At 58.2% G+C, this 57,070-nt stretch carries 55 protein-coding genes, 1 tRNA gene and 1 pseudogene (1 of these 57 cut by a window edge); 21 read left to right on the top strand and 36 right to left on the bottom strand.

Features of this window, described 5'->3' with window-relative positions:
- Positions 1 to 120 carry the 5' portion of a methylamine utilization protein gene (locus tag MO767_RS19910; protein WP_282481889.1) on the bottom strand. It extends 558 nt beyond the left edge of the window, so 120 of the gene's 678 nt are visible here — the first part of the coding sequence; it begins with the start codon at positions 118 to 120; the stop codon falls past the left edge of the window.
- Positions 121 to 455: 335 nt separating this feature from the next.
- On the opposite strand from MO767_RS19910, the gene lon reads away from it, so the two are divergent.
- The 6 genes from lon (at position 456) to cmoB (ending at position 6,635) form a co-directional block, all read left to right on the top strand.
- A complete protein-coding gene (gene lon / locus MO767_RS19905; RefSeq protein WP_282481888.1) occupies positions 456 to 2,873 on the top strand; it encodes an endopeptidase La in 2,418 nt (805 codons plus the stop codon).
- A gap of 205 nt (positions 2,874 to 3,078) precedes the next feature.
- Positions 3,079 to 3,471, top strand: coding sequence for a protease inhibitor I42 family protein (locus tag MO767_RS19900; protein WP_123368345.1), 393 nt, complete (start codon positions 3,079 to 3,081; stop codon positions 3,469 to 3,471).
- 2 nt (positions 3,472 to 3,473) lie between these two features.
- Positions 3,474 to 4,106, top strand: coding sequence for a lysoplasmalogenase (locus tag MO767_RS19895; RefSeq protein ID WP_282481887.1), 633 nt, complete (start codon positions 3,474 to 3,476; stop codon positions 4,104 to 4,106).
- A 151-nt stretch (positions 4,107 to 4,257) separates the two neighbouring features.
- Complete coding sequence (locus MO767_RS19890) at positions 4,258 to 4,743, top strand: hypothetical protein (protein ID WP_282481886.1); 486 nt, start codon at positions 4,258 to 4,260, stop codon at positions 4,741 to 4,743.
- Between the two features lie 159 nt (positions 4,744 to 4,902).
- On the top strand, positions 4,903 to 5,682 hold the full coding sequence (gene cmoA / locus MO767_RS19885; RefSeq protein ID WP_282481885.1) for a carboxy-S-adenosyl-L-methionine synthase CmoA: 780 nt from the start codon (positions 4,903 to 4,905) through the stop codon (positions 5,680 to 5,682).
- On the top strand, positions 5,679 to 6,635 hold the full coding sequence (cmoB, locus tag MO767_RS19880; protein WP_046049261.1) for a tRNA 5-methoxyuridine(34)/uridine 5-oxyacetic acid(34) synthase CmoB: 957 nt from the start codon (positions 5,679 to 5,681) through the stop codon (positions 6,633 to 6,635). The genes cmoA and cmoB overlap by 4 nt, the downstream gene beginning before the upstream one ends.
- Positions 6,636 to 6,781: 146 nt before the next feature.
- On the opposite strand, the gene tadA is transcribed toward cmoB, so the two are convergent.
- Together tadA and MO767_RS19870 are read right to left on the bottom strand one after the other, a co-directional pair.
- Positions 6,782 to 7,279 carry a tRNA adenosine(34) deaminase TadA gene (gene tadA, locus MO767_RS19875; protein ID WP_282481884.1) on the bottom strand — a complete coding sequence of 166 codons (498 nt, stop codon included), beginning with the start codon at positions 7,277 to 7,279 and terminating at the stop codon, positions 6,782 to 6,784.
- Complete coding sequence (locus tag MO767_RS19870) at positions 7,279 to 8,655, bottom strand: multicopper oxidase family protein (RefSeq protein ID WP_282481883.1); 1,377 nt, start codon at positions 8,653 to 8,655, stop codon at positions 7,279 to 7,281. Before MO767_RS19870 ends, tadA begins: the two co-directional genes overlap by 1 nt.
- Positions 8,656 to 8,902: 247 nt before the next feature.
- Here MO767_RS19870 and MO767_RS19865 point away from each other — a divergent pair, with 247 nt between their 5' ends.
- Positions 8,903 to 11,962, top strand: a complete 3,060-nt coding sequence (locus tag MO767_RS19865; protein ID WP_282481882.1) for a membrane-targeted effector domain-containing toxin — start codon at positions 8,903 to 8,905, stop codon at positions 11,960 to 11,962.
- A gap of 78 nt (positions 11,963 to 12,040) precedes the next feature.
- Here the strand turns inward: MO767_RS19865 and guaA are convergent, their stop codons facing one another.
- From guaA to MO767_RS19845, 4 genes are all read right to left on the bottom strand, one after another.
- Entirely contained in the window at positions 12,041 to 13,618 is a 1,578-nt protein-coding gene (gene guaA / locus MO767_RS19860) for a glutamine-hydrolyzing GMP synthase (RefSeq protein WP_282481881.1), read from the bottom strand.
- Between the two features lie 93 nt (positions 13,619 to 13,711).
- Complete coding sequence (guaB, locus tag MO767_RS19855; protein ID WP_123368331.1) at positions 13,712 to 15,181, bottom strand: IMP dehydrogenase; 1,470 nt, start codon at positions 15,179 to 15,181, stop codon at positions 13,712 to 13,714.
- A 117-nt stretch (positions 15,182 to 15,298) separates the two neighbouring features.
- Complete coding sequence (locus tag MO767_RS19850; RefSeq protein ID WP_282481880.1) at positions 15,299 to 15,847, bottom strand: sugar ABC transporter ATPase; 549 nt, start codon at positions 15,845 to 15,847, stop codon at positions 15,299 to 15,301.
- 60 nt (positions 15,848 to 15,907) lie between these two features.
- On the bottom strand, positions 15,908 to 16,675 hold the full coding sequence (locus MO767_RS19845; RefSeq protein ID WP_282481879.1) for a sulfite exporter TauE/SafE family protein: 768 nt from the start codon (positions 16,673 to 16,675) through the stop codon (positions 15,908 to 15,910).
- Positions 16,676 to 16,829: 154 nt separating this feature from the next.
- Between MO767_RS19845 and xseA the strand changes: the two genes are divergently transcribed.
- Both xseA and MO767_RS19835 read left to right on the top strand, forming a co-directional pair.
- Positions 16,830 to 18,209, top strand: coding sequence for an exodeoxyribonuclease VII large subunit (xseA, locus tag MO767_RS19840; RefSeq protein WP_033061484.1), 1,380 nt, complete (start codon positions 16,830 to 16,832; stop codon positions 18,207 to 18,209).
- 3 nt (positions 18,210 to 18,212) lie between these two features.
- The gene (locus MO767_RS19835; protein WP_282481878.1) at positions 18,213 to 19,034 is read left to right on the top strand and encodes a peptidoglycan DD-metalloendopeptidase family protein; all 822 of its coding nucleotides are present in this window, start codon (positions 18,213 to 18,215) and stop codon (positions 19,032 to 19,034) included.
- A 65-nt stretch (positions 19,035 to 19,099) separates the two neighbouring features.
- Here MO767_RS19835 and MO767_RS19830 read toward each other — a convergent pair whose 3' ends face one another.
- Positions 19,100 to 19,456, bottom strand: a complete 357-nt coding sequence (locus MO767_RS19830) for a hypothetical protein (RefSeq protein WP_282481877.1) — start codon at positions 19,454 to 19,456, stop codon at positions 19,100 to 19,102.
- 398 nt (positions 19,457 to 19,854) lie between these two features.
- On the opposite strand from MO767_RS19830, the gene leuA reads away from it, so the two are divergent.
- On the top strand, positions 19,855 to 21,534 hold the full coding sequence (gene leuA / locus MO767_RS19825) for a 2-isopropylmalate synthase (RefSeq protein WP_129438174.1): 1,680 nt from the start codon (positions 19,855 to 19,857) through the stop codon (positions 21,532 to 21,534).
- 205 nt (positions 21,535 to 21,739) lie between these two features.
- On the opposite strand, the gene MO767_RS19820 is transcribed toward leuA, so the two are convergent.
- The 21 genes from MO767_RS19820 to trmJ all read right to left on the bottom strand — a co-directional run bounded on the left by MO767_RS19820 (position 21,740) and on the right by trmJ (position 40,550).
- Positions 21,740 to 22,531 (bottom strand): amidohydrolase, encoded by a 792-nt coding sequence (locus MO767_RS19820; RefSeq protein WP_282481876.1) that lies wholly within the window; start codon positions 22,529 to 22,531, stop codon positions 21,740 to 21,742.
- On the bottom strand, positions 22,519 to 23,667 hold the full coding sequence (locus tag MO767_RS19815) for a pyridoxal phosphate-dependent aminotransferase (protein WP_282481875.1): 1,149 nt from the start codon (positions 23,665 to 23,667) through the stop codon (positions 22,519 to 22,521). Before MO767_RS19815 ends, MO767_RS19820 begins: the two co-directional genes overlap by 13 nt.
- Before the next feature lie 123 nt (positions 23,668 to 23,790).
- Positions 23,791 to 25,260, bottom strand: coding sequence for a ribosome biogenesis GTPase Der (gene der, locus MO767_RS19810; RefSeq protein WP_129438180.1), 1,470 nt, complete (start codon positions 25,258 to 25,260; stop codon positions 23,791 to 23,793).
- A gap of 139 nt (positions 25,261 to 25,399) precedes the next feature.
- Positions 25,400 to 26,551 (bottom strand): outer membrane protein assembly factor BamB, encoded by a 1,152-nt coding sequence (gene bamB / locus MO767_RS19805; RefSeq protein ID WP_129438182.1) that lies wholly within the window; start codon positions 26,549 to 26,551, stop codon positions 25,400 to 25,402.
- Complete coding sequence (locus MO767_RS19800; RefSeq protein ID WP_129438184.1) at positions 26,544 to 27,185, bottom strand: tetratricopeptide repeat protein; 642 nt, start codon at positions 27,183 to 27,185, stop codon at positions 26,544 to 26,546. Before MO767_RS19800 ends, bamB begins: the two co-directional genes overlap by 8 nt.
- Positions 27,186 to 27,225: 40 nt before the next feature.
- Positions 27,226 to 28,515 (bottom strand): histidine--tRNA ligase, encoded by a 1,290-nt coding sequence (hisS, locus tag MO767_RS19795; RefSeq protein WP_282375262.1) that lies wholly within the window; start codon positions 28,513 to 28,515, stop codon positions 27,226 to 27,228.
- 23 nt (positions 28,516 to 28,538) lie between these two features.
- The gene (gene ispG / locus MO767_RS19790) at positions 28,539 to 29,648 is read right to left on the bottom strand and encodes a flavodoxin-dependent (E)-4-hydroxy-3-methylbut-2-enyl-diphosphate synthase (protein WP_149418278.1); all 1,110 of its coding nucleotides are present in this window, start codon (positions 29,646 to 29,648) and stop codon (positions 28,539 to 28,541) included.
- Between the two features lie 3 nt (positions 29,649 to 29,651).
- A complete protein-coding gene (locus MO767_RS19785) occupies positions 29,652 to 30,680 on the bottom strand; it encodes a RodZ family helix-turn-helix domain-containing protein (protein WP_282481874.1) in 1,029 nt (342 codons plus the stop codon).
- Complete coding sequence (pilW, locus tag MO767_RS19780; RefSeq protein ID WP_282481873.1) at positions 30,680 to 31,438, bottom strand: type IV pilus biogenesis/stability protein PilW; 759 nt, start codon at positions 31,436 to 31,438, stop codon at positions 30,680 to 30,682. Before pilW ends, MO767_RS19785 begins: the two co-directional genes overlap by 1 nt.
- Positions 31,439 to 31,450: 12 nt before the next feature.
- Positions 31,451 to 32,599, bottom strand: a complete 1,149-nt coding sequence (rlmN, locus tag MO767_RS19775; protein WP_059403385.1) for a 23S rRNA (adenine(2503)-C(2))-methyltransferase RlmN — start codon at positions 32,597 to 32,599, stop codon at positions 31,451 to 31,453.
- A gap of 28 nt (positions 32,600 to 32,627) precedes the next feature.
- A complete protein-coding gene (gene ndk / locus MO767_RS19770) occupies positions 32,628 to 33,053 on the bottom strand; it encodes a nucleoside-diphosphate kinase (RefSeq protein WP_007916882.1) in 426 nt (141 codons plus the stop codon).
- Positions 33,054 to 33,145: 92 nt separating this feature from the next.
- Positions 33,146 to 33,346: a Fe-S cluster assembly protein IscX gene (iscX, locus tag MO767_RS19765; protein WP_282481872.1), complete on the bottom strand. Its 201-nt coding sequence runs from the start codon at positions 33,344 to 33,346 to the stop codon at positions 33,146 to 33,148.
- A gap of 14 nt (positions 33,347 to 33,360) precedes the next feature.
- Entirely contained in the window at positions 33,361 to 33,702 is a 342-nt protein-coding gene (gene fdx, locus MO767_RS19760; RefSeq protein ID WP_282481871.1) for an ISC system 2Fe-2S type ferredoxin, read from the bottom strand.
- Between the two features lie 2 nt (positions 33,703 to 33,704).
- The gene (gene hscA / locus MO767_RS19755; protein WP_282481870.1) at positions 33,705 to 35,567 is read right to left on the bottom strand and encodes a Fe-S protein assembly chaperone HscA; all 1,863 of its coding nucleotides are present in this window, start codon (positions 35,565 to 35,567) and stop codon (positions 33,705 to 33,707) included.
- Positions 35,568 to 35,618: 51 nt separating this feature from the next.
- Positions 35,619 to 36,140, bottom strand: a complete 522-nt coding sequence (gene hscB, locus MO767_RS19750) for a co-chaperone HscB (RefSeq protein WP_282481869.1) — start codon at positions 36,138 to 36,140, stop codon at positions 35,619 to 35,621.
- An 8-nt stretch (positions 36,141 to 36,148) separates the two neighbouring features.
- Positions 36,149 to 36,472: an iron-sulfur cluster assembly protein IscA gene (gene iscA, locus MO767_RS19745; protein WP_007903589.1), complete on the bottom strand. Its 324-nt coding sequence runs from the start codon at positions 36,470 to 36,472 to the stop codon at positions 36,149 to 36,151.
- Between the two features lie 34 nt (positions 36,473 to 36,506).
- Positions 36,507 to 36,893 (bottom strand): Fe-S cluster assembly scaffold IscU, encoded by a 387-nt coding sequence (gene iscU, locus MO767_RS19740; protein ID WP_003443374.1) that lies wholly within the window; start codon positions 36,891 to 36,893, stop codon positions 36,507 to 36,509.
- Positions 36,894 to 36,977: 84 nt separating this feature from the next.
- The gene (locus tag MO767_RS19735) at positions 36,978 to 38,192 is read right to left on the bottom strand and encodes an IscS subfamily cysteine desulfurase (RefSeq protein WP_282481868.1); all 1,215 of its coding nucleotides are present in this window, start codon (positions 38,190 to 38,192) and stop codon (positions 36,978 to 36,980) included.
- Between the two features lie 50 nt (positions 38,193 to 38,242).
- Entirely contained in the window at positions 38,243 to 38,734 is a 492-nt protein-coding gene (gene iscR / locus MO767_RS19730) for a Fe-S cluster assembly transcriptional regulator IscR (protein ID WP_282481867.1), read from the bottom strand.
- Between the two features lie 266 nt (positions 38,735 to 39,000).
- Positions 39,001 to 39,777, bottom strand: coding sequence for a serine O-acetyltransferase (gene cysE / locus MO767_RS19725; RefSeq protein ID WP_282481866.1), 777 nt, complete (start codon positions 39,775 to 39,777; stop codon positions 39,001 to 39,003).
- Between the two features lie 2 nt (positions 39,778 to 39,779).
- A complete protein-coding gene (gene trmJ / locus MO767_RS19720; RefSeq protein WP_056743185.1) occupies positions 39,780 to 40,550 on the bottom strand; it encodes a tRNA (cytosine(32)/uridine(32)-2'-O)-methyltransferase TrmJ in 771 nt (256 codons plus the stop codon).
- 146 nt (positions 40,551 to 40,696) lie between these two features.
- Here trmJ and suhB point away from each other — a divergent pair, with 146 nt between their 5' ends.
- The gene (gene suhB / locus MO767_RS19715) at positions 40,697 to 41,512 is read left to right on the top strand and encodes an inositol-phosphate phosphatase (protein ID WP_033061458.1); all 816 of its coding nucleotides are present in this window, start codon (positions 40,697 to 40,699) and stop codon (positions 41,510 to 41,512) included.
- Positions 41,513 to 41,573: 61 nt separating this feature from the next.
- On the opposite strand, the gene MO767_RS19710 is transcribed toward suhB, so the two are convergent.
- The 6 genes from MO767_RS19710 to queA all read right to left on the bottom strand — a co-directional run bounded on the left by MO767_RS19710 (position 41,574) and on the right by queA (position 47,660).
- Complete coding sequence (locus MO767_RS19710) at positions 41,574 to 42,122, bottom strand: glycine zipper 2TM domain-containing protein (RefSeq protein ID WP_134417293.1); 549 nt, start codon at positions 42,120 to 42,122, stop codon at positions 41,574 to 41,576.
- A gap of 120 nt (positions 42,123 to 42,242) precedes the next feature.
- The gene (secF, locus tag MO767_RS19705) at positions 42,243 to 43,157 is read right to left on the bottom strand and encodes a protein translocase subunit SecF (protein ID WP_282481865.1); all 915 of its coding nucleotides are present in this window, start codon (positions 43,155 to 43,157) and stop codon (positions 42,243 to 42,245) included.
- 9 nt (positions 43,158 to 43,166) lie between these two features.
- Complete coding sequence (gene secD, locus MO767_RS19700) at positions 43,167 to 45,035, bottom strand: protein translocase subunit SecD (RefSeq protein WP_282481864.1); 1,869 nt, start codon at positions 45,033 to 45,035, stop codon at positions 43,167 to 43,169.
- 63 nt (positions 45,036 to 45,098) lie between these two features.
- Entirely contained in the window at positions 45,099 to 45,437 is a 339-nt protein-coding gene (yajC, locus tag MO767_RS19695; protein ID WP_129438205.1) for a preprotein translocase subunit YajC, read from the bottom strand.
- Between the two features lie 43 nt (positions 45,438 to 45,480).
- Positions 45,481 to 46,596 (bottom strand): tRNA guanosine(34) transglycosylase Tgt, encoded by a 1,116-nt coding sequence (gene tgt, locus MO767_RS19690; RefSeq protein ID WP_161990833.1) that lies wholly within the window; start codon positions 46,594 to 46,596, stop codon positions 45,481 to 45,483.
- Positions 46,597 to 46,610: 14 nt separating this feature from the next.
- The gene (gene queA, locus MO767_RS19685; RefSeq protein WP_140683970.1) at positions 46,611 to 47,660 is read right to left on the bottom strand and encodes a tRNA preQ1(34) S-adenosylmethionine ribosyltransferase-isomerase QueA; all 1,050 of its coding nucleotides are present in this window, start codon (positions 47,658 to 47,660) and stop codon (positions 46,611 to 46,613) included.
- Positions 47,661 to 47,767: 107 nt separating this feature from the next.
- Between queA and MO767_RS19680 the strand changes: the two genes are divergently transcribed.
- From MO767_RS19680 to MO767_RS19640, 9 genes are all read left to right on the top strand, one after another.
- A tRNA-Leu gene (locus MO767_RS19680) sits at positions 47,768 to 47,852 on the top strand.
- Between the two features lie 210 nt (positions 47,853 to 48,062).
- On the top strand, positions 48,063 to 49,271 hold the full coding sequence (locus MO767_RS19675; protein WP_282481863.1) for an integrase arm-type DNA-binding domain-containing protein: 1,209 nt from the start codon (positions 48,063 to 48,065) through the stop codon (positions 49,269 to 49,271).
- 98 nt (positions 49,272 to 49,369) lie between these two features.
- Positions 49,370 to 50,224 (top strand): DUF6387 family protein, encoded by an 855-nt coding sequence (locus MO767_RS19670; RefSeq protein WP_282481862.1) that lies wholly within the window; start codon positions 49,370 to 49,372, stop codon positions 50,222 to 50,224.
- Between the two features lie 99 nt (positions 50,225 to 50,323).
- Positions 50,324 to 50,533 carry an AlpA family phage regulatory protein gene (locus tag MO767_RS19665; protein WP_282481861.1) on the top strand — a complete coding sequence of 70 codons (210 nt, stop codon included), beginning with the start codon at positions 50,324 to 50,326 and terminating at the stop codon, positions 50,531 to 50,533.
- Between the two features lie 540 nt (positions 50,534 to 51,073).
- A complete protein-coding gene (locus MO767_RS19660; RefSeq protein ID WP_282481860.1) occupies positions 51,074 to 51,868 on the top strand; it encodes a phage antirepressor protein in 795 nt (264 codons plus the stop codon).
- A 5-nt stretch (positions 51,869 to 51,873) separates the two neighbouring features.
- Complete coding sequence (locus MO767_RS19655) at positions 51,874 to 52,734, top strand: helix-turn-helix domain-containing protein (protein WP_282481859.1); 861 nt, start codon at positions 51,874 to 51,876, stop codon at positions 52,732 to 52,734.
- Positions 52,721 to 53,404 (top strand): hypothetical protein, encoded by a 684-nt coding sequence (locus MO767_RS19650; protein ID WP_282481858.1) that lies wholly within the window; start codon positions 52,721 to 52,723, stop codon positions 53,402 to 53,404. Before MO767_RS19655 ends, MO767_RS19650 begins: the two co-directional genes overlap by 14 nt.
- Positions 53,397 to 54,710, top strand: a complete 1,314-nt coding sequence (locus MO767_RS19645) for a site-specific integrase (protein ID WP_282481857.1) — start codon at positions 53,397 to 53,399, stop codon at positions 54,708 to 54,710. Before MO767_RS19650 ends, MO767_RS19645 begins: the two co-directional genes overlap by 8 nt.
- Positions 54,711 to 55,216: 506 nt before the next feature.
- Entirely contained in the window at positions 55,217 to 55,552 is a 336-nt protein-coding gene (locus MO767_RS19640) for a terminase small subunit (protein WP_282481856.1), read from the top strand.
- 644 nt (positions 55,553 to 56,196) lie between these two features.
- Here MO767_RS19640 and MO767_RS19635 read toward each other — a convergent pair.
- Positions 56,197 to 56,346: pseudogene (locus tag MO767_RS19635) on the bottom strand (WYL domain-containing protein); the annotation flags it as partial.
- 330 nt (positions 56,347 to 56,676) lie between these two features.
- Here MO767_RS19635 and MO767_RS19630 point away from each other — a divergent pair.
- Complete coding sequence (locus MO767_RS19630; RefSeq protein ID WP_282481855.1) at positions 56,677 to 56,892, top strand: hypothetical protein; 216 nt, start codon at positions 56,677 to 56,679, stop codon at positions 56,890 to 56,892.
- Positions 56,893 to 57,070: the final 178 nt, after the last annotated feature.

Genomic DNA, 57,070 nt, shown 5'->3' with positions numbered 1-57,070 from the left:
CGCATCGGCCAGGGATTTGCCATTTTGATCGTGCATCTGGATTTTCAGCGGCGCGGCATTGGCCAAACCATTGAGGCAGAGCGCTGCGGCTATGAATAAAGCAGAAATCAAACGGACCATGATGATTCCAAAAACGTCAGGGAGTCGAAATGGCCTGCCTTGGCGTAGGGTCGTACTGATGAGCTACACGAATCGAATCACGCCTGAAATAAGGCCAAGTGCCATCGTTGAATGCTACAGGACAGATCACCGCTCGTCCGATTAAAACCTATGCAGCTGATCAGCTTCTGTACAGGCTATCGACCATAAATCCGAAAGCTGAAGAGGACAGCGTCCGGCCTTCGACGGCACGACGCTGTCAAAAACCTGAACACACACCCGGAAATATCCCCTGCCATTGAAACCACCCCCCACCTGCCCCATCTAACACCCATATCCAATTGCGCAGGTGCCCCATGAGCGACCAGCAAGAATTCCCGGAAGACCCGAGCGAATACGCCGACCCAGAGAACGCCGAACACCACTCCACCGGCAAAGGCCTCGCCCTGCCAGGCCAGAACCTGCCAGACAAGGTCTACATCATCCCGATCCACAACCGCCCGTTCTTCCCGGCCCAAGTGCTGCCGGTCATCGTCAATGAAGAACCGTGGGCTGAAACGCTGGATCTTGTGAGCAAATCCGATCACCACTCCCTGGCCCTGTTCTACATGGACACGCCCCAGGAAGATCCGCGCCATTTGGACACCTCGACCCTGCCGCTCTATGGCACCCTGGTCAAGGTGCACCACGCCAGTCGCGAAAACGGCAAGTTGCAATTCGTCGCCCAAGGCCTGACCCGCGTGCGGATTAAAACCTGGCTCAAGCACCATCGCCCGCCGTACCTGGTGGAAGTCGAATACCCGCACCAGCCCACCGAGCCGACCGACGAGGTCAAGGCTTACGGCATGGCGCTGATCAACGCGATCAAGGAACTGCTGCCGCTCAACCCGCTATACAGCGAAGAGCTGAAGAACTACCTCAATCGCTTCAGTCCCAACGATCCGTCGCCGCTGACCGACTTCGCCGCCGCCCTGACCTCGGCCACCGGCAGCGAGCTGCAAGAAGTGCTCGACTGCGTACCCATGCTCAAACGTATGGAAAAAGTCCTGCCGATGCTGCGCAAGGAAGTCGAAGTCGCGCGCCTGCAAAAAGAGATTTCTGCCGAAGTCAACCGCAAGATCGGCGAACATCAGCGCGAGTTCTTCCTCAAGGAACAACTCAAGGTCATCCAGCAAGAGCTGGGGCTGACCAAGGACGACCGCAGCGCTGACATCGAGCAGTTCGAGCAACGGCTGACTGGCAAGGTTCTGCCCGCTCAGGCGCAAAAACGCATCGAAGAGGAAATGAACAAGCTGTCGATCCTCGAAACCGGTTCGCCGGAATACGCGGTCACCCGCAACTACCTCGACTGGGCGACTTCGGTGCCGTGGGGCGTGTACGGCGAGGACAAACTAGACCTCAAGCACGCACGCAAGGTGTTGGACAAACACCATGCCGGCCTCGACGACATCAAGGACCGCATCCTCGAGTTCCTCGCCGTCGGGGCCTACAAAGGCGAGATCAGCGGCTCCATCGTGCTGCTGGTCGGCCCGCCGGGCGTAGGTAAAACCAGTGTCGGTAAATCCATCGCCGAATCCCTCGGTCGGCCGTTCTACCGCTTCAGCCTCGGTGGCATGCGCGACGAAGCCGAGATCAAGGGCCACCGCCGCACCTACATCGGCGCGCAACCGGGCAAACTCGTCCATGCGTTGAAAGATGTCGAAGTGATGAACCCGGTGATCATGCTCGACGAGATCGACAAGATGGGCCAAAGCTACCAGGGCGACCCGGCCTCGGCACTGCTGGAAACCCTCGACCCGGAACAGAACGTCGAATTCCTCGACCACTACCTGGACTTGCGTCTGGACCTGTCGAAAGTGCTGTTCATCTGCACCGCCAACACCCTGGACTCGATCCCCGGCCCGTTGCTGGACCGGATGGAAGTGATTCGCCTGTCGGGTTACATCACCGAAGAAAAAATCGCCATCGCCAAACGTCACCTGTGGCCCAAGCAACTGGAAAAGGCCGGCGTGTCCAAAGGCAGCCTGAGCATCAGCGACAGCGCCCTCAAAGCGTTGATCGACGGTTACGCCCGTGAAGCGGGGGTGCGGCAGTTGGAAAAACAACTGGGCAAACTGGTGCGCAAAGCCGTTGTGAAACTGATCGACGAGCCGAAAGCGGTGATCAAGCTCGGCCCGAAAGACCTCGAGTCCTCACTCGGCCATCCGGTGTTCCGTAACGAGCAAGTGCTGTCCGGTACCGGGGTCATCACCGGGCTGGCCTGGACCAGCATGGGCGGCGCGACCTTGCCGATCGAAGCCACGCGCATTCACACCCTGAATCGTGGCTTCAAACTCACCGGGCAATTGGGCGATGTGATGAAGGAGTCGGCGGAAATCGCCTACAGCTACGTCAGCTCCAATCTGAAGTCGTTCGGCGGTGATCCGAAGTTCTTCGACGAAGCTTTCGTTCACTTGCACGTCCCGGAAGGCGCCACCCCAAAAGACGGCCCGAGTGCCGGCGTGACCATGGCCAGCGCCCTGCTCTCGCTCGCCCGAAACCAGGCACCGAAAAAAGGCATCGCCATGACCGGCGAACTGACGCTGACCGGGCATGTACTGCCGATTGGCGGGGTACGCGAGAAAGTGATTGCCGCGCGGCGGCAGAAGATTTTTGAATTGATTCTGCCGGAGCCTAATCGCGGTAGCTTTGAAGAATTGCCGGATTATCTGAAGGAAGGGATTACCGTGCACTTTGCCAAGCGGTTTGCGGATGTGGCGAAGATATTGTTCTGATAGTCATGTAGCGCCTGCACCACCGTCATCGCGAGCAAGCTCGCTCCCACAGGTTTATCACTGTCCCCTGTGGGAGCGAGCTTGCTCGCGAAGACGTCGGCACTGACGACGCTCAACTCTCGGCCACCTCAGGCGTTGCCGTCACACTTTGTCTCATCTTCAGTTATGCTCGCCGTTCGTCGTGAATGCCGGAGCCACTGACCTTATGTCCCCCACCCGCCTGTTTGTCCCCCTCGCCCTCTCCTTGCTGGCCGCGTGCGCCACGCAACCGAAACAGAACGTGACCGTGGAAAAACAAAGCGAATGCCCGGTAAAACTGCACAGCGGGCAAAACCTGATCCTGACCCTGCCAAGCAACCCGACCACGGGTTACCGCTGGGCGATCCAGGATTCGGCCGGTGGCGTATTGCGCGCACTCAGCCCCGAGGTCTACAGCAACCCGCAAGACGCGGGGATCGTTGGCAGCGCCGGCCTCTCGACCTGGCGCTTCCAGTCCTTCGCCGCTGGCACGGGCCGTTTGCGCCTGACCTACTCACAACCCTGGGCACCGGAAGTACCGGCAGTGGAAACCTTCGACTGCGCAATCTCGGTTAACTGATCGTGGGCTGGCTGATTCTGGCGCTGATGGGCGCGGTGACGTTCCTCTACGGCGTCAGCGTGCACGCTGCGTTGCTCGGTCTGCTGGTCAAACCATTGCCGGTTTTGGCCTTGCTCGGCTGGTTACATGACGCACCGCCCAGCGAATATCGCCGCTGGATCAGCCTTGGACTGATTTTCTCCCTGCTCGGCGATGTGTTGCTGGCATGGCCGGTGGATTTGTTTGTGTTCGGGCTTGGGGCGTTTTTGATTGCCCACTTGGCGTATCTGAAGGCCTATTTGAGCGATTGCCGGCGGGTGGCGTTGTTGCCATTGCTGATTGCGCTGGGTGTTGGCGCGGTGCTGCTGGGGATTTTGATTTCCCACGGACTGGGTCCATTGTTGGTCCCGGTGATTGTTTATGGTTTGGCCATTAGTGTGATGCTTTGGCGTGCACTGGCTCGACTCGGCACTGACGTGCCCAAACGCTCGGCGCTGCTGGCGGCGGCAGGTGCGGTGGCGTTTGTGTTTTCCGACAGCGTAATCGGCATCAACCGCTTCGTATCACCATTCGCCGCCGCGCCATACATCATCATCCTCAGTTACTGGTTGGGACAATGGGGCATTGCAGCCTCGGCATTTAATAAAGACAAATAATAACTTAGCCAGGTTTCATAACCATAAAATCGACAAGGTATTTCAAAACATTATAAAAACCTGTTAGATCTGACAGTAGCTCAGATTTCCTAGCCTACTTACTATTCCAGTGGCGTTATCCAACCACGAACGTAAACCAAGGAAGAAAATCATGAGTCTTTTTAAAAGCAAAAATTCGACACTTTCTTTAGACCCCTTTGTCAGCGTCAACTGCGATATTGAAGCCAAGGTTTCAAACCGCGTAAAGTTTCACACTCAAAACTTCCAGTTCGTCAAAGACATTAACAGCAACTTGATTGGTTTTATCGGTCGAGCCTATGAAAACGGCTTTAACGATTCCAAAAAAGGGATGGTGTTTACTTTTTCCAGTGACATTCAGTCCGGCACCTATTCACCCACCGACCCAAACTTTCCATTTGACACATTACATTATTATGAATCTGGAGCTAACGACGACGATACGACTCTTTACACCTACAAACCCGAACGAGGCACTATTAACGTCGAAGTAGTCGAGAACAACTCCGAGACATTGCGCTACATCATCAACTTTGACTTCAAAGGCAAAGACCACAGGACCGAAGAGCTGCGCATCGTTGGCAAAGCCGAATTCAACGTTTTCATGCGTCCGTTATGATCTCGCTCTAAACAATGAATGACCAAGTCTTGCTTCTCGACTTGGTCATTCATTTGTCGTTTCCAAATGCTCTCTGCAGCCAAGGCCCCATCTGCCCCCTTAGCAAATTCCCCACGGTTTATCAGACAACCCAAGCATCCCCCCATCAATTTGGCTAAAATGCCGGCCTTTTCCACCTACACCGCTGGAACCGCCGTGAGCAAAGAATCCGATCGCCTTTTCGCCCAGCCTTTGGCCCAGGTGCCTGACTTCGCCTTCAACGAGGACGTGGTGCGGGTGTTTCCGGACATGATCAAGCGCTCGGTGCCGGGTTATCCGACCATCGTTGAAAACCTTGGCGTGCTCGCCGCGCAGTTCGCCCAGCCCAACAGCGTTCTTTACGACCTGGGTTCGTCCCTCGGTGCCGTGACCCAGGCCTTGCGCCGACACGTACGCACTGACGGCTGCCGCGTCATCGCTGTGGATAACTCGGCGGCGATGGTCGAACGCTGCCGCGAATACCTCAACGGTCAGGACTCGATGTTCCAGGAGTTGCTGCCCGTTGAAGTGATCGAAGGCGACATCCTGGCCCTGCAATTCGAGCCAGCCTCGGTGGTGGCGCTGAACTTCACCCTGCAATTCATCGCCCCGGAACAGCGCACGGCGTTGCTCTCGCGTATCCGCCAATCGCTGTTGCCCGGTGGCGCGCTGATTCTGTCGGAGAAGCTGCGCTTCAACGACCTTGAAGAACATGCGCTGCTCACCGACCTGCACGTCGCGTTCAAACGCGCCAACGGCTACAGCGAACTGGAAATCGCCCAGAAACGCAGCGCCATCGAAAACGTCATGAAGCCCGACAGCCTCGAAGAACACCGCGAGCGCCTGCTGGCCGCCGGGTTCTCGAAAGTCGTGCCGTGGTTCCAGTGTCTTAACTTTGCCTCGTTGATTGCCTTGCCATGATTGATCTGTCCCCCCTCGCCCGCCGTTTGGCTGGCACACCGCTGGCCGACTGGGCCAATACTCTGCAAGCGCAACTCGACAAGAAAATGGAAAAAGGTCACGGCGACCTGGAGCGCTGGCAGAGTGCGTTGGACGCTTTACCAAAAATTCAGCCGAGCGAAGTCGATCTGCTTAACGGCCTGACGCTGGACACCGATTGCGACGACGAAACCCGCGCTCAGATGCGCACTGCGCTGATGGGTTTGTCACCCTGGCGCAAAGGGCCGTTCGACCTGTTTGGCGTGCACGTCGATACTGAATGGCGCTCGGACTGGAAGTGGTCGCGGGTTGCACCGCATCTGGATCTGAAGGGTAAACGCATCCTCGATGTCGGCTGCGGTAATGGCTATTACATGTGGCGCATGCTCGGTGCCGGGGCCGACAGTGTGATTGGTGTTGACCCGAACTGGCTGTTCTTCTGTCAGTTCCAGGCGGTGCAGCGTTACCTGTCCGAACCGAATGCCTGGCACCTGCCGTTCCCGTTCGAAGACCTGCCGCCGAACATGGAAGGCTTCGACACGGTGTTTTCCATGGGGGTGTTCTATCATCGCCGCTCGCCGATCGAGCATCTGCTGGCGTTGAAGGATTGCCTGGTCAAGGGTGGCGAACTGGTGCTGGAGACCCTGGTGATCGAGGGCGATCAGCAGCAGGTATTGGTGCCGGAAGACCGTTATGCGCAGATGCGCAACGTGTGGTTCCTGCCGTCGGTACCGGCGCTGGAGCTGTGGCTGCGTCGCGCCGGGTTCACGGATGTTCGCTGTGTGGACGTGAGCGTGACGACGGTCGAGGAACAGCGCGGGACGGAGTGGATGAAGTACCAGTCGCTGAGCGATTTCCTTGATCCGGAAGATCACAGCAAGACGGTTGAAGGGCTGCCGGCGCCGATGCGTGCCGTGATCGTCGCCCGCAAATAACCCCCGATCTTCCAGACACCAGAAAAACCTGTGGGAGCGAGCTTGGTCCGGGCGGCGATCCGACGATGGCGGACGAACCTTCAGCATCGTCGTTGACTGAAAGGGCGCCTCATCGCGAGCAAGCTCGCTCCCACAGGGGACGGTGTTTAGTCTGCTGGTTTGGCTCTTCGAGCCTTGAAGAACTCGCTCAACACCGCCCCGCACTCCTCGGCCAACACTCCGCCTTCGTACAGCACCCGGTGATTCAAAAATCCCTGGGTAAAAAACTGCCCCTGACTCTGCACAACTCCGGCCTTCGGCTCCAGCGCCCCATACACCACCCGCGCAATCCGCGAATGCACGATCAGCCCAGCGCACATGCTGCACGGCTCAAGCGTCACGTACAGCGTGCTGCCAGGCAGACGATAGTTGCTGGCTGCCAACGCGGCAGCGCGAATCGCGACCATCTCGGCGTGAGCACTCGGGTCGTTGCCGCTGATCGGGCAGTTGAAACCCCGGCCGATGATTTCACCATCCTGAACCAGCACCGCCCCCACCGGCACTTCACCGAGCGCCGCGCCTTGGGCGGCCAGGGCCAGGGCTTCGCGCATGAAGTCGCGATCACGGCTGCGGTCGATGATTGCCGTCGGGCGTATCTGACGCATCATGCCACCTCGATGGCGGCCATCAGGCCGGTTTCCATGTGATCGATCACGTGGCAGTGGAACATCCAGATCCCTGGGTTATCCGCCACCAGCGCCACTTGCGCGCGTTCGTTCTTGCCCAGCAAGTAGGTGTCAGTGAAGTACGGAATAACCTTGTGCCGGTTGGAGGCGATGACCTTGAAGCTCATGCCGTGCAGATGAATCGGGTGTTGATACTGAGTCATGTTTTTCAATTCGAAAATGTAGCTCTTGCCCTTCTCAAGCTTGGCAATCGGGCGGTCGGCGCAGGTTTTGTCGGTGATGTCCCAGGCCTTGCCGTTGATCTGCCACAGGCTCGGCGGCTTGCCATTGTCGACGTTCACCGACACTGAGCCAACCCATTCGAAATTGAAGTTGAGTTTCTCCGCGTTGGCCAGGTCTGGCTCGGCCACCGGGTTGGCGGGCAACGCGGGCGGCCATTCGGTCGGTGCATCGGCGTTCACCACCGAACGGAACGTGCCCAGTCGTACCGGGCCATTGCGCAGGGACAGTTCTTCCCCGGCCGGCGGTGCCTTGATCGCCAGGCAAATACGCATGCCCGGGCCAAGCCAGTATTCCTTACCCAACGGGCGCGGTTCGATGGGGTTGCCGTCCAGCGCGTAGATCTGCGCTTCGACACCGGGGATGTTGAGTCGGTAGGTCAGGGTGTTATCGAGGTTGAGCAAGCGCACCCGGGTGATCTGCCCGGCGGGCAACTCGATCACCGCTTGCGAGACACCGTTGATGGTCGACAGGCGCCCCGCCGTGCCACCACGGGCCGCTTCGCGAGGAATGCTGAACGCGACAAAAGCGCCCTCTTCGTCGACGTGCCAGCTCTTGAGGCTCACAGTCTTTTCGTACTTGAAGCCGGTAGGCTCGCGCTCTTCGATGATCAACGGGCCGACCAGCCCGCGACCGAGTTCTTCGCTGCTGTTCACATGCGGGTGATACCAGTAGCTGCCGGCGTCGGGCACGCGGAATTTGTAGTCGAAGTATTCGCCCGGCAGCACTGGAAGCTGCGAGACGTAGGGCACGCCGTCCATTTCCAGCGGCAGGCGAATGCCGTGCCAGTGAATGGTGGTCGCCACCGGCAGGTGGTTGATGAAACGTACCCGCAGCCATTCGCCCTGACGCACGCGCAACTCGGTGCCCGGCGCCGACGGGCCGAACGCCCAGGCTTCGGTCTTGTGCCCTGCCACCAGTTCGACGTCCAGCGGTGCGGCGATCAGCTCATAGTCGTGGCCCGCGTCGGCGTCGGCCATCTTGCCCAACCAGTACCGCGACGCGCCCCCCGCTCCGACACCAACGACAACAAGACCGGCCAGGCCACCGAGGATTTGGCGACGGGTAAAGGACATGAACGCGACTACCTCACTTGAAAGCGGCAGGCCTGAGCCCGCAAAAGGCGAATACGATACACCTGCAACTGCGAAACAGTAAGAGCAGCGCGACCATGGGCCGCAGAACGAGGACTACCTGACAAGGCTCGATGTCCTACTCAACGCCTGCGCAAGCAGCCACGGCTATCGTCCCGACGGCCTACAGATCGAGCTGAGCTTTCTTGAGATAGTGAGCGACCTTCCACCCGCTTTCAAAGAGAGAATCATGGACGATTCCAACGACACATTCGTGCCCGACGCCACCGACGTATTGGCGCTCCACGCCCTGATCCCCGGCCTGGTCGCCGACTGCCCCGATATGTACGCCATGGCGTATCAGGTCGCCAAAGATATTCTGCTCCAGCACAACATCACCGACATCGAGCCCGACAAGGTCTACTGGCACCGATTCCGCGCCGCGCAAAGCAGCTCGAAGACCTTTACCGGTTGGCAACACGTGTTTGAAAAACCCAGGGAGTCGATGACCTTCCCGCAACTGGTCATGCAGCGCTTCAGTGTCCACGACCAGGACAATGCTGACCTTCTGGACGCTGACAGCGGCTTCTATCGCGCCGATGGCAATGCCGAAAACTACGACGAAACCAACGAAATTCGCCTGCATGCCAGGGATGCGCTGAAAGCCTTCTGGGACATCAACTTCAGCGACCGCTACAAGACTGCCATCGCGACGTTCTGGGAAAAACACAGCGCCAACTTCCGCGCACTGGCCAAGTGCACCTTTATCTCCAAGGCCATCGACGACTATGAGAAGGGACACCTCACCCGCGAACACTTCACTACCGTGCTAAGGGCTGTCGTCGGCAATGTGAGCCGGCCACTCACCCGGCAAATGCTGATGGACGAGGCGCCAGCGGTTAACGGTCTAGCCATCCGCAAGTTTTGTATCGATCAATTCGTGTCGACGGACATCCTCTGCATCGCTGACGACAGTGACCTGAACATTCTTTACGTTCCAGGCGAACCCAGAGGTTTCCACTGTTTCACCAGCGTCGAGGAGTTGCACCAATGGCTGGTCGATGAGGTCAAGGACGCCGAAGGCCGTGAGCGCATGCTGATGCACTTCAAACAGGAGGAGCGCGACATTCTTCAGGAAAGGCCAACCTCACTGGGACACAAGCTCGCCAACTTTACCGGCATCGGCCTGATCATCCACGGGTTTGAAGAAACGCCAATAGATAATGTCGGACTCACCCATGCGTATGACGTTTTGCCCAGCGAACATAACGTCGCCGACTATCATCTGCTGCACTACCGAGGCGAAAAGATTTCCGGTGATGCGTTCACCCACCTGAACCAATCGACCCATGAGCGCATGCTCAGCGACGCCAATTTCCTCCTGCGCTCCAACGGCGAGATCAGGAAAAAACTGTGGATAGGCTATCTCAATGCCTTCAACCACACCTTCGGGCCCATGGCCGCCCTTGCATGGCCGGCAGCGCTTGTCGTCATAGGCGCTGGCATCGCCAATGTCGGGCTTCACATCGACCAGGCCATCAACGGCACCACTCCAATGGAACGCAAGGCGGCTGTCACCGCAGCGATTTTTGGCAGCGTGGATGCCCTGTTCAATTTGCCGTTTTTGAGGGGCGCAGCCGAACTTGCCGAAGCCGCCGAATTCTCAGAGACAGCAGAGGCCGAAGAGGTGCTCACGTCCGGGCAGGCGCCGAAGACAGAAGTGGAAACAGGCCTTCCCCTTCCCGTCGAACCTGTCGCATCTGGCCCGACCGACGCCGACATACTGGGCCCGTTTGAAACCAACGAGATTCTCGATGGCTATTACCCGGTCAGTGACGAAGGTAAATTCCAGGGCATTTATCAACCCGAAACCGGGGGTAACTACATTGCCATTGGCGACAGCTTTTACCTGGTGCGTTACAACAATGAATTGAAAAGCTGGGCAATCGTCGACCCGACTAATCCTTACTCCTTTTTCCGCAACATTCCCGTGCACTTGAATGAAGCCGGTGAATGGGTGCCGATCACACGTCCCGGCCTGCTCGGTGGTGGTAAGTTTGCCGATCTGTTTGCCAGGGCCGAGCCTGCCCTGCCCGACTTTGACGCCGCGCCAACCCCTTACGATGTTCCGCTGGAAATGAAACCCGCGCTCAAGCAGGCGGCCGAAGGCAATGCATTGAAATGGGACTTGAAAGACGGATTTGTGGATATAAACAACCCGGACAACGAGTTCGAGTCCTTCAAAAAGCTACGCCGAAAGCTGCACGACGACGCCGTCGCTTACTACTCAGACCTGCACCTGCCACCCAGACCAGAAATTCCATCGTTCAACCCGACAGCCAGGTTCAAGGATGTCATCAAGACCCTGTTCAAGCGATCAACCGGCCTGGTAATTGGCGAGAGTCATTCGAGCGTCGGCAGCAAGCAGGCGTTGATCGAGAACATGAAAGTACTGCGTCAGCAAAAGGTCAAAACCCTGTATATGGAACATCTGCTGACAGATTTCCATCAGGCTGATCTGGACGTGTTCAACAGGACGGGCGTGATGTCGGAAAACCTGGAACGCTATCTCAAGGACCTCGATGAAGGGTTCGAGACGGATCCCGGCGGTGAATTCACCTTTGAGCAAGTCGTCAGGACTGCACAAAAGAACCACATCCGCGTTCAAGCCATCGACTCCATGGCCAGCTATCGCAGCACTGGCATGACACCGGCAGACAACCACTTCCGACAGAAGATGATGAACTACTTTGCCCACGAGGTGATCAGCGCAGATCAGATCGCACGAGGTTCCCATCGCTGGGTGGCGCTGATGGGCAACAGCCACGCCAACACCTATGAGGGCGTAGCGGGCGTCAGCGAACTCGAAGGCAGCATCGGGCTGCGTATTGAAGACGTGGATCTGGATGAGCTTACCGGTATCAAGGTCGATCCTGGCGTTTCGGACGAAGCTCGACCTGGGCGGGCCGCCGGCTTTGCAAAAAATGACCTGCTGCTGCAAATCAAGACGCCACAGAGCGTGATCCTTGCACGAAGGTTGAACTCCGGCCTGCCCAACGCCGGCATGTACACCCTCGATACCAGTACCGATCAAGCTTTGCTGATACACCGCAGCTCGGACATCGAAGTAAACGGCTTACTGAAAAAAGGCCCCATTGTTCGCACCCCGGTCCTTCGAGATCGACAAGGGTTCTACATAAAACGAGAGTCCTGGCCGTGGATCAGCGGTATACGTTTTGCTCGCGTAGCGGGCTTGAGTGGCGCTCTCGATAGACACGGTATGACCCTCGTCCGCTTGTCAGACGTCTAAACCGCAAAAGGCCGCGTGAACACTGTTCACACGGCCTTTTCAGTTACCTGCAATCAAGCCATCAAGGCCTGTGCGGGATCACTCCCACTCAATAGTCGCTGGCGGCTTGCTCGACACGTCGTAAGTGACGCGGGAGATGCCTTCGATTTCGTTGATGATCCGGCCGGAAACAGTTTCCAGCAGTTCGTAAGGCAGGTGCGCCCAACGAGCGGTCATGAAGTCGATGGTTTCCACGGCACGCAGGGCAACTACCCAGGCGTAACGACGGCCATCGCCCACCACGCCAACCGATTTCACCGGCTGGAACACCACGAATGCCTGGCTGACCTTGTGGTACCAGTCGGCTTTACGCAGTTCTTCGATGAAGATGTGGTCGGCGCGACGCAGCAGGTCGGCGTATTCCTTCTTCACTTCACCGAGGATCCGCACGCCCAGGCCCGGCCCCGGGAACGGGTGACGGTAGACCATGTCGTACGGCAGGCCGAGTTCCAGGCCCAGACGACGGACTTCGTCCTTGAACAGTTCGCGCAGTGGCTCGACCAGTTTCAGGTTCATCTCTTCCGGCAAGCCACCCACGTTGTGGTGCGACTTGATCACGTGCGCCTTGCCGCTTTTCGCGCCAGCCGACTCGATCACGTCCGGGTAGATGGTGCCTTGGGCGAGGTACTTGATGTTGTCCAGTTTGTTGGACTGGGCATCGAAGACGTCGATGAAGGTACGGCCGATGATCTTGCGCTTCTTCTCCGGGTCGGACTCGCCGGCCAGGTTGTTCAGGAACTGATCTTCGGCATTGGCGCGGATCACCTTGACGCCCATGTTCTCGGCGAACATGGCCATCACTTGCTCGCCTTCGTGCAGACGCAGCAGGCCGTTGTCGACGAAGACGCAAGTCAGCTGGTCGCCAATGGCTTTGTGCAGCAGCGCGGCAACCACCGAGGAGTCCACACCGCCGGACAGGCCGAGCAGTACGTTGTCAGTGCCGACCTGGGCGCGAATGTTGGCAATGGCGTCTTCAGCAATCTTCGAAGGCGTCCACAAGGCTTCGCAGCCGCAGATCTCGAGGATGAAACGCGAGAGGATGCGACCGCCCTGCTTGGTGTGGGTCACTTCCGGGTGGAACTGCACGCCGTAGTAGCCGCGAGCATCGTCGAACATGCCAGCGATCGGGCAGCTTGGGGTGCTGGCCAGGATGTGGAATTCCTGAGGCATCTTGGTGACCTTGTCACCGTGACTCATCCACACGTCGAGGCCAAACAGGCCGTCGGCGTCGATGTGGTCTTCGATGCCGTCGAGCAGACGGCTCTTGCCGACTACGTCTACACGGGCGTAACCGAACTCACGCAGTTCGGAACCTTCGACCTTGCCACCCAGCTGTTCAGCCATGGTCTGCATGCCGTAGCAGATACCGAAGACCGGTACGCCCAGGTCGAATACGGCTTGCGGGCAGCGAGGGCTGTTGGCTTCGTGTACGGACTCGGGGCCGCCGGCGAGAATGACGCCTTTTGGAGCGAATTCGCGAATCGCGTCTTCATCCATATCGAACGGATGCAGTTCGCAGTACACGCCGATTTCACGCACGCGGCGGGCGATCAGCTGGGTGTACTGGGAACCGAAGTCGAGGATCAGGATGCGGTGAGCGTGAATGTCGAGGGCCATGTGGTCAGTCTCGTCTATGCAGTTCGGTGAAGAGAATCAGAAACAACTCGGGGCTGAAAACAGCCCCGGTTACTTAACTTATTGCTGGAAGGCTCAACCTACGCGGTAGTTTGGCGCTTCTTTGGTGATCTGTACGTCGTGAACGTGGGACTCGGCCATACCGGCGCCTGTGATCCGCACGAACTCAGGCTTGGTGCGCATTTCTTCGATGTCGGCACTGCCGGTGTAACCCATCGAGGAACGCAGGCCGCCCATCAGTTGATGGATGATGGCGCTCAGTGTGCCCTTGTAAGGAACACGCCCTTCGATCCCTTCAGGTACAAGCTTCTCGGCGCCTGCCGAGGAGTCCTGGAAGTAACGGTCGGAGGAGCCTTGAGCCTGGGACATGGCGCCCAGCGAACCCATGCCACGGTAAGCCTTGTACGAACGACCCTGGAACAGTTCGATCTCGCCCGGTGCTTCTTCAGTACCGGCGAACATCGAGCCCATCATCACGCAGGAAGCACCGGCAACGATGGCCTTGGACAAGTCACCGGAGAAACGGATGCCGCCGTCGGCGATCAACGGAACGCCAGTGCCTTCAAGGGCAGCGGCGACGTTGGCGATGGCGCTGATTTGCGGGACGCCGACACCGGCGACGATACGGGTGGTGCAGATCGAGCCCGGGCCGATACCGACCTTGACGGCGTCGGCGCCCGCTTCGGCCAAAGCCTTGGCGGCAGCGCCGGTGGCGATGTTGCCGCCGATGACCTGCACTTCAGGGAAATTCTGTTTGACCCAGCGAACGCGGTCGATCACACCTTTGGAGTGACCGTGAGCGGTATCGACCACCACCACGTCAACGCCGGCATTGACCAGAGCAGCTACGCGATCACCGGTGTCTTTACCGGTACCGACAGCAGCGCCAACACGCAGACGACCTTGGTCGTCCTTGCTGGCCAGCGGGTAAGCCTTGGCTTTTTCGATGTCGTTGACGGTCATCATGCCTTTGAGGGCAAATTTGTCGTCGACGATCAGCACGCGTTCGATGCGGTTTTTGTGCAACAACTCGCGGACGTCGTTCTTGTCGGCGCCTTCCTTGACCGTGACCAGACGCTCTTTAGGCGTCATCACTTCACGGACGGTGGCGTCCAGACGGTTTTCGAAACGCACGTCACGGGAAGTGACGATGCCGACCAGGTCGCCATCGTGCAAAACCGGAACGCCGGAGATGTTGTGCATGCGGGTCAGTTCGAACAGTTCACGAACCGTGGCGTCAGCCTCGATGGTGATCGGGTCCTTGACCACGCCGGCCTCATAACGCTTGACCTTGCGCACTTCGGCAGCTTGCTGCTCGATGGTCATGTTCTTGTGGATAATGCCGATGCCACCTTCCTGAGCCATGGCAATTGCCAGACGGGCTTCAGTAACGGTGTCCATGGCGGCAGAAACCAGGGGAATATTCAGCTCGATGCCACGGGTTAGGCGGGTCTTGAGACTGACTTCGTTAGGAAGCACCTCGGAATAACCAGGCACTAGGAGAATGTCGTCGAATGTCAGAGCTTCTTGGCTGATACGCAGCATCGCGGGGGCTCCCGAGCGGGAAAATGGAAGCGCGCCATTATAGTCAGACACCCCCTCGGGTTCAATGTAAAACTCTGTCTATTATTAGCATTACTGATATACGGGGATTGTCGCTTCCTACAGTTCGACTTTCACCCAACTCACGGGCTGATCCAGCCAATCGGCAAATTCGTCGATAAAGCTCTGTTTGAACCCGGCCTCGGCCCAGTTGTTGAAGATGAAGCCCAGGTTGGAAAAGCCGCATTCCTGCAGGAAAAGAAAGCCGTTGATGTCATCTTCATGCCCGCACTCCGGACAAGTGAAGTTATCGGTGCGCCCCGGCATCCAGTCTTCCAGGCTGTCGAACAGCGCTTCGCCGACTTCCTTGCGGCACTCGGCGCAACCCGCCTCCTCAAGGAAACCCTTGGCCGGCGTATAGATGCAGCGTTTGGTGATGATTTCCAGGCCATTGATCGGTTCGCCGAACGGCAGTGCTTCAGGATGCAGCACGACAGCGCGGGCGCCGTCGGCGATGGCATGGGCCATGCGGTTGCCAGTGCGGCCACAGGTGGTCAGTTCTTCTTTGACGATGTTCTTGCGCACCAGCCAACGCACGACCGCCCGGGCCCGGGGTTCGTGCACCGGCAGTGTGGAGATTTTCGGGACAATAATGCTTTGCGAATTCATGGTGCGGCCTGCTGCAACGCTTTAACGAAGCCCGGCAGCATAAGCACCCGGCTTCAGAGGTCAAGCACTCAAATAACGTCCGATCAAGGCGATTCCGCTGGCCAGCACCAACCAGGTCACCAGCCGCACAAACGCCTCGCGGGACAATCTCATGGTCAACCGCCGGCCGATCCACAGCCCCAATGCCATGGCCGGCAATAAACACAGCGCCAATACCAACAAGGGTAGCTCGGCGTACACACCCGCGACAGCAAACAGGCTCAAGCGCACCACGGTGCTGCTACTGATCAGCGCACTCTGGGTCGCCCGGGCCGCCTCTTTGGGCAGGCGACTGTTCAAATAGATCGCATATAAAAAGCCGCCACTGCCAAACAATGCCCCGAACATCCCGCCCACCGTACCCATCGGCACGGCCCAAGCGGCGGACAATTGTGTCGGACGGGTTTTGACCCACAAGCTGTAAATCGCATAGGCACTGATAAACAGGCCCATCAACAGCAGCAACACATCGGATTTCAGATTCAGTAGAAAAATCACCCCCAGCGTGCATCCCACCGCCATGCACGGCAGCAGCCGCAGCAACTCAGGCTTCGCCACATCCCGTCGCGAAGGCAGCAGATTGCCGAACGCCGCGACGAAATCCAGCAGCACCAACAGCGGCACGATCTTCGACAGCGGCATGAACAGGATCAGGACCGGCCCCGCCACCAGCGCAGTGCCAAAACCGGCAATACCGAACACGATGTAGGCCAGGGCAATGCCCAACGCGATTACTAGCCAATCCGTAGCGCCGAATGGCCATTGGTTCAACAACTCAAGAACGCCCATCTGCACCTCTTCCTTGAATACCTGTGATCACTGTAGGAGCTGCCGAAGGCTGCGACCCTTCGATCTTAAAAATCAAGACCAAAATGATCGCAGCCTTCGGCAGCTCCTACAGTGATCGTGCATTGCGCAGGAGATTGCCTTTATCATGCGCCCCATGATTAAAGATCCCTTTGCAAGACTCGGCCTGGACCGTGAAGTCCTGACTGTCAGCCAGCTCAACGGCCGCGCGCGGGTGTTGCTCGAAGACGTGTTCAGCAACATCTGGGTCGAAGGCGAAATCTCCAACCTCGCCCGCCCGGCGTCCGGTCACGTGTATTTCACCCTCAAGGACAGCGGTGCCCAGGTGCGTTGCGCACTGTTCCGGCAGAACGCGGCGCGGGTTCGTCAGGCATTGAAGGATGGCTTGGCGGTGAAGGTCCGCGGCAAGGTTTCGCTGTTCGAGGGCCGCGGCGACTATCAGTTGATCCTCGATACCGTAGAGCCAGCCGGTGACGGCGCGCTACGCCTGGCCTTCGACGCACTGAAGGAAAAACTCAGCGCCGAAGGCCTGTTCAGCGCAGAGCGCAAAGTGCCGCTGCCCGCGCATCCGCAACGCATCGGTATTATCAGCTCGCCCACCGGCGCGGTGATTCGCGACATCATCAGCGTATTCCGGCGCCGTGCGCCGCAGATCCAGCTCACGTTGATCCCCACTGCCGTGCAGGGCCGCGAAGCCACTGCGCAGATTGTCCGCGCTTTGAAACTGGCGGACGCCCGTGGTTTCGACGCGTTGATCCTGGCCCGTGGCGGCGGCTCGCTGGAAGACCTCTGGTGCTTCAACGAAGAAGCCGTAGCCCGCGCCGTGGATGCCTGCGTGACGCCGATTGTCAGCGCCGTCGGCCATGAAACCGACGTATCGATCAGCGACTTCGTGGCCGACGTCCGCGCCCCGACGCCTTCCGCTGCCGCCGAACTGCTCGCGCCGGATTCCAGCGACCTGGTCCGTCGGGTTGAAAGCCTGCATCGACGGCTGGTGATGCGTATCCGCGACCGCTTGATGCGTGATCGTCTGCGCCTGGAAGGCATGTCCCGCCGCCTGCGCCATCCCGGTGAACGTCTGCGCCAGCAAGCGCAGCGCCTGGATGATCTGGACATGCGCATGCGCCGCGCGTTCGAGCGCAGCCTCAATACCCGTCGCGAACGGTTGATCCGTCTGGAAACCCGCCTCGCCGGGCAACATCCCGGGCGGCAACTGGCGATGCTCCGTCAGCGCCTCGACAGCCTTGCCGAACGCCTGCCCCGTGCCATGCGCGAAGGGCTCAAATCCCGTCGCCTGCAACTGCAAAGCCAGATGCAGACGCTGCATGTGGTCAGCCCGTTGGCGACCCTCGGCCGTGGCTACAGCATTCTGCTGGACGAACGCGGCAACGCGATCCGCAACGCCGCGCAAACCCACAATGGTCAGCGCCTGAAAGCCAGACTTGGCGAAGGCGAGCTGCAAGTGCGGGTCGAAGACAATCACCTGACGCCTGTCACCCTTTCTTTACTGGATTGATCCATGCCGCGCTTTTTAGCTCCACTGCTGTTGCTGTGCCTGACCTTCAACGCCCACGCCGACAGTTACATCACCCGCCTGTTGAACAAACCGGTGCCGGGCGGCGTGGCTGTGGTGGATCTGGGCGCCTCTGCCCAGGCGCCGAAGGCCAGTTATCAAGGCAAGCCCGTCTTGGTGGTCAAGGAACAGAACAACTGGCTGGCGATTGTCGGTGTGCCGCTGACGGTTAAACCGGGTACGCAGCAGGTCAGCAGTGGCGGTCGCACTCTGAATTTCAACGTTGGTAACAAGAAATACCCGGAACAGCACATCACGTTGAAGAACACGCAGCAGGTCAATCCGAACCCGGAGAATCTCAAGCGCATCGAGGGTGAGTTAGCCGAACAGATCCAGGCTTATCGCAGCTTCAGCCCGAACACCCCTAGCAACCTGTTGCTGGACAAACCGGTCAACGGCCCGCTGTCGAGCAAGTTCGGCGTGCGCCGCTTCTTCAATGGTGAAGAGCGTAATCCTCACGCTGGCCTGGACTTCGCCGTGCCTGCCGGTACGCCGATCAAGACCCCGGCTGCCGGCAAGGTGATCCTGATCGGTAACTACTTTTTCAACGGCAACACGGTGTTTGTCGATCACGGACAGGGCTTTATCAGCATGTTCTGCCACATGTCGAAAATCGACGTGAAGGTGGGCCAGCAATTAGCTCGTGGTGGAGTGGTCGGAAAAGTCGGCTCCACCGGGCGCGCGACCGGGCCGCACATGCACTGGAACGTCAGCCTGAATGATGCGCGGGTGGATCCGGCCATCTTTATAGGTGCATTTCAGCCCTGAATATTGAGTGAGGCGACTGGCCCCATCGCGAGCAAGCTCGCGATGGGGGCATCACAGGCGACCGATTATTCCGCCTCAAGGTCTTCAATCCCGTGGATTTCCCTGTGCGCCAGACACTCCTTGATCCAGGCCTGAGTTTCCTCCGAGAAGCCCGCCAACTCTTCAGCGCTGATCAACTCATGAGTACACAGCCCCAGCAAGTGAGCAGGCGCCTCATTGCGTGAGTGCCTGAACACGCCGAACGCCCAATACAGTTCCTGTTGACCGGCCTTCAGCCTTTCTTCACTGGCTTCAATCCGCTCATAAGCCACCAGGCTTTTATCCAGCACTATGCGTTCGACCTCCTCCATGATCCGGATGCATAGCCGCTCATGGGCCAACGGACGCAGCGCACTATAAAGCTTCCAATCCGACTCGTTCATTGCCGACTCCTGCCTGCCAGTAGTCCTTGGTGAGGCTTTAAGAATAGCCGCGCTGACACGCCCCATCACCGAAAGCCTTCAATTGCGCATCGCTCAAACCTCGCGCAAACATAAAAACAATCACCACTATTCACCGCAATAAAATCTCGATAACCACGACTTTTCGAGGATTCCTCTCAATTTTTTTCGACCGCTTGCCATCCTTCACCCTCGCGGTTAGGGTTGAAAGCATGAAAACCTCTCACACCCTCATTCAGCTTCGCCAGCACCGCAGCCTGTGCCTTGTCAGTGCACGACTGCCAGGCTGAATCGCGGTGCCTCGCCTTACGCTTTTCCCCAAGAACTTTTGATCCACCGGCAGGCCGCCTTTTTTCGGCCCACACAATAAGGATTCCCCGATGAGCATGCTCAAAGACCCGTCTTCGAAATACCGCGCGTTCCCGACCATCGACATCCCGGACCGCACCTGGCCGTCGAAGACCATTACTGCCGCGCCGATCTGGTGCAGCTCCGACCTTCGTGATGGTAACCAGTCGCTGATCGAGCCAATGGACGCGGTCAAGAAGCTGCGTTTCTGGAAAACCCTGGTGTCGGTCGGCGTTAAAGAAATCGAAGCGTCGTTCCCGGCGGCTTCGCAAACCGACTTCGACTTCGTGCGCACCCTGATCGAAGGCAACCACATCCCGGACGACACCACCATTCAGGTGCTGACCCAGGGCCGTGAAGATTTGATCGAGCGCACCTTCGAATCCCTGCGCGGGGCGAAAAAAGCCATCGTTCACCTGTACAACGCCACCTCCCCTTCCTTCCGTCGCATTGTCTTCAATCAGGACAAGGAAGGGGTCAAGGCCATCGCCGTGAACGCGGCCAAGCTGTTCGTCAAATATGCCGCCCAGCAGCCAAACACCGAGTGGACCTTCGAATACTCGCCAGAAACCTTCAGCGCCACCGAGCTCGAGTTCGCCAAAGAAGTCTGCGACGCAGTCATCGAAGTCTGGAACCCGACGCCTGAGCACAAGGTGATTCTCAACCTGCCAGCCACCGTCGAATGCGCGACCCCGAACATCTATGCCGACCAGATCGAATGGTTCGGCCGTCACATCAACCGTCGTGACAGCGTGATCATCAGCCTGCACACCCACAACGACCGTGGCACTGGCGTTGCGGCTACCGAACTGGGCCTGATGGCCGGCGCCGACCGTGTCGAAGGCTGCCTGTTCGGCAACGGCGAACGTACCGGTAACGTCGACCTCGTGACCGTGGCGCTGAACCTCTACACCCAGGGCATTCACCCTGAGCTGGACTTCTCCGACATCGACGGCGTGCGCAAAGTCGTCGAGGAATGCAACCAGATCCAGGTGCACCCACGCCACCCGTACGTCGGCGACCTGGTTCACACCGCGTTCTCCGGCTCCCACCAGGACGCCATCCGCAAGGGCTTCGCCCAGCAAAAACCGGACACCCTGTGGGAAGTGCCGTACTTGCCGATCGACCCGGCCGATATCGGCCGCAGCTACGAGGCGGTGATCCGCGTCAACAGCCAGTCGGGCAAGGGCGGTATCGCTTACCTGCTGGAACAGGAATACGGCATCAGCTTGCCGCGTCGCATGCAGATCGAGTTCAGCCAGGTTGTGCAGCGTGAAACCGACCGTCTGGGCCTCGAGATGACGGCTCAGCAGATCCACGCGCTGCTGCACAGCGAGTACTTGCAGGCCAACACCCCGTACGCGCTGGTCAGCCATCGCCTGCAGGAAGAAAACGGTCACAGCGCCGTCGAAGTGGAAGTCTCTGGCAAAGGTCAGGGTGAAACCAACCTGCACTGGCGTGGCAAGGGCAACGGCGCCCTGGAAGCGCTGGTGGCCGGTCTGCCGATTCCGGTTGAGATCATGGACTACAACGAACACGCCATCGGTTCGGGCACCAACGCCAAGGCGGCGGCCTACATCGAGCTGCGTGTGAACGGTGAACGTGCGGTGCACGGCGTCGGTATCGATGAAAACATCACCACTGCCAGCTTCAAGGCCTTGTTCAGCGCGCTTAACCGCTCGCTGAGCCAGCCGGAAGCGAAAGCGGCGTAAGCCTTCGCTGCAATGCAAAAGGCCCCCAGGTGAAAACCTAGGGGCCTTTTTGTTTGCCTGATGTTTATGTACTGGCAGTTAGTCCGCTATCGCGAGCAAGCTCGCTCCCACAGGGGGGGGTGGGTGAGCAGATAACGTGTGTTCACATCAATCCAATGTGGGAGCGAGCTTGCTCGCGATGAGGCCCTGTCAGGCAGCGAAGATCTCAGGTGAACTCGAAGGTATCGGCGTCCAGATTCGCCGGAAACCGTGTTCGATAAGCCTGAAGATCTGCAGCGTTCAGAACGACCTGAAACACGCCATCGGCTTCTCCTGCGCTGAGCAATGTCTCCCCTTGGAAGTCCAGCACCTGGCTGTCGCCGGTATACGTAAAACCTTTGCCGTCGGTACCAATGCGATTCACCGCCGCCACATAACAGAGGTTTTCAATCGCCCGCGCTGGCAGCAAACGATTCCAGTGCTGACGCCGTGCCCCCGGCCAGTTGGCGGTGTACAGCAGCAAATCGGTGTCCTGAGCATCGCGGCTCCAGACAGGGAAGCGCAGGTCGTAGCAAATCAGCGGCCGCACTCGCCAGCCCTTGAGTTCGAACTGCACCTGACGCTCACCGGGGGTGAAGTGGTTGTGCTCACCGGCCATGCGGAACAGATGCCGCTTGTCGTAGTGCCATACCTCCCCGTCCGGCCGCGCCCACAACAGGCGATTGCGATGGCTGCCGTCAGGCGCCTGGACGATCACACTGCCGGTGATCACCGCATCCAGTTTCGCCGCCTGAACCCGCAGCCATTTGCTGGTCGGACCATTTTCCGACTCAGCGAGAGTCTCCGATTCCATGGAAAAACCGGTGGTGAACATTTCCGGCAGAATGATCAGATCCGCCCCGCGAGCCTGTTCCAGCAACGCCTCGAAATGCTCCAGATTGGCCTGACGATCGTGCCAGGCCAGGGTGGTCTGGATCAACGCGATGTTCAGATTGGGTAGCGCACTCAGATCACGCATAGTTTTGCCGCTGCTTCACGCAGGGTCTCCTCGCGTTTGGCGAAGCACAGGCGCACCAGGCGCTGGCCTTCGGGCGGGGTCTGGTAGAACACCGAGATCGGGATGCTCGCCACGCCATGTTCGCGAGTCATCCACAACGCCATCTCGACATCATTGAGGTCCGGGCGGATCTGCGAGTAATCGACCAACTGGAAATACGTGCCGGCCACTCGGGTGAAACTGAAACGCGACGGCGTTAGCAGATCGCAGAACAGATCGCGCTTGGCCTGATAGAAAGCCGGCAGTTCTTCGACGTGTTCCGGATGCTCGGCCATGTAGTCGGCCAAGGCATATTGCAGTGGCGTCACACCGCAAAAACTAACGTATTGGTGAACCTTGCGCAGCTCGGCGGTCAGGGCCGGCGGGGCGACCACGTAGCCGGTTTTCCAGCCGGTGACGTGATAGGTCTTGCCGAAGGAGCTGACCACAAAAGCACGCTGATACAGCTCTTCGTGATTCAGCACGCTGACATGGGGCACGCCATCGAACACCAGGTGTTCGTAGACCTCATCGCTGATGACATAGATGTCGCGATCGCGAATCAGCGCCGCCAGTTGATCCAGCTCGGCACGACTGATCAGCGCGCCGCTAGGGTTATGCGGGGTGTTGAGGATGATCATCCGCGTGCGCGGGCTAATCGCTTCACCGAGCTTCTGGAAGTCGATGGCGAAGTCATTCAGGCCCAACTGCACATGAACGCAGCGACCACCGGCCAGCTCAACCGAAGGCTCATAACTGTCGTATGCCGGATCGAAGACGATCACTTCGTCACCGCTGTGGATAACTGCCTGAATGGCACAAAAAATCGCTTGAGTCGCACCGGGTGTGACTGTCACTTCATGATCGGCATCCACATTGACGCCGTAGCTGCGAGCGATCTTCGCCGCAACCTGCTGACGCAACGCAGGCAGGCCGGTCATCGGCGAATACTGGTTGTGGCCATTGGCGATATGCCGACCAACCGCATCGCACAGGGCCTGCGGCGCATCGAAATCGGGAAACCCCTGGGACAGATTCAGCGCCCCGGTTTGCGCCGCGAGCTGAGACATCTGAGTGAAGATAGTGATGCCGACATTCGGCAGCTTACTGGTGATCATCGGTGATTCCCTGCTCTACACCCGGCTCTAACGGCGGCGCGGGAGCATCCGAGAATAGCCCAAACCACAGGCATGAAAAAGGGCGCCATTGGCGCCCTCCTCATTTCACGGGAAAAACCTGAATCAGCGCTTGTCGCGGCGCTTCTTGTCGGCTTTCTTGTGGTGCGACATCATCCGGCGCTTCTTGTTGACCTGGCGGTCGGTGAGCGAATTCTTGTTGCCTTCGTACGGGTTCTCGCCGCCCTTGAACTCGATGCGGATCGGCGTACCGACGAGTTTCAAGACACGGCGATAAGTGTTTTCCAGATAGCGCACGTAAGACTTCGGCACTTTCTCGATCTGGTTACCGTGAATCACGATGATCGGCGGGTTAGCACCACCCAAGTGGGCGTAACGCAGCTTGATCCGACGGTTGTTGACCATCGGTGGCGCGTGCTCACCAACCGCATCTTCCAGAATCGTGGTCAGGCGGTTGGTTGGCCAGCGGGTGACCGCAGACTTGAACGAGTTCTGTACGGAGGCGTAGAGGTTGCCCACGCCCGTGCCGTGCAGGGCCGAGATGAAGTGAATGTCGGCGTAGTCAACGAAGAACAGTCGACGTTGCAGCTCGACCTTCACGAAGTCTCGCTCGCTCGGCGTCATGCCGTCCCACTTGTTGATCGCGATCACCAGCGCACGACCCGACTCAATGGCGAAGCCCAGCAGGTTGAGATCGTGATCGACCACGCCTTCGCGGGCGTCCATCACAAAGATCACCACGTTGGCGTCTTTGATCGCTTGCAGCGTTTTGACCACGGAGAATTTTTCGACTTCTTCGTGGATCTTGCCGCGTTTGCGCACACCAGCGGTGTCGATCAGCGTGTACTTCTCGTCGTTACGCTCGAACGGGATGTAGATACTGTCGCGGGTGGTGCCGGGCTCGTCATAAACGATTACCCGGTCTTCACCGAGCATGCGATTGACCAGGGTCGACTTGCCGACGTTCGGGCGGCCGATGATGGCGATCTTGATACCGTCTTTTTCGCTCGGGCCAGGAATGCGCTTGGCTTCCTCGCCTTCGGCAACGATCTCCTCTTCGCCATCTTCCGGCTCCTCTTCGTCTTTCGGGAAGGAGCTCAGAGCGATTTCAAGCATCTGGGTGATGCCACGACCATGCGCACCGGCGATTGGGATCGCGTGGCCCATGCCCAACGGGGCGAATTCAGCGCGGGCCATTTCAGGGTCGATGTTGTCGACCTTGTTGGCAACCACGTAAGAACGCTTGTTACGTTTGCGCAAATGCTCGGCGATCATCTGGTCGGCGGCGGTGAAACCGGCCTTGGCATCTACCAGGAACAGAACGACATCCGCTTCTTCAATGGCCAGCAGCGACTGCTCGGCCATTTTTTCGTCCATACCGTGCTCGTCACCGGAGATACCGCCGGTGTCGACCAGAATGTAGGAACGCCCTTGCCACTTGGCCTCACCGTATTGGCGATCACGGGTCAGACCGGACAAGTCGCCGACGATGGCGTCGCGAGTCCTGGTCAGGCGGTTGAACAAGGTGGACTTGCCGACGTTCGGTCGGCCCACCAGGGCGATTACGGGAACCATGCGGCTCTCCACTTCGTTATTTCAGAAAATACAAAAGCCGCTGCGAGGCAGCGGCTGGTGCTCGGGGCAGCACTTGGGAGTGCTGCGAACCCCATGAAACGGGGCTGCCTGGGGTTTAACCCCAAGCATAGTCAAACCTTTACTTAATGGTCAGGGCTTCCAGTTTGCCACTGTTGCCATACACATAAATCGTGTCACCCACCACCAGCGGACGGGCACGCAGGCCGTCGCTGTCGATGCGCTCGCGGCCGACGAAACGACCGTCCACCTGACTCAGCAGGTGCAGGTAGCCTTCCATATCACCGACTGCAACATAGCTGGAGAACACTTCCGGAGCCGACAGTTGACGACGGGCCAGCGAATCGTTGCTCCACAAGGCTGTGGTGGAACGTTCATCGACGCCTTCAACGGTGCCCGAAGACAGGCTCACGTAAACGCTGCCAAAACCTTGGGCTACACCGGCATAGCTGGAAGCATCACGCTGCCAGAGCTGACGACCGCTTTCCAGATCCAGTGCCGCAACGCGACCCTGATAGCTGGCGACATACAGCGTACCGCCGGACAGCAACAAGCCACCGTCGATATCGACCACACGTTCCAGTTCCGAACGACCTTGTGGAATTGCTACACGTTGTTCCCACACCGGCACGCCGTTGGAAATATCGAGAGCGACCACTTTACCGGTCGACAGGCCAGCCACCGCGAGGCGATTGGTGACGATCGGCGCACTGGTGCCGCGCAGGGTCAATACCGCCGGAGTACTGTCATACAACCAGCGCTGGGTGCCGGTAGCAGCATCCAGACCGATCAGACGGTCATCCTGAGTCTGAACTACAACGACATCACCGTTGTTGGCCGGTGGAGCGAGGACTTCACTGGACACGCGAGCGCGCCATTTCTCTTCACCGTTGATGGCGTCCAGGGCAACGATTTCACCCTTGATCGTACCGATCAGGAGCAGACCGTAACTGACGCCGACAGCGCCGGAAACAGGCAGTTCGAGATCTTTCTTCCATTTGACGTCGCCATTGCTGCGATCCATCGCCATCACCACACCGGTGACGTCGGCGGCATAGATGGTATCGCCATCGATCGCCGGAACCAGCATGTTGTACGATTCGCCCTGACCGTCACCGATCGAACGACTCCACTGCTTGTGCAGAACCACTTCTTCTTTGAAGTCGGTCAACTCGGCTGGTGGCAGTTCTTTTTTGCTGTTGCTGCTGCAACCCGCGGCCAATATGGCCAGAGCCAGCAATGCTGCATGTTTCCAACGAATCACGTCACGCATCCCCTTTGGCCAGGTCGTCCAGCTTGATTTGTAGGCCACCCACTGCCGCTTCATCCGACAGTGCCGCCTTGGCTTTTTGATACGCCGTGTTCGCTTCGTCGGTACGACCCAGCTGCACCAGCAGGTCGCCTTTGAGTTCTTCGCGAGTGGCCAGGAATGCTTTATCGGCATCGCCTTCGAGCAGTTTCAGGGCTTCATCGGCCTTGTTCTGCGCGGCCAGCACCTGTGCCAGACGCTGACGAGCAATTTCGCCCAGCGCCGGATTGGCCGGTTTGGCGACAATGGCCTTCAGCTCGCTGGCTGCGTCATCCAGCTTGCCACTGTCGACCGCAACTTTTGCCACGAACAGGCTGCCGTACTGCGCGTAAGCGCTACCGCCGAACTCGCTATTGAGCTTGCCGGCCAGGTCCGCAACACGGGCGGCATCAGGCTTGCCGTCTGGCGTCAGCGTGGTTTCCAGCAGTTGCTGATAGAGCATCGAGGCGCCTTGCGACTGATTGCTCTGATACTTGTGAAAAGCCTGCCAGCCGAACACGATGACCAGCGCCAACAGGCCGCCAGTGACCAGGGGCTTGCCGTTGCGTGTCCACCAGTCCTTCAAATCCGCCAGATGTTCGTCTTCGGTACTCGACACCCCAATACTCCTTAATCGCTAAATCGGCTGTTTGACAGCTTCAACCCTGCACGACGCAGGTGGCCAGGTGTGCAGCAAGCGCATCCCAGGCAATGCTTTGTTGTTCGCCCTGGCCACGCAGGGGTTTGAAACCTACCACTTGCTGGGCCATCTCGTCGTCACCGAGGATCAGCGCGTACAACGCACCGCTCTTGTCGGCTTTCTTGAACTGGCTTTTGAAGCTGCCGGCACCGGCATTCACTTGCAGGCGCAGGTTGGGCAATTGATCACGAACACGTTCACTCAGGGCCAGACCGGCCAACTCGGCGGCTTCACCGAAGGCGCAGAGGTAAACGTCGACCTGACGTGAAATCTCTTCCGGGATCTGCTCCAGGGTTTCAAGCAACAGCACCAGGCGCTCGATGCCCATGGCGAAACCAACGCCTGGGGTCGGCTTGCCGCCCATCTGTTCCACCAGACCATCGTAACGACCACCGGCACACACGGTGCCTTGGGCGCCCAACTGGTCGGTGACCCATTCGAAAACGGTCTTGCTGTAGTAATCCAGCCCGCGAACCAGCTTCGGGTTGATCACGTAAGGAATGCCGGCGGTGTCCAGGCGAGCCTTGAGGCCCTCGAAGTGCACGCGGGATTCTTCGTCGAGGTAGTCGGCCATTTTCGGCGCATCGACCAGCACGGCTTGAGTGTCAGCGTTCTTGGTATCCAGAACCCGCAAAGGGTTGGTTTTCAGACGGCGCTGGCTGTCTTCGTCCAGCTTGTCCAGGCGGGCCGAAAGGAACTCGACCAGCGCTTCGCGATAACGACCGCGGGACTCGGCGGTGCCCAGGCTGTTGAGCTCGAGCTTGACCGCATCACGGATGCCCAGCTCGCCCCACAGGCGCCAGGTCAGCACGATCAGCTCGGCATCGATGTCCGGACCATCGAGGTTGAAGACTTCGCAACCGATCTGGTGGAACTGGCGATAACGGCCTTTCTGCGGACGTTCGTGGCGGAACATGGGGCCGATGTACCAGAGTTTCTGCACCTGGCCACCGCCGGTGATGCCGTGCTCGAGCACAGCACGCACGCAGGCCGCTGTGCCTTCGGGGCGCAGGGTCAGGGAGTCGCCGTTGCGGTCGTCGAAGGTGTACATCTCTTTTTCGACGATGTCGGTCACTTCACCGATGGAGCGCTTGAACAGCTCGGTGAACTCGACGATCGGCATGCGGATCTGCTTGTAACCGTAGTTATCCAGCAAACGCGAGACGGTGCCCTCGAAATGACGCCACAGGGGAGTCTGCTCGGGCAGGATGTCGTTCATGCCACGTATGGCTTGCAGAGACTTGCTCACTATAAATCCTTAAATTCGTTCGATCAGCCGCGGGCGATTACTGCTGCGTCGGCTTCGACCTTTTCGGCCGCTTTCTGGCGGATCAAGCGTTCAAGCTCATCCACCAGATTATCATTCGTCAGTTTCTGCGACGGCTTGCCGTCGATGTAAATCAGGTTTGGCGTGCCGCCGGTCAAGCCGATATGGGCTTCCTTGGCTTCGCCCGGTCCGTTGACCACACAACCGATGACCGCGACATCCAGCGGCACCAGCAGGTCTTCGAGGCGCCCTTCCAGCTCGTTCATGGTTTTGACCACATCGAAGTTCTGCCGCGAGCAACTTGGGCAGGCGATGAAGTTGATACCACGGGAACGCAGGTGCAGGGATTTGAGAATGTCGTAGCCGACTTTCACTTCCTCGACCGGGTCGGCCGCCAACGAGATGCGAATAGTATCGCCAATCCCTTCGGCGAGCAGCATACCGAGGCCCACGGCGGATTTCACCGTGCCTGAACGCAAACCACCGGCTTCGGTGATGCCCAGGTGCAGCGGCTGGACGATTTCCTTGGCCAGCAAGCGGTAAGCGGCAACGGCCATGAACACGTCGGAGGCTTTCACGCTGACCTTGAAGTCCTTGAAATTCAGGCGTTCAAGGTGTTCGACGTGACGCAGAGCCGACTCGACCAGCGCTGCCGGGGTCGGCTCGCCGTATTTCTTTTGCAGGTCTTTTTCCAGGGAACCGGCGTTCACGCCGATGCGGATCGGAATCCCGCGATCACGGGCGGCATCGACTACCGCACGTACGCGGTCTTCGCGACCGATGTTGCCCGGGTTGATTCGCAGGCAGTCAACGCCCAGTTCGGCTACACGCAGAGCGATCTTGTAGTCGAAATGGATGTCGGCAACCAACGGCACCTTGACCAGTTGCTTGATCTTGCCGAAGGCTTCAGCAGCGTCCATGTCGGGCACGGAAATTCGCACTATATCGACGCCAGCCGCTTCCAGACGATTGATCTGGGCCACGGTGGCAGCTACGTCATTGGTGTCGCTGTTGGTCATGCTCTGCACAGCGATAGGCGCATCGCCGCCAACGGGCACGTTACCGACCCAGATCTTGCGGGATTCGCGACGTTTGATTGGAGATTCGCCGTGCATGACTTATTGACCCAACTTCAGGCGAGCAGTCTCGCCACTGGTGAACGGAGCGACATCAACCACCTGACCGTTGTAGCTGATCTGCGCGCCACGGGCGAAGCCCAGACGCACGGTAAACGGTGGCTTGCCACTCACGGAAACGTTTTCGCCTTTGCGCTTGAGACCGCTCAACAACACCTTGCCGGTGCCATCGGTCACTTGCGTCCAGCAATCGGCAGTGAATTGCAGTTGAACCCGACCTTGGCCGGCAACCGGAGCAGCCGCTGCCGGAGCGGGAATGGTCGGAGTAACCGAAGCGCTCGCAGGTGGGGTTGATACAACAGGAGCAGTCGGGGCAGGCGCGACGGGGGTCGCGACAACCGGAGCAGTGCTGTGGGCAGCTGCAGCGGGCGTTGGCGCTGGTACAACCGGTGCAGCAGGCGCAGTCGCTTCAACTTCGGCCGGTGCTTCACTCGAAGTCTCGGCTTGCGGCAACGCAAGCGCGGTTCCGCCTTCAGCCTGACCTTCCGCGACGGCCTGGTCTTCCGGCTCGTCCAGCGGATGGATCTGGGTGGTGCCGTCAGCGCCTTCGACTTCAACGTGTTCCGGGCTCAGGCTAGTCAGGTCTTTGGTGCGCAATGAGGTTTGATCCTGCCACCAGACAAAACCACCACCAATCACTGCGAACAGCAACAGCAGGCTGACAATTCGCAAAATGGTGTGGGAAACCCGAACAGGCTCTTCGATACGTCCCAGGCTATGAACGTTGCTGCCCTGGGAGTCGGTGCCGGTGGATTGGTCGAACTGTTGGACCAGTACGGTTTGATCCATGCCGAGCAATTTCGCGTAGGCGCGAATATAACCGCGAGCAAAGGTATGCCCAGGCAGCTTGTCGAAAGCGCCGGCTTCCAGATTGCTCAGGGAATTGACGGTGAGGTTGAGCTTGAGGGCCACTTCGGCCAGCGACCAGCCATTGCTTTCGCGGGCCTGGCGCAATGTCTCACCGGGATTAACGCGATTCGCTGCTACAACTTCGGGATGCGCCGCTTTCATCATTGCTCCGACAGGTATTGCTGATATTCCGGCGTACCGGGATAGAGTCGTTTTAGTTGCAGGCCAAAACTGGCGGCCTTGTCGCGATCGTCAAACACTTTTGCCAGCCGAACGCCGAGCAATAGACTACGTGCATTTTGCTCGGCGAGCAGGCTAAAACGATCGTAATAGCCACGCGCGGGCACATAATGCCTGTCTTCGAAGGACAACTCAGCCATTTCCAGCAATGCACGTGGCTGTTGGCGATTCAAACGCAAGGATTTTTCCAACTGTTGCTGCGCCAGATCGCGCTGCCCCAGCTTCGAAGCGGTCATTCCGAGGTTCTCGAACACCCGCGAACGCTCAGGATACAAGGTATCGGCGGCGGCCTGTTCAAAGCGCTCGTACGCCTCTTTGTAACGTTTCTCTTCGAAAAGAAAACTGCCGTAGTTGTTCAGGATGCGCGCATCGTTGGGGCGGGAAGACAGTGCCTTGCGAAAATGCTGATCCGCCAGCTCCGGCTCCATCTCGGCCTGGAATACCAGACCCAGCGCAGCGTTGGCATCCGGATCCGAGTCATCCAGATCCAGCGCTTTTTTCAACGGTACTTTCGCCCGTTCGGTCATGCCCTGCTGCAAGTACCCCAAGCCCAGCTGCACATAGGCAACGCGCGCTTCATCGCGGCCCTTGCTGGTCTTCATCGGGTTGAAATCGCCCGACAGGACACAACCAGCACACAGGCTGGCCAATAGCAAAAGCAGCGCGAAGCGCAGGGACATAGAGATCCTCTCTTAATTATTGTTCGCAGCGTTCTGTGCGATATCGTTTTCCGCGCTTAATTCGCGCACGGCGATATAACGTTCGCTGCGACGGGTGCGATCCAGCACCTGTCCTACCAATTGGCCACACGCGGCATCGATGTCTTCACCGCGGGTGGTGCGTACGGTGACATTGAAGCCGGCATGGTGAAGCTGATCCTGGAAACGACGAATCGCGTTGTTGCTCGGGCGCTCGTAACCGGAATGCGGGAACGGGTTGAACGGAATCAGGTTGATCTTGCACGGGATGTTCTTGAGCAGCTCGATCATCTCAACGGCGTGCTCAACCTTGTCGTTGATGTCCTTGAGCAAAGTGTACTCGATGGTCAGCACGCGTTTTTCGCCCAGGGACGACATGTAGCGCTGGCACGACTCGAGCAGCATCTTAAGCGGATACTTCTTGTTGATCGGTACCAATTGGTTACGCAATGCGTCGTTCGGTGCGTGCAGGGACAGCGCCAGGGAGACGTCGATGTGCTTGGACAGCTCATCAATCATCGGCACCACACCCGAGGTAGACAGGGTTACGCGGCGCTTGGAGATCCCGTAGCCCAGGTCATCCATCATCAGATGCATGGCGGCCACGACGTTGTCGAAGTTCAGCAGCGGCTCACCCATGCCCATCATCACCACGTTGGTGATGGCACGGTCGGCGGTCGCCGGGATGCTGCCGAACGATTTATTGGCAATCCACACCTGGCCGATGACTTCGGCGGCAGTGAGGTTGCTGTTGAATCCTTGCTTGCCGGTGGAGCAGAAACTGCAATCCAGGGCACAGCCTGCCTGGGACGAAACGCACAAAGTGCCGCGTTTGCCCTGGGGAATGTACACGGTCTCGACGCAGCTACCGGACGCCACGCGCACCACCCACTTACGGGTGCCGTCGGTGGAGATGTCCTCGCTGACAACTTCAGGACCGCGAACCTCGGCAATAGCCTTGAGCTTGTCGCGCAAGGCCTTGCTGACGTTCGTCATGGCGTCGAAATCATCAACGCCAAGGTGGTGAATCCATTTCATTACCTGACCGGCACGGAAACGCTTCTCCCCGATTGAGTCGAAGAATTTTTCCATTTCCAGCTGAGTCAGACCCAGCAGGTTGGTTTTTACAGTCGATGTAGTCATGGATTCACCTTCACTCTTAAGCCAATGCTTAGCGAGTGGTTACTTCAGTAGCTGCGAAGAAGTACGAGATTTCGCGAGCAGCAGCGGCTTCGGAGTCCGAACCGTGTACGGCGTTGGCGTCGATGGAATCAGCGAAGTCAGCGCGGATGGTACCGGCAGCAGCTTCTTTAGGGTTGGTAGCGCCCATCAGTTCACGGTTCAGAGCGATAGCGTTTTCGCCTTCCAGAACCTGAACGACAACCGGACCGGAGATCATGAAAGCAACCAGGTCGCCGAAGAAACCACGAGCGCTGTGCTCAGCGTAGAAGCCTTCAGCTTCAGCTTTGGACAGTTGCTTCAGTTTCGAAGCTACAACGCGCAGGCCAGCTTTTTCGAAACGAGTGGTGATCTCGCCGATAACGTTTTTTGCAACAGCGTCAGGCTTGATGATGGAGAAAGTACGTTGAACAGCCATGGTGTAACTCCAGAAACGGTAATTTGCGAAAAATTAAACCCGCGAATTATACGCGGGTTCTTTGGTATTGCCTAACTGCATACGGCGCAGACTCAGTCTGCTTCTTCGATCCAGGCGGCCTGAATGGCTTCAAGCACCTTCTCGCCACCGCGGGTCGGATCATCACTGAACTCCGGCAATGCCAGCACCCATTTGTGCAGATCGACGAAGTTCACATAACGCGGATCCATATCCGGCTTGGATTCAGCCAGCTGGATCGCGATTTCCAGCACATCAACCCATTTCAGACTCATTTCAGTTCCTTGAATCAGTGCGGCGCTTCGGCCGCATGGTTGAGCGAGTATTTCGGAATTTCGACAGTCAGGTCTTCATTTCCGACGATCGCCTGACAGCCTAGACGCGATTGCGCCTCCAGACCCCAGGCACGATCAAGAAAGTCTTCTTCCAGCTCATCCGCTTCTTCCAGCGAGTCGAAACCTTCGCGGATGATGCAGTGGCAGGTGGTGCAGGCGCAGACGCCGCCACAGGCGCTTTCCATCTCGATATGGTGTTCATGGGCCAGCTCGAGAATGGATGTACCGGGCTCAGCCTCCACAACCATGCCTTCCGGACAAAACTTATCGTGTGGCAGAAAAATGACCTGCGGCATCGTTATTCCTCAATCTCATTCAAGTTGCGCCCCGCCAGCGCGGCTTTCACCGTCGAGTCCAGGCGGCGGGCAGCAAAGGCGTCGGTCACTTGCGACAGACGCTTGGTCTGCTGCTCGATGGCGTAACCATCAGTACCTTTCATCAGTTCGGTCAGGTCCTGCATCTGCAACTCGATGACCATGCGCTCTTCGGCGTCGAGCAAGCGCTCGCCATCGACATCGAGGGCGCCCTGCACCGCTTCGATCAGGCGCTGGGCATCGACCTGCTGCTCACGCAACACACGAGCGACCTTGTCGTCGTTGGCGTGTTGGAAAGAGTCCTTGAGCATCTTGGCAATTTCTCCATCCGTCAGACCGTAGGACGGCTTGACCTGGATGCTAGCCTCAACGCCCGAGCCCAGCTCGCGGGCAGAAACACTGAGCAGACCGTCGGCATCGACCTGGAAGGTCACGCGAATCTTCGCCGCACCAGCCACCATCGCCGGAATGCCGCGCAATTCGAAGCGTGCCAGGGAACGGCAGTCGCTGATCAGCTCGCGCTCGCCCTGCAGTACGTGAATTGCCATGGCCGATTGGCCATCTTTATAAGTCGTGAAGTCCTGAGCACGGGCGACAGGGATGGTGGTGTTGCGTGGAATCACCTTCTCCATCAGTCCGCCCATGGTTTCCAGCCCCAGGGACAACGGAATCACGTCAAGCAACAGCAACTCATCGCCATCACGCTTGTTGCCAGCCAGGGTATCGGCCTGGATCGCGGCACCAATGGCCACCACTTGATCAGGATCGATTTCGGTCAGCGGCTCGCGACCGAAGGCCTCAGCGACGGCTTCGCGGACGCGAGGCACACGAGTCGAACCGCCGACCATGACCACGGCATGCACTTCTTCCAGCTCGATGCCGGAATCACGCACAGCGCGGCGACAGGCTTTCAGGCTGCGAGCAACCATCGGCTCGATCAGCGCATTGAAGGCCTCACGGGTCAGCTCGGCTTTCCAGTCGCCACAAGCGACTTCAACGGTCGAGGTATTGGTCAGGGCTTCTTTGGCCGCACAAGCGGTTTGCAGCAGATGGCGTTGCGCACCCGGATCGAGGTCGGCGGACAGACCGGCGCTCTCGATGATCCAGCCAGCGATTGCGTGGTCGAAGTCATCGCCGCCCAGCGCGCTGTCGCCGCCGGTAGCCAAAACTTCAAACACACCGCCGGTCAGGCGCAGAATCGAAATATCGAAGGTGCCGCCACCCAGATCATAAATAGCGACCAGGCCTTCAGCGTGTTGATCCAGACCGTAAGCCACAGCAGCTGCGGTCGGCTCATTGAGCAAACGCAGCACATTCAGACCGGCCAGTTTGGCCGCATCCTTGGTGGCTTGACGCTGAGCATCGTCGAAATAGGCCGGAACGGTGATCACCGCGCCTACCAGTTCGCCACCCAACGTCGCTTCGGCGCGCTGACGCAGCACTTTCAGGATATCGGCGGAAACTTCGACCGGGCTTTTCGGCCCCTGAATGGTGTCGATGAACGGCATGTGCGACTCGCCGCCGACGAAGCGGTACGGCAGTTGATCGCCCAATTGCTTGACGTCGGACAGACCACGACCCATCAAGCGCTTGACCGACAGCACGGTGTTTAAAGGGTCGGTGGCGGCAGCCAGTTTGGCCGACTCGCCGACCTCGACACGATCGGCGTGGTAGCGCACGGCAGACGGCAGGATGACCTGCCCGTCAGCGTCGGCAAGAGGTTCGGAAAGACCACTGCGCAACGCAGCGACCAGCGAATTGGTAGTGCCCAAGTCGATCCCCACAGCCAGACGACGCTGGTGCGGTTGAGGACTTTGGCCGGGTTCGGCGATCTGCAGTAGGGCCATCGTTATCAGGACTTATCTGTATATCAGGCGTGCGACCGGAGCGGCACTGGGTTAATCGTCGAGGCGCTCTTCTAGCTGGCGCACTTCGTAGGTGAGCTTGTCGAGGAACTGCATGCGCCGCATCAGGCGTTCGGCCTGTTCACGGTGCCCCGCATCATTCCAACAAGCCGCGAAGCTTTGGTTCAGTACATCCTGGGCGGTTTTCAGGCGACGCTTGAACACTGCAACACCGGCCAGATCGGCATTGTCTTGCAGGTCTTCGAGCTCTTCACGCAGCTCCATCTGCTGCAGAAGGAACTCCGGATCATGCACCGTGACCTCCAGCGGCAACTCACCACCATTCAAGGCGAGCAAGTAACGCGCGCGCTTAGGGGGACTTTTGAGCGTCTGGTAGGCCTCGTTGAGGCTCGCGGATTGCTCTAGCGCCAACCGCTGCTCACGCTCGGAAGCGTCAGCAAAGCGGTCCGGATGAACACTGCGCGCCAACTCACGGTAGCGCGTAGCCAGCTGGTCGAGGTCCAGATTGAAACTCGGTTGCAGCTCAAATAAAGCGAAATGACAAGGAGTACCCACGACAAGCCTCAGATGTTGAAGCTTTCGCCGCAGCCACATTCACCGCGCACGTTGGGGTTGTTGAACTTGAAGCCTTCGTTCAACCCTTCCTTGACGAAATCAAGTTCGGTGCCGTCCAGGTAGGCCAGGCTTTTCGGGTCGATGATCACTTTCTCGCCGTGACTTTCGAACACCTGATCCTCTGCAACCACCTCGTCGACAAACTCCAGCACGTAGGCAAGGCCGGAACAGCCTGTGGTGCGAACACCCAGACGAATCCCTTCACCTTTGCCGCGCCCGTTGAGGGAGCGTCGCACGTGTTGAGCAGCCGCTTCTGTCATGCTGATAGCCATCGGTGACTCCTTACTCGTCGCCAAAACTTGAAAGTCAGATCAAGCCTTTCTTCTGCTTGTAGTCGCGAACGGCCGCTTTGATAGCGTCTTCAGCAAGTACGGAGCAGTGAATTTTTACTGGCGGCAGAGCCAGTTCTTCAGCCAGCTGAGTGTTTTTGATGGTCTCTGCTTCATCCAGAGTCTTGCCTTTCATCCACTCGGTCGCCAGGGAGCTGGAGGCGATAGCCGAACCGCAACCGTAGGTCTTGAACTTGGCGTCTTCGATGATGCCTTGCTCGTTGACCTTGATCTGCAGACGCATCACGTCGCCGCACGCCGGAGCGCCGACCATGCCGGTGCCGACATCAGGGTCTTCCGCGTCCATCTTGCCGACGTTGCGCGGGTTCTCGTAGTGGTCAATGACCTTTTCGCTGTAAGCCATGATTCTTAATCCTCACTCATCAGAGAGTCGCTCTTGAAGCCCTGCGCCCGAGGGTTCACAGGGCCGGTTTGCGGCGACTTGAAATCAGTGTGCCGCCCACTCGATTTTCGAAATGTCGACACCGTCTTTGTACATGTCCCACAGCGGCGACAGAGTGCGCAGCTTGGTAACGGCCTCGCAGACTTTCTGCGCGGCGTAGTCGATTTCTTCTTCGGTGGTGAAACGGCCGAAGGTGAAGCGAATCGAGCTGTGTGCCAGTTCGTCGTTGCGGCCCAGGGCGCGCAGCACGTACGAAGGCTCAAGGGAAGCCGAGGTGCAGGCCGAACCGGATGAAACCGCCAGATCCTTGAGCGCCATGATCAGCGACTCGCCTTCAACGTAGTTGAAGCTCAGGTTCAGGTTGTGCGGAACACGAGCGGTCATGCTGCCGTTGATGTACAGCTCTTCCAGGCCTTCGACCTGCTTGAAGAAGCGGTCACTCAGCGCCTTGATGCGGATGTTCTCGGCAACCATGTCTTCCTTGGCTACGCGGAAGGCTTCGCCCATGCCGACGATCTGGTGGGTCGCCAGGGTGCCGGAACGCATGCCACGCTCGTGACCGCCGCCGTGCATGGTCGCTTCGATGCGAACACGCGGCTTGCGGCTCACGTACAGTGCGCCGATGCCTTTAGGGCCGTAGGTTTTGTGGGCAGAGAACGACATCATGTCGACTTTCAGCTTCGACAGGTCGATATCGACCTTGCCGGTGGACTGAGCAGCGTCGACGTGGAACAGGATGCCCTTGGAGCGGGTCAGTTCGCCGATCGCAGCGATGTCGTTGATGGTGCCGATTTCGTTGTTCACGTGCATGACCGAAACCAGGATGGTGTCGTCACGCAGGGCAGCTTCGATCATCTCTGGGGTGACCAGACCATCAGTGCGAGGCTCGATGTAAGTGACTTCGAAGCCTTCACGCTCCAGTTGGCGCATGGTGTCGAGGACAGCCTTGTGCTCAATCTTGGTGGTGATCAGGTGTTTGCCTTTGGCGGCATAGAAATGCGCCGCACCCTTGATTGCCAGGTTGTCGGACTCGGTGGCACCGGAGGTCCAGACGATTTCACGCGGGTCGGCGTTGACCAGGTCAGCGACCTGACGACGAGCGTTTTCGACGGACTCTTCAGCTTTCCAGCCGAACACGTGAGAACGGGACGCCGGGTTACCGAAGTTTCCGTCGACCAGCAGGCATTCGCTCATCTTTTGCGCTACACGCGGATCAACCGGGGTGGTCGCAGAGTAATCAAGGTAAATCGGCAATTTCATGGACTATCTCCTAAATCAGGCTGGCTGGCGTGCCGCTAGCTCTTTGGCTGTCATTCGACGGCGGACGCTTCAATCTTGTCCAGGTGTGGCGCTTTGCTGTTGCAACGGCGCTGATCCTGACGCTGGGCTACTTCTTGTACCTCACGGCGAGTGACAAGGTCAGCCAAGCTGATACCGCTGAGAAATTCGTGAATCTGCAGGCTCAGATCGCACCACAAGTGGTGGGTCAGGCAGGTGTCGCCTTGATGGCAATCACCTTGGCCCTGGCACTTGGTGGCATCGACCGATTCGTTAACCGCATCGATCACCTGGGCAACCTGGATCCCCTGCATGTCGCGCGACAGCTGGTAGCCGCCGCCTGGACCACGGACGCTGGACACCAGATTGCTGCGGCGCAATTTGGCGAAGAGCTGTTCGAGGTAGGACAGGGAGATGCCTTGGCGCTCGGAGATATCAGCCAGGGACACCGGCCCGTGCTGCGCGTGCAACGCCAGGTCAAGCATGGCGGTTACGGCGTATCGGCCTTTTGTAGTCAGTCGCATGGACAATTACCACGGAGTTCGGAATGGGGCGAGTATGCAATTCCCGAGTATTTAAGTCAACTATAAGACCTAGTACTTTAGTCAGGATTACCCGCAAAAGAGCGGGCGCATCATATCAGGGTCTGCAGCCTAATGGCACACCGCCGAGCGCTGTGTCATTACCTGATCGCGACCTGTAGGAGCCGCCGAAGGCTGCGATCTTTTGACTTTGCACTTCAAAAACCATAATCAAAAGATCGCAGCCTTCGGCAGCCCCTACATTGACCTCAACCAGCCTTGGTTTCGTCTTTGTCTTTTACGCAGGCGAAGTCTTCTTCGCGCAACTCAGGCAGATCCTTGGCGCAATAGTTACTACCCAGATCCTTCAGCGCGCCGCACATCCCTTCCAGACGACCATCGACCGCCTGCAGGTGATCCAGCAACTGACCAATGGCACGCGCCACCGGATCAGGCATGTCTTCGCCGACACCGTAGGCATCGAAACCGATCTTCTCGGCCATGGCCTTGCGCTTGGCATCTTGCTCGTCGTCAGACTTGACGATGATTCGACCAGGAATCCCGACCACCGTCGCACCCGCCGGAACTGCCTTGGTGACCACAGCATTGGAACCAACCTTGGCGCCGGCGCCGACTGTAAACGGACCCAGCACCTTGGCCCCTGCCCCGACCACCACGCCATCTTCCAGAGTCGGGTGACGCTTGCCCTTGTTCCAGCTGGTGCCACCCAGGGTCACGCCCTGATAAAGGGTGACGTCATTGCCGATCTCAGCGGTCTCACCGATGACGATGCCCATGCCATGGTCGATAAAGAAGCGACGACCGACCTTGGCACCCGGATGAATTTCGATCCCGGTCAGCCAGCGCCCGAAGTTGGAGACCACACGCGCCAGCCATTTCCAGCCCATGCCCCACAGGGCCGACGACAGACGATGAATCCAGATGGCATGCATGCCGGGGTAGCACGTCAGGACTTCAAAGGCGTTGCGTGCTGCCGGATCACGATGGAAAACACTCTGGATATCTTCACGCAAACGCTCGAACATTTTTAATCCTTCCGTTTAAGAAGCTCGCCACGGGCCGCTTTCTGGGTTTCCGTGAGGATGCCACGCAATATATTCATTTCCGCCCGGCTGACCGAGCTGCGTCCGTACAACCGGCGCAGGCGCGCCATCAAGTGCCGTGGTTTTTCCGGATCGAGGAATTCAATGGCCACCAGGGTTTGCTCCAGGTGCTCATAGAATCGCTCCAACTCATCCATGGTCGCCAGCTCACCACTTTTGGTGGACGCCACTTCATCCTTCTCGACCTTGCTCGGCTGACCTTGGGCCGCGAGCCAGGACATACGCACTTCATAGCTCAACACCTGCACCGCTGCCCCTAGGTTCAGCGAACTGAACTCAGGGTCTGACGGGATGTGCACGTGGTAATGACATCGCTGCAGCTCTTCATTGGTCAGGCCGGAATCTTCACGACCAAAAACCAAAGCAATTTCAGCGCCCTGCGCGGCTTCCTCGACCACTTTCACGCCGCATTCGCGGGGATCGAGCAACGGCCAGGGAATGCGACGGTCACGGGCGCTGGTGCCAAGCACCAGATTGCAGCCGACCAAGGCATCTTCCAAGGTGGCGACGACTTGCGCGTTTTCAAGGATGTCACCAGCACCAGAAGCACGAGCATCGGCTTCGTGATGCGGGAACAACCGCGGTTCGACCAGCACCAGCCGCGACAGGCCCATGTTCTTCATGGCACGCGCAGCACCGCCGATATTCCCGGGGTGGCTGGTATTGACCAGGACGACACGAATGTTTTGCAGCAAGGGAGGCGCTCTCGAACACTTTAATGGGGAGCAGAATCTTACAGCTCAACCTACCGTTAAGCTATGAAAGCGAACACTGACCTTCACCTGTAGAAACTTTCTGATAGAATGCCCGGCTTTCTTTAACAACCTTAGGTGACACATCCATGCAGCCCATGCTGAATATCGCGCTGCGCGCCGCCCGCAGCGCCAGTGAATTGATCTTCCGCTCCATCGAGCGCCTGGATACCATCAAGGTCGACGAAAAAGACGCCAAGGATTACGTATCCGAGGTGGATCGCGCCGCCGAGCAGAAAATCATCGACGCGCTGCGCAAGGCCTACCCTACCCACGGCATTCTCGGTGAAGAAACCGGCATGCACCCTGGTAGCGGCGAAGGCGAAGACTACCTGTGGATCATCGACCCACTGGACGGCACCACTAACTTCCTGCGCGGCATTCCTCACTTCGCTGTCAGCATCGCCTGCAAATACCGCGGCCGCCTGGAACACGCAGTTGTTCTGGACCCGGTTCGCCAGGAAGAATTCACCGCCAGCCGTGGTCGCGGCGCTCAGCTGAATGGTCGTCGCCTGCGCGTCAGCGGCCGCACCAGCCTGGACGGCGCCCTGCTGGGTACCGGCTTCCCGTTCCGCGATGACCAAATGGACAACCTCGACAACTACCTGGGCATGTTCCGCGCCCTGGTTGGCCAGACTGCCGGCATCCGCCGTGCTGGCTCGGCGAGCCTGGACCTGGCTTACGTAGCGGCTGGCCGTTTCGACGCATTCTGGGAGTCGGGCCTGTCCGAATGGGACATGGCTGCAGGCGCCCTGCTGATTCAGGAAGCAGGCGGCCTGGTGAGCGACTTCACCGGCGGTCACGACTTCCTTGAGAAAGGCCACGTCGTTGCCGGTAACACCAAATGCTTCAAAGCAGTGCTGACGGCCATCCAGCCGCACCTGCCGGCCTCGCTGAAACGCTAAGCGAGCAGCCACAAAAAAAGCACCCTTCGGGGTGCTTTTTTTTAATCTGAATTTCAGCTATTTACTGAGCCGGCTCGTTCTGCCCCAAGATCAGCTTGCCTTCCTTGTCGACCGGAATCTGGTTGCCCGGATCGCGATCCATCCGCACCTTGCCTTCCTTGCCATCCAGCGAATAACGGACGTCATACCCTACGACCTTGTCACTGATGTCATTCACCGTATTGCAGCGAGTTTGGGTCGTGGTGTAGGTGTCACGCTCCTGCATGCCTTCTTGCACCTTGTTACCCGCATAACCGCCGCCGACCGCACCGGCCACTGTGGCGATCTTTTTGCCAGTACCGCCGCCGATCTGATTACCCAACAGACCACCAGCCAGCGCACCGACCACCGTACCTGCGATCTGGTGTTGATCTTTGACCGGCGCTTGCCGGGTTACTGCAACGTCCTTGCACACTTCACGTGGCGTCTTGATTTGTGTCTTGACCGGTTCAACGGCTAGAACTTGCGCATATTCAGGGCCGCTTTTAACCAGCTTGTAGGTGGCAACAGCACCCCCGGCAGTTACGCCGACAGCACCCAATACCGCACCAACCAGCAACGACTTGTTCACATGAACCTCCTGACCATCACATACGGGACAAGCCCGCGCTTCTCCCAGCCTTGGAGCATAAAAAAAGGCGCGAGTTCAATACTCGCGCCTTTTCGGCAGACAGCTGGTAAACGATAGCCGTTATGGGCGCTCGTCGATTTCCTTATCGGTAGCCACTGCAGGAATCAGATCCTCGGTGCTCAGGTTCAGCCAGATCAGCACGACGTTGGCGATGTAGATCGACGAGTAGGTACCCGCCAACACACCGATAAACAGCGCAATGGAGAAGCCGAACAGGTTGTCGCCACCAAAGAACAACAGGGCCGCGATCGCCAGCAAAGTAGAGATCGACGTTGCCATGGTCCGCAGCAGGGTCTGGGTGGTCGAGATGTTGATATTCTCGATCAGGGTCGCCTTGCGCAGTACGCGGAAGTTCTCACGAACCCGGTCGAATACCACGATGGTGTCGTTGAGCGAGTAACCGATAATCGCCAGCACCGCCGCCAGCACCGTCAGGTCGAAGGTGATCTGGAAGAACGAGAGGATACCGACGGTCACGATCACGTCGTGAATCAACGAAACGATGGCACCGACCGCAAACTTCCACTGAAAGCGGAAAGCCAGGTAGATCAGGATGCCACCCAGCGCCATCAGCATGCCGAGGCCGCCTTGGTCGCGCAGCTCTTCACCGACCTGAGGGCCGACGAACTCGACCCGCTTGACCGTCGCCGGGTTATCGCCGCCGACCTTCAGCAGCGCTTCAGCTACCTGATGACCCAGTTGCGGGTCTTCACCCGGCATGCGCACCAGCAAATCGGTGGTTGCACCGAAGCTCTGCACGATAGCCTCGTGATAACCCGAAGTGACCAGTTGCTCACGCACCTTGGTGACATCGGCCGGACGCTCGTAGGTCAGCTCGATGAGCGTACCGCCGGTGAAGTCCAGCCCCCAGTTCATGCCCTTGGTGGCAACACTGAACAACGCCAGTGCGGTAAGGAACAATGTGACGCCGAACGCAAAGTTGCGAACGCCCATGAAGTTGATTGTACGTAACATGGCAGCCCCTTAAATCCACAACTTCTTGAAGTCACGACCGCCGAAGATCAGGTTGACCATCGCGCGGGTCACCATGATGGCCGTGAACATCGAGGTAAAGATCCCGAGGGACATGGTCACTGCGAAACCTTTGACTGGACCGGTGCCCATCGCAAAGAGAATCCCGCCGACCAACAAGGTTGTCAGGTTGGCGTCGAGAATCGCGGTGAATGCCCGGCCGAAGCCTTCGTTGATTGCCCGTTGTACGGTCATGCCAGCCGCGATCTCTTCACGTATCCGCGAGAAGATCAGAACGTTGGCGTCGACGGCCATACCCATGGTCAACACGATACCGGCGATACCCGGCAGGGTCAGCGTTGCACCCAGCAGCGACATCAGGGCCAGCAGCAGCACCATGTTCACCGCCAGAGCGACGGTGGCGATGATGCCGAAGAAGCGGTAGATGGCCATGATAAACAGCGAGACAAACAGCATGCCCCACAGCGATGCATCGATACCTTTGACGATGTTGTCGGCACCCAGGCTTGGGCCAATGGTACGTTCTTCAGCGAAGTACATCGGCGCAGCCAGACCACCGGCACGCAGCAGCAGCGCCAGTTCGGACGACTCGCCCTGGCCGTTCAGGCCAGTGATGCGGAACTGAGCACCCAGCGGCGACTGAATGGTCGCCAGGCTGATGATCTTCTTCTCTTCCTTGAATGTCTGAACCGGCACGTCTTTCTCGACGCCGTTAACCACTTGCTTGACGTAAGTGGTCACCGGACGTTGCTCGATAAAGATCACCGCCATGCTGCGACCGACGTTGCTGCGAGTCGCACGACTCATCAGCTCGCCACCGTGGCCATCCAGACGGATGTTCACTTCTGGCGTGCCGTGCTCGCCGAAGCCAGCCTTGGCGTCAGTCACCTGGTCACCAGTGATGATCAGGCCACGCTCGATCTGCGCCGGCGGACGCTTGCCTTCACGGAACTCGAAGGTTTCGGAAGTGGCTTTCGAAGCGCCTGGCTCAGCGGCCAGACGGAACTCAAGGTTGGCCGTCTTGCCGAGGATACGCTTGGCTTCGGCGGTGTCTTGCACGCCCGGCAGCTCAACCACGATGCGGTTGGCGCCCTGACGCTGAACGATTGGCTCGGCAACACCCAGCTCGTTGACGCGGTTACGTACCGTGGTCAAGTTCTGCTTGATGGAGTATTCGCGGATTTCCGCCAGCTTGGCCGGGGTCATCGCCAGACGCAGTACCGGTTGGCCATTGAGGTCGGCCGGAACAATGTCGAAATCGTTGAAGCTCTTGCGGACCAGCGTACGGGCTTGTTCGCGGGCTGCTTCATCAGCGAAGCCCAGCTGAATGGCACCGTTGAGTTGCGGCAGGCTGCGATAGCGCAGTTTCTCTTTACGCAACAGGCTCTTGACGTCGCCTTCGTAGACTTTCAGGCGTGCGTCGAGGGCTTTGTCCATGTCCACTTCCAGCAGGAAGTGCACACCACCGGACAAGTCCAGACCCAGCTTCATCGGGTGCGCGGCCAGGCTACGCAGCCATTGCGGGGTGGTTTGTGCCAGGTTCAGCGCAACGACGTAGTCATCACCCAATGCCTTGCGCACGACGTCCTTGGCAGGTAGCTGATCTTCAGCCTTGGCCAGACGAATCAGACCGCCCTTGCCGTTTGCTGCCAGGGTGGCAGCCTTGACGTTGATCCCGGATTCCTTGAGCGCTGTGCTCACACGATCCAGATCAGCCTGATTGACCAACAGCGCAGTGCTTGCACCGCTGACCTGAATGGCCGGGTCATCAGGATATAGATTGGGAGCGGAATAAATCAGACCGACCGCCAGCACCGCCAGGATCAGAATGTATTTCCACAGAGGGTATTTGTTCAGCATCACGCCGCCCGCTTATGACGCGGGGCGCCTTGCGCGCCCCGTCGATTGAGTAGAAGTTGAAACTTAGATCGCTTTTAGCGTGCCTTTTGGCAGCGTGGCGGCGATGGCGCCTTTCTGGAACTTCATTTCGATCGTGTCGGAAACTTCCAGAACAACGAAGTCGTCTGCCACTTTAGTGATCTTGCCGGCGATACCACCGGTGGTCACAACTTCGTCGCCTTTCTGCAGGCTGCCGAGCAGGTTCTTCTGCTCTTTGGCGCGCTTGGCCTGTGGACGCCAGATCATCAGATAGAAGATGACCAGGAAACCGACCAGGAAAATCCACTCAAAACCGCCACCCATTGGGCCGGCAGCAGCAGGTGCAGCAGCGTCAGCCATGGCATTAGAGATAAAAAAGCTCATTTAGCACTCCAGTTGCAAATGTTGAATCTAGGGGTCAGAAAACTCAGTCCAAAGGCGGAACAGGTAACCCGCGTTTGGCGTAGAAGGCATCGACAAAGGCGGCCAATGTACCCTGTTGAATAGCCTCGCGCAAACCAGCCATAAGCACCTGGTAATGGCGCAAATTGTGGATGGTATTCAACATGCTACCCAGCATTTCGCCGCACTTGTCCAGATGGTGCAGATAAGCACGGGAGAAGTTCTGGCAGGTGTAGCAATCGCAGGTCGGATCCAGCGGCGAATCATCATGGCGATGGAACGCGTTACGGATCTTCAGCACGCCTGTATCAATGAACAGATGCCCATTGCGGGCATTACGGGTTGGCATCACGCAATCGAACATGTCCACACCGCGGCGCACACCCTCAACCAGATCTTCCGGTTTGCCAACGCCCATAAGGTAACGAGGTTTGTCAGCCGGCATCTGACCCGGCAGGTAATCGAGCACCTTGATCATCTCGTGCTTCGGCTCGCCTACCGACAGACCGCCGATGGCCAGACCATCGAAGCCGATATTGTCGAGGCCTTCCAGGGAGCGCATGCGCAGATCCTGGTGCATGCCGCCCTGAACAATGCCAAACAGTGCCGCAGTGTTGTCGCCATGGGCTTCTTTCGAACGCTTGGCCCAACGCAACGACAGCTCCATCGATACCCGCGCGACATCTTCGTCAGCCGGGTACGGGGTGCATTCGTCAAAGATCATCACGATGTCCGAGCCCAGATCGCGCTGGACCTGCATCGACTCTTCCGGGCCCATGAACACTTTGGCGCCGTCGACCGGAGAAGCGAAGGTCACGCCCTCCTCCTTGATCTTGCGCATCGCGCCCAGGCTGAACACCTGGAAACCGCCGGAGTCGGTCAGAATCGGGCCTTTCCACTGCATGAAATCGTGCAGGTCGCCGTGCTTCTTGATCACTTCGGTGCCAGGACGCAGCCACAAGTGGAAGGTGTTACCCAGAATGATTTCCGCGCCCGTGGCGGTGATATCCCGCGGCAACATGCCCTTGACCGTGCCGTACGTGCCCACCGGCATGAAGGCCGGGGTCTCGACGGTACCGCGCGGGAAGGTCAAACGACCGCGACGAGCCTTGCCGTCAGTAGCAAGCAACTCAAACGACATACGACTTTGGCGACTCATTCTTTGTCCTCAGGGCCACGTGGTGCGGGGTTACGGGTGATAAACATCGCATCACCGTAGCTGAAAAAGCGGTATTCATGCTCGACGGCGGCTTTATAAGCGGCCATGGCTTCGGGATAACCGGCGAACGCCGAAACCAGCATCAACAGCGTGGATTCGGGCAAATGAAAGTTGGTGACCAGGGCATCGACCACATGAAACGGCCGGCCCGGGTAGATAAAGATGTCGGTGTCGCCACTGAACGGCTTGAGCACGCCATCGCGCGCGGCACTTTCCAGGGAACGCACGCTGGTGGTCCCCACCGCCACCACGCGACCACCGCGAGCGCGGCAGGCCTCGACGGCATCGACCACGTCCTGACCGACTTCCAGCCACTCACTGTGCATGTGGTGGTCTTCGATCTTCTCGACGCGCACCGGCTGGAACGTGCCCGCGCCGACGTGCAAGGTCACGAACGCCGTCTCGACGCCCTTGGCGGCAATCGCTTCCATCAGCGGCTGATCGAAATGCAGCCCCGCCGTCGGCGCCGCCACCGCGCCCAAACGCTCGGCGTACACCGTCTGATAACGCTCGCGGTCCGAGCCTTCATCCGGGCGGTCTATATAAGGCGGCAACGGCATGTGCCCGACGCGATCAAGCAGCGGCAACACCTCTTCGGCGAACCCCAACTCAAACAACGCGTCGTGACGCGCCAGCATTTCGGCTTCGCCACCGCCATCAATCAGGATCTTCGACCCCGGCTTCGGCGACTTGCTGGAACGCACATGGGCCAGCACGCGATGACTGTCGAGCACCCGCTCCACCAGGATTTCCAGCTTGCCGCCGGAAGCCTTCTGGCCAAACAGCCGCGCCGGAATCACCCGGGTATTGTTGAACACCATCAAATCGCCCGGGCGCAAATGCTCGAGCAAATCAGTGAATTGACGGTGTGCCAGGGCGCCGCTGACCCCATCAAGGGTCAACAGGCGACTGTTGCGACGCTCGGCCAAAGGGTGGCGAGCGATCAGCGAATCTGGGAGTTCGAAAGTAAAGTCAGCAACGCGCATGATGGGGTTCGTCTAGCAGGGGCCGGAAGTCTAGCCGAAATAGTGAAAATTCTCTATGTACCTGATTGACCGACGGTAATCTCATCTCTATACTTCGCCGCCATTGAGCCCTGATGGCGGAATTGGTAGACGCGGCGGATTCAAAATCCGTTTTCGCAAGAAGTGGGAGTTCGAGTCTCCCTCGGGGCACCATGTACATATATCCAGCGGTCCCTACCAGACCTTGGAAAGCAGATAAACCGGCACTTACGCCGGTTTTTTTTGTGCCTGCGATTCCCGTGCGCTCCCTTGCAAGCCCAACGTTATGTGAGTAGATTCGTGAGTAGATGAGTTTGGTCTAGAAATCTACTCACACATCGACGGGTACTCACTCCCGCCAGCGCTAGCGCTGAGGGGATTGCCGTGGCACTCACCGATACAGCCGCTCGAACAGCGAAACCGCGCGAAAAGCTTTACCGCATGGCAGATGCGGCGGGGCTGTGCCTCGAAGTAACACCTAGCGGTTCAAAGCTATGGCGATTCCGATATCGCTTCGGCGGCAAAGCTAAAATGATGGGGTTGGGCGCTTATCCCACCGTCACCCTCGCCAAGGCCAGGGAGCGCCGCGAGGATGCCCGTCGCCTGCTGGCCAACGGCATAGATCCCACCGCCCACAAACAAGCTGAAAAAACCGCTCAATCCGCCCTCGCTCACACTTTCGAGGAGTTGGCACGCGAGTGGTACGCCTACAACTCACCACGCTGGGCCACCTCCACAGCAGCCAAGGCGCTGCAATATATGGAGGCTGACATTCTCCCCGTTATCGGCCAGCGCCCGGTGCAAGAAGTCACACGACCCGAACTGGTCGCCTTGGTGCGCAAGGTCGAGAAGCGCGGCGCGCTCAACGTCGCCGGAAAAATTCGCCAGTGGTTAAGTCAGATTTTTCGCTACGGTCTTGCCAAGGGCTCAGTGGAGTCGAACCCTGCCACCGACTTGGATGTGGTCGCAGCAATCGCACCACGCACCAAAAATCACCCACATGTACCCCTCTCGGAAATCCCCATTCTTCTGGGCAAGCTCGATGCTGCCAAATGCGATGTAATGACCCGCATCGCCGTGCGCTTGCTTCTATTAACGGGCGTGCGCCCCGGAGAACTGCGCCACGCACCTTGGAGCGAGATTGATCTGGAGTCAGCCACCTGGACGATACCGGCGGCCCGAATGAAGGCACGTCGACCGCATGTCGTCCCACTCCCCCGTCAGGCGGTCGCCAGTCTGCTCGAGCTCAAGGAGATCACCGGGAGTTACCCCATCGCATTCCCGGGTCGGAACAACCGGGAACGCCCTCAGTCCGAAAACACCGTTAACAAGGCGCTGCACCAGATTGGCTATGAAGGTCGGCAGACCGGCCACGGATTTCGCCATCTGCTCAGTACCGAGCTAAACAGCCGCGGCTTCAATCGGGACTGGATCGAGCGCCAACTGGCCCATGGCGACCAAGATGAGATACGCGACACCTACAACCACGCCCACTATCTCGAGCAGCGCCGGCAAATGATGCAAGCCTGGGCTGATTCGATAGATGCACTTTGTGCTGGCTTAAACGTGGTGAGTATCAAGCGCAAGGCATGACAGCTTTGGCTGGCCTCGCCCTCGCGGTGAAAAGCGGACGTCCCATCCGTATGGTTGGCTGATCCATTCAATATGGGAGTGATTAGGAACGCATAATAATGGCCAAATTTATACGCTTTGCAGAACTGCCGGAGTTTTTCGATCTCAAAAACTATTTGTCTGTCAGCCAAATTGGCGCAATGGAGTGGTTCAGACTTCTTTCACAAAGGTGTTATCTGCTCCAAGCATTGAGAACTCGCGAGCATGCGGATCGGGACCTCGCCGAAGCCGCGAGCGCGGCATTTGTTCGGGATATCAAAAATATGAGAGGAATCCCTGTCGAAGATACCGATATACCTGACTTTTTCGGTCCTCATGGATATATGCAGTTCCTTGCTGATGAACAGCGCGGTGTCATTCCGCTGACATTCAGACATGTGTATGAGCACGCAAGCTCCATGAATCACTTTGCGGGTCCAGAAAAATGGATTGCAGAGATGATTAAAATCACATCAGAAAACGTCCATACTTCTGTGACTGTAGATCCTCCATTGTTTCTCAACTACCTACTGAGAATGGATGAAACGTTAGCTGGTGTCATAGTAGATTTGCGTCTGCCCAAAGCGCAATTGATAACGGATTTCAAGGATTGGCTTTCACATGCAAAAGCTCAAACTGACCAATCGTCAGTAACAAAAACCCGTTACGCACCTAAATATAAAGATTGGGCACGCTATGGGCTTTTACCATTTCTGGATTTGCTAATCTGGAAAATGGAAACGGGCGCCACCATCTCTGCCGATGTGATGGCTCAAGCCGTTCATGCTGGTGGTCACCGCAACGCGGGCAACCTTATAACGTCCACAATCAAGTGCTTCGACGAACTGAACATGTACCGTTTAGCCGATCTTCAGAACCTCGCCGCCAAAGAGGCAGCTGATCGTATGTCCGACCTTAAAAAGAGCAAACACTAATTTTCTGTAACATTTAGGTCACTGAAACTTGCCACGAAAAAATTCGCCGTTAAGCGTTTAATTGTAGCCATGCCCAGCCAACCTCAGGAGGTGCTCGGAATGGCTACTCAAGAACCCCGCCGCTTTATCCGCATCAAAGAAGTCCTATCGATCACTTCATTGAGCCAGTCGGAGTTATATCGTCGAATCAAGACCGGCACTTTTCCGACCCAAGTGAAGCTGGCGCCAAGCCATTCGGCCTGGGTGCAGTCCGAGGTTGACTCGTGGGTGACCGAGCGCATAGCCGAATCACGCATCGAGGCGGCGTGATGATTAATCAATCGATCTCTCGCACCCTTTTGCTTCAGACATGCCCACTTTTCAGGCTGGGCCTCCAACATTCGTTCTTAACTGCGAGCAAAGCCCCTCTCTACCGCACAAAGGCAATTCTCGCCCTTCACGCCAACGCATCGCTATCTGCCCGACTCGCACGCTATAACAGATATATGGCAACTGCCCGCTTCCTGGAGGCGAAATCAGCATCCGGTAAAAACTTCGAATTACCGGAATACCCTCCTCCCTCATCCAGTCAGGACCTTGGAGGATCAATCTGATGCGCGCCCTTCGACGCTCAACACATGACCGGCAACTTGGAAACTGCCTCGACAACACCAGTCGCCCACTCCAGATCCACGGTCGCAACACCAGCATTTTTCGATTGGCACTGCCCCATTAAGAAAAGGGCTTAATCATGATGACTTTCCAACACTGCCCAATGGCGGTGACACCGAAGGCTCGCCCGAAATTTGAAAAATCGATTCCGGATCGTGCTTGGGCAGATTTGTCGGAAACATACTCGAGGGCTGCCAAATGACCAGCGTGCCGTCCAAGGGTGGCGATGCGGTCACCATGATCAGTCTGGAACTGGTCGACTTCATCAACAGCCGCCGAACCGAAGGTGCGCCCACTTTGGGGCACAACGACTTCCTTAAAAAAGTCCCCAGGGTTCTGAAAAAAGATGCGGGAAAATTTTCCCACATCTATCTCGACTCAATGAACCGCCGACAAAAATGCTACCGCCTACCCAAGCGTGAGTGTTGCCTCATGGCGATGTCCTACAGCTACGAGCTGCAGGCGGCCGTGTTTGACCACATGAGCGAACTGGAACTGCGACTCGCACAGCGGGCCGCTTTCCCCATCCCACAGACTCGCGCAGATGCGTTGCGCCTAGCGGCCGACCTCGACGAACACAACGCCAGACTTCTGCTGGAGAACAGAGACCTCAGGCTGGGGCTTGAAACCCCTGAGCCGTCTTTCCAGGTAGGGCTGACGCCCGTGCAGTTCTGTCGCACCTTGAACGGGGTCAACAGTCAGAAAATCAATCACTTCCTACTGGACGCCGACTGGATTTACAACGCCGAAACTGATCCTGATCGCGCGCCGAAATATCGGACCCGAAGTCGTGCCCGCGACAACTATCTGGCCGAAGATGTGCGCAGCATTGCTCGGCCTGGCCAGAAGCCAATCCTGACCTATTCGTTGACGCTGTTGCTGGCGGGCTCCAGACGGCTCCACGAGTGGTACCTGGAGCAAAAGCTGCCGATGAAGTCCACTTGGGATGGCTCGCTGATGCAGCGCTGGAGCTACCGGGAGGACCTTCAATGAGCACGATGATCATGAGTGCCTGCTGGCCATTGCAGGACATGAGTGCGACGCAAAAGGCCGTGTTGATCTCGCTGGCAGACAACGCCAATGACGAAGGCGTCTGCTGGCCCTCAGTGCCCAAGATTGCCATGCGCACCTGCCTGTCAGAACGGGCTGTTCAGGGCAGCATCAGGTGGCTGTGTTCCACCGGGATTTTGTCAACGGCTGAGCGACTGGGGCGCTCTACGCTCTATACCCTGACCCCCGCAGCCTATGCACCCCCGCAGCAACCGCGCCCCGCAGATGCTGTGAAATATACCCCGCAGGAGCTGCACCCCTCCCCCGCACAAGCTGCACCACCCCCCCGCAGCAGCTGCACCCAGAACCGTAATAGAACCTACAAGGAACCGTCAGCAGAACCGCCAGCTTTTTTGCCGGCCCGGTTCGGGCAGTCCATCGGCGAGGCAGGTGAAAAGGTTTCCGTGAAGACCCAGAAGGAGCCGGACGATGAGGATCGCAAACAGGCCTGCCGAAATATCTGGCTGGCGTACTCGACCGCCTATTTCGACCGCTACCAGACCGAGCCCGTTCGAAATCAAAAAGTGAACGCGCAAGTCAACGACCTGCTCAAGCGTCTGGGAAAAGTCGAGGCACCGGGAGTAGCCGCCTATTTCGTCGGTATCAACGATTCATATCTGATCCGTGAATGCCATGCCTTCGGCGCGCTGCTGGCCAAGGCCGAAGCGTTCCGTACGCAATGGGCGACCAACGCGCAGGTCAATTCCGTCACGGCGCGGCAGATCGAGAACACCCAGGCCAACCTGAACACCGCCGAACAGGCCAAGGCCATGATCCGCAAGGAGGGTTCGAAAAATGCTTTCCTCTGACGAAAAATCGCAACTGGTCGACGCGTTGTGCGTCACGGCGGAAGCCATGGGCACCACCCTGAGTCCCGGCGCCGCGAAAATGATGGTCGATGATCTGGCCCGGTTTCCGGTGGTCGAACTGGTCACCGCCCTGCGCGCGTGCCGTCATGAGGTCACCGGGCGCCTGACCTTGGCGGCGATCATGCAGCGGGTCCAGGCGGCCGATGGCCGACCGGGCAAGGACGAAGCCTGGTCCATTGCGCTCGCCGCCAGTGACCAATTCGACACCGTGGTGATGACCGAAGAAATTTTGCTGGCCATGTCGGTGGCTGAACCAGTTCTGCACCAAGGCGACAAGGTCGGGGCGCGCATGGCCTTCATCTCGGCGTATGAGCGCCTGGTGTGTGCTGCCCGCCAGCAACTCAAGCCCACCGACTGGCGAGTGTCGATGGGGTTTGACCCTCAACGACGGGTCATGGCCATCGATCAGGCCGTGCTGATGCAGCGGTTATCTCCGGACGCCGCCAAGCAAACCCTGATCAGTTTGGCCTGTGCGCCGGTGACCGAAAATGCACAAGCGATTGCCGGTCTGATCACCGGTGAGCCTGGTGCCCCCTCGTCAGACGTCAGGGATCGATTGCGCCGTATCCGCGACGCCATGCTGCGGCAGCAGGAGCGCCCCCATGAATAACGTACCTGCACCAAGCAAAACGCTGCACGTGCTCGTGACTGACGTCGAGATTCGCAAATATGCGGCAACCCAGGTCCAGCAGTTGCGCGACCCGCGCTTCCCGGCCTTACGCTTTCGCTACGCCTCCACCAATCGGGCCAAAGGCTCATGGTTTGTCGTGGTCGGCGACAAATGGGGCAAGGCCGGTAACTACCCGGATATCAATGCAAAGGCCATGCAGGCCACACTGCCGGCGATTCTGCTGCGACGGGCTGCCGAGCCGGGTGCACGCTCGACGGTCAACCGCTGGCAAACGGTCGGTGATCTGCTGACGTGGTACCTGGACCGTATGTCCCGTGATCGTGGTTTATCGGCCAAACGCAAAGCCAGCGCCAAGTCGGCCGTGCGCTGCCAATTACACCCCCGACTGAACGCCTTGCCGTTGACCGGCCTGGACCGCGCCACCCTCGACCAGCTGTTGTTGTGGCCGATGCAGGAACAGTACGCCCTGTCGTTTGTTCGCTCGGTGTACGGCGTATTGACCGTGGCCTTCCACCAGGCCGCGCGACTGGGTCTGATCGCGATCAATCCCATGGCCAGCTTGAAATTCAACGATTTTGTGCAGACCCGGATCAAGCCCAAGCCGGCGCATTTGCGCGCGGAAGACCTGGAAGAGGTCTTGGCGAACCTCAGCACAGAGTTCGCGACATCCCCCGTCGGAGGCATGCTGGTGCTGATGATGCTGTGCCATGGCACCCGTTTGGGTGAAACCCGGGTGGCGCGCTGGAAGCACATCGACCTGACCCGCCGCCACTGGTTCATCCCTGCCGACGACACCAAGACCAAGCGCGAACTCACCCTGCCCCTGACCGATCAGGTGTGTGCGTTGCTGCGGCGCTACCGCGAGCACCAGGCCGCCCGCGGCTACGTCGGTGCCTACCTGTTTCCCGGCCAGTCGCGACACCCCTTGAGTGCGAGCAAGGCCAGCCAGGTGTTTGTCCGTTTGGGTCAGGGCAACTGGACCAGCCACGACCTGCGCAAAGTCGCCCGTACCGCCTGGATGGACTTGGGCGTGGACTACCTGGTGGGCGAGATGCTGGTCAACCATGCGATGAACACCCTGACCGCCACCTACATCCACACCAGCGCCGACACGCTGAAACGCAAGGCGTTGGAGGACTGGCATGCATGGCTCGACGAGCGAGGGTTTGCGGCGCTGCATACCCGGACAGGACCGGGACAGGCGACTTCGATAACCGTGCTGCACGCCCCTGCGCACAAGGCTCCCGGTCAATCCCAGGATCCATTGCCGAGGAGGATGTTTTGAGGTTCAACGAGAGGGGTCATCACTTTCGTTCATCACACCTTTTGAGGCCAACGTCTGACGGTGGATGCCGATGATCTGGCCGCCGAACCTCACGGTGCTTCCCGAGCAGGGACGGCCAAAGCGCTGAGGTGAATCGAACGCCTCAAGACGCCGCAGAGGCCAGCCCGGTCGGAGTCGGAACTCCGAATGTGAAAAGGTACTCCTGGCCCCCACCCCCCTTTGGGGGTAATTCGAACCCCGACGTCGGACGATGTATGAGTTTTTTTGACGAAGCCCGGTTCCGCTTTTATTTATGTGCATTGGAGGTAGTTATGGCGAATCAAAAAGAGCTGGCCCAACACCTGGACTTGACCGATCGGCAAGTTCGCTACTTGCTTGCAGACGGTATCCTGCCCACCTCGCGGGGCAATGGCGGTTTAAATCTTCAGCACTGTCGCTAGGCGTACTTTCGTTACTTAAGAGGTCTCAGCAGCGGCCAGGTAAAAGCGGAAGCGGGTCATCTGGTTGTGGACGGTATCGACCCCTCGATCGAATACCACCTCATGATTGAGAAGGTGAGGTTAACGAAGGCGCAGGCCGTCGCTCAGGAGAAAAAGAACGAGGTCATGCAGCAGCAATTGATACCCGTGGAGATTGCCACATTCGTCTTGAGCAAAGTCGCATCGCAGATCGCTTCGCTGCTTGACACCGTGCCACTCAAACTCCGACGTAAACATCCCGAGATGGACCCCAGGCACCTTGAGTCGCTGGAGCGAGAAATTGCACTGGCACGCAATTTGATGGCTCAGGTAGACGAGAAACTGGATGAGTATCTGGACGAATACTTTGAGCTGTATGCCTGAGGCGCTCAGCTGCTAACAAGAAAATTGTCGCGTCAGGTGGGCGCGGCAGCTTTCTTGAAGAAATGTGGCTTGCCCCATAGTTGACCCATCAATGCTTGAGCTGAAATCATGGTCTCAGGCAGCTGCAAACCCTGTTGGCTCAAACCAGAATCACTGCCCTCCACCCCCAGACTGTTAAATTTGACTCTGCGTCCCATGACAGCGTCCACAACGTCCGGGACGCATATTCTTCATCTGCCCCGTCTGCATCTGGCGATTCCTCTCTTGCGCCATGAGCCGGTTGTCCATTGATCCGGATAGCTCTGCATCGTCGTAACATAGGACATCCACAAGCCATCTGACCGCTCAGATTACTCATCCAGGACATGTAAAAGCTCGCTATCTCAACGCTGCTGCATAGTTGAGCGAATGCATTCAACCGAATGAGGGGGATTTTTAACACTTACGCAAACACGCCTGTCAGGTCCGCACGGCCTCTTGTCAAATCAGCGGAGAAACCCCCAACACTCTCGAGTGTCGGCGCGAATGCAAAGCTGCTATGGACGAGCAAAGGACAACGGATTGGCACACCTAGGGACCGGCGCTTGGGCGGACGTAGGATGAACAAAGCAGAGCCACGCTTTGCTTCTTTGTGGACGTCCAATTTAGTCATAAAGCCAAGGCTTCACCTCATTTAAATAGCCCACTACAATCTGCTGCGCTTCCGTCTTAGGATTCAGATTTTTCGGATCAATCTGGAAGCGCTGCAAGACGTACTTCACCAGAGCCTGGCGGCTGGGAATTTCCAACTGCCCTGTTGCCGCTGACCGAAAACTGCCCCAGTAAAGGCTGTTCTGCCGACTGAAAACTGACCCAGGTGTTCAACTGCTTCTGCTCACTTTCCGAGGAGGAGTCCATATACGGATGCTCAGCCTAGTTCTGCTACTGGCCGAAACTGCCGCTTGCACTCAAGTATTTATGCCAATAATGGATTGGGCGTAGCTCACGCCCTTCCCCCTAGCCAGACTGGCTACCCCCCCCCAACCTCATCGCTTTGTAGCAACTTCTAAGCAAGTCGCAGTTACCGCCCATCAGGAATACGACCGGTACTATGCTTGTGTTTTTCCTCGAAAGGAGTCGACGTTATGCCAAGTGAATATTCGCTGTCGGATGTGCTGGAAAGGATTTACCACAATCAGTTGGCCCTTGAGGCCGCTGTGATGGAGTTAACGCTCCAGGCCGAGAAGCAGGGATTAACCGAGGTAGGCGAAAATGTCCGCGGAGCGCTGGACACTATTGGCGAGAACGCAGGCCATATCAAACAGGGACTTGCGCGACTGAAAGGATTGGACCTCCTTTGACAGGTAGTTATTGGCCAGGAGGAGACGTTGGCGCCTTCCAAGCATTCTTTGGTCGTTGTCTAATGCCCCCCATTTAGATTCCCGATAATGCCCTACCTCTGAACGTAGGTCGAATGCGAGGAAGTGTAGTGGTCAACTGATCCCGGACACGGTTTTAAGGTTTTCTTCGGTTTTTGCC

The organism is Pseudomonas sp. UYIF39, assembly GCF_029963765.1.
Classification (GTDB): Bacteria; Pseudomonadota; Gammaproteobacteria; order Pseudomonadales; family Pseudomonadaceae; genus Aquipseudomonas.
This window is presented reverse-complemented; position numbering and strand designations above follow the sequence as displayed.

Bases quoted from the DNA above. Each gene is read 5' to 3' on its own strand.
- lon (WP_282481888.1), top strand. From the start codon at position 456: ATGAGCGACCAGCAAGAATTCCCGGAAGACCCGAGCGAATACGCCGAC.
- MO767_RS19650 (WP_282481858.1), top strand. From the start codon at position 52,721: ATGCTTTCCTCTGACGAAAAATCGCAACTGGTCGACGCGTTGTGCGTC.
- MO767_RS19845 (WP_282481879.1), bottom strand. From the start codon at position 16,675: ATGGGCGTTCTTGAGTTGTTGAACCAATGGCCATTCGGCGCTACGGAT.
- iscX (WP_282481872.1), bottom strand. From the start codon at position 33,346: ATGAGTCTGAAATGGGTTGATGTGCTGGAAATCGCGATCCAGCTGGCT.
- ispG (WP_149418278.1), bottom strand. From the start codon at position 29,648: ATGCACGGCGAATCTCCAATCAAACGTCGCGAATCCCGCAAGATCTGG.
- hscA (WP_282481870.1), bottom strand. From the start codon at position 35,567: ATGGCCCTACTGCAGATCGCCGAACCCGGCCAAAGTCCTCAACCGCAC.
- MO767_RS19655 (WP_282481859.1), top strand. From the start codon at position 51,874: ATGATCATGAGTGCCTGCTGGCCATTGCAGGACATGAGTGCGACGCAA.
- cysE (WP_282481866.1), bottom strand. From the start codon at position 39,777: ATGTTCGAGCGTTTGCGTGAAGATATCCAGAGTGTTTTCCATCGTGAT.
- MO767_RS19890 (WP_282481886.1), top strand. From the start codon at position 4,258: ATGAGTCTTTTTAAAAGCAAAAATTCGACACTTTCTTTAGACCCCTTT.
- MO767_RS19785 (WP_282481874.1), bottom strand. From the start codon at position 30,680: ATGAAAGCGGCGCATCCCGAAGTTGTAGCAGCGAATCGCGTTAATCCC.
- MO767_RS19630 (WP_282481855.1), top strand. From the start codon at position 56,677: ATGCCAAGTGAATATTCGCTGTCGGATGTGCTGGAAAGGATTTACCAC.
- iscR (WP_282481867.1), bottom strand. From the start codon at position 38,734: ATGCGACTGACTACAAAAGGCCGATACGCCGTAACCGCCATGCTTGAC.
- leuA (WP_129438174.1), top strand. From the start codon at position 19,855: ATGAGCATGCTCAAAGACCCGTCTTCGAAATACCGCGCGTTCCCGACC.
- bamB (WP_129438182.1), bottom strand. From the start codon at position 26,551: ATGCGTGACGTGATTCGTTGGAAACATGCAGCATTGCTGGCTCTGGCC.
- cmoA (WP_282481885.1), top strand. From the start codon at position 4,903: ATGCCGGCCTTTTCCACCTACACCGCTGGAACCGCCGTGAGCAAAGAA.
- suhB (WP_033061458.1), top strand. From the start codon at position 40,697: ATGCAGCCCATGCTGAATATCGCGCTGCGCGCCGCCCGCAGCGCCAGT.
- queA (WP_140683970.1), bottom strand. From the start codon at position 47,660: ATGCGCGTTGCTGACTTTACTTTCGAACTCCCAGATTCGCTGATCGCT.
- secD (WP_282481864.1), bottom strand. From the start codon at position 45,035: ATGCTGAACAAATACCCTCTGTGGAAATACATTCTGATCCTGGCGGTG.
- ndk (WP_007916882.1), bottom strand. From the start codon at position 33,053: ATGGCTGTTCAACGTACTTTCTCCATCATCAAGCCTGACGCTGTTGCA.
- MO767_RS19850 (WP_282481880.1), bottom strand. From the start codon at position 15,847: ATGAATTCGCAAAGCATTATTGTCCCGAAAATCTCCACACTGCCGGTG.
- iscA (WP_007903589.1), bottom strand. From the start codon at position 36,472: ATGGCTATCAGCATGACAGAAGCGGCTGCTCAACACGTGCGACGCTCC.
- MO767_RS19865 (WP_282481882.1), top strand. From the start codon at position 8,903: ATGGACGATTCCAACGACACATTCGTGCCCGACGCCACCGACGTATTG.
- yajC (WP_129438205.1), bottom strand. From the start codon at position 45,437: ATGAGCTTTTTTATCTCTAATGCCATGGCTGACGCTGCTGCACCTGCT.
- der (WP_129438180.1), bottom strand. From the start codon at position 25,260: ATGGTTCCCGTAATCGCCCTGGTGGGCCGACCGAACGTCGGCAAGTCC.
- MO767_RS19815 (WP_282481875.1), bottom strand. From the start codon at position 23,667: ATGATCACCAGTAAGCTGCCGAATGTCGGCATCACTATCTTCACTCAG.
- xseA (WP_033061484.1), top strand. From the start codon at position 16,830: ATGATTAAAGATCCCTTTGCAAGACTCGGCCTGGACCGTGAAGTCCTG.
- guaB (WP_123368331.1), bottom strand. From the start codon at position 15,181: ATGCTGCGTATCAGCCAAGAAGCTCTGACATTCGACGACATTCTCCTA.
- MO767_RS19735 (WP_282481868.1), bottom strand. From the start codon at position 38,192: ATGAAATTGCCGATTTACCTTGATTACTCTGCGACCACCCCGGTTGAT.
- rlmN (WP_059403385.1), bottom strand. From the start codon at position 32,599: ATGACTACATCGACTGTAAAAACCAACCTGCTGGGTCTGACTCAGCTG.
- iscU (WP_003443374.1), bottom strand. From the start codon at position 36,893: ATGGCTTACAGCGAAAAGGTCATTGACCACTACGAGAACCCGCGCAAC.
- MO767_RS19670 (WP_282481862.1), top strand. From the start codon at position 49,370: ATGGCCAAATTTATACGCTTTGCAGAACTGCCGGAGTTTTTCGATCTC.
- MO767_RS19660 (WP_282481860.1), top strand. From the start codon at position 51,074: ATGACCAGCGTGCCGTCCAAGGGTGGCGATGCGGTCACCATGATCAGT.
- MO767_RS19830 (WP_282481877.1), bottom strand. From the start codon at position 19,456: ATGAACGAGTCGGATTGGAAGCTTTATAGTGCGCTGCGTCCGTTGGCC.
- MO767_RS19645 (WP_282481857.1), top strand. From the start codon at position 53,397: ATGAATAACGTACCTGCACCAAGCAAAACGCTGCACGTGCTCGTGACT.
- tgt (WP_161990833.1), bottom strand. From the start codon at position 46,596: ATGTCGTTTGAGTTGCTTGCTACTGACGGCAAGGCTCGTCGCGGTCGT.
- MO767_RS19820 (WP_282481876.1), bottom strand. From the start codon at position 22,531: ATGCGTGATCTGAGTGCGCTACCCAATCTGAACATCGCGTTGATCCAG.
- secF (WP_282481865.1), bottom strand. From the start codon at position 43,157: ATGTTACGTACAATCAACTTCATGGGCGTTCGCAACTTTGCGTTCGGC.
- tadA (WP_282481884.1), bottom strand. From the start codon at position 7,279: ATGCGTCAGATACGCCCGACGGCAATCATCGACCGCAGCCGTGATCGC.
- MO767_RS19900 (WP_123368345.1), top strand. From the start codon at position 3,079: ATGTCCCCCACCCGCCTGTTTGTCCCCCTCGCCCTCTCCTTGCTGGCC.
- MO767_RS19870 (WP_282481883.1), bottom strand. From the start codon at position 8,655: ATGTCCTTTACCCGTCGCCAAATCCTCGGTGGCCTGGCCGGTCTTGTT.
- MO767_RS19665 (WP_282481861.1), top strand. From the start codon at position 50,324: ATGGCTACTCAAGAACCCCGCCGCTTTATCCGCATCAAAGAAGTCCTA.
- guaA (WP_282481881.1), bottom strand. From the start codon at position 13,618: ATGGCCCTCGACATTCACGCTCACCGCATCCTGATCCTCGACTTCGGT.
- MO767_RS19835 (WP_282481878.1), top strand. From the start codon at position 18,213: ATGCCGCGCTTTTTAGCTCCACTGCTGTTGCTGTGCCTGACCTTCAAC.
- fdx (WP_282481871.1), bottom strand. From the start codon at position 33,702: ATGCCGCAGGTCATTTTTCTGCCACACGATAAGTTTTGTCCGGAAGGC.
- pilW (WP_282481873.1), bottom strand. From the start codon at position 31,438: ATGTCCCTGCGCTTCGCGCTGCTTTTGCTATTGGCCAGCCTGTGTGCT.
- cmoB (WP_046049261.1), top strand. From the start codon at position 5,679: ATGATTGATCTGTCCCCCCTCGCCCGCCGTTTGGCTGGCACACCGCTG.